This window comes from Dactylosporangium sp. NPDC051541 (assembly GCF_044454505.1).
Classification (GTDB): domain Bacteria; phylum Actinomycetota; class Actinomycetes; order Mycobacteriales; family Micromonosporaceae; genus Dactylosporangium.
Genome location: NZ_JBITDU010000004.1, coordinates 226120 through 283790, shown reverse-complemented (window position 1 = coordinate 283790; position 57671 = coordinate 226120). Strand labels below are relative to the sequence as shown.

Genomic DNA, 57671 nt, shown 5'->3' with positions numbered 1-57671 from the left:
GAACTCCGGCGGTTTCTCTCCCGCCGGCACGATCGCTTCGAGGGCCTTTGTGACAAGCGTTTCGGCGGTACCGCTCTCACCCGGCGCGAAATCCAGGAAGTCCATGAGGTAGGGCCCGGCCGCGCCGCCGCGGGCCCACCACCCGGCCCGGGCGAGAACCTCGTCCCCCCGGGTGGCGATCCAGAGCCAGGATTCCCGCCGCCGCCCGGTGGTCAGATCGTCGGCGACTTCGCCGTCGAGGTCGTAGGAAAATCGCAGGAAGAGTGGAAGCTCCTCAGGCCCGCCGATGGGCCGAAAGGTGACATGCATGTTGAGCCGCTCCAATGTGAGGTGCGCGAACTGCGAACATGGCAGATCCCTCCCTTCCAGCGATCCCTCGTCGCCGCCCGCATTCCTACCCTGCCCCCCACCCACCCGCAACGGATTAACCGAGCCCCGGCGGGCGAAACGGCTCAGCTGGTCTGGATGCGCACGACGACCTCGGCGTCGGTGACCTTCTGGACCGAGATGTCGAAGCCGTTGGCCTGGGTGCTGCCGTCGACGGGGACGCTGACGACGGTGCCGCCGACGTCGAGCTTCACCTGGCCGTTCTCGACGCCTTCGAGTTTGACGTCGACGCCGAGCACGGAGGACTCGGCGTCCACGCCGCGGTCGAACGTGACGGTGCAGGCGTTGGTGGTGCAGTCGACGTTGTCGGTGCTGCAGGCGGTCAGCCCGCCGAGTCCGAGCACCACGGCGGCGGTGACCGCGGCGAACCTACGGGTCAGAGTCGTCATGTGTGTCGAGTCTACCGACCGGGCGCAATCCGGCCGCCGTGCGCGGCCGCCGGCCGCGCGGGTCCGTCACGCCGGCGGGTCCTCGCCGACCAGGCCGTCGACGGCCTCGCGGAGGAGGTCGGCGTGCCCGACGTGGCGGGCGTACTCGTCGTGCAGGTCGATCAGGATGCGGCGCAGGTTCGGGGACTCGCCCGAGTCCCACCGCGTGTACTCGGCGGGGCGGTCCAGCGCGGCCTCGCCGTGCAGGACCTCGGCCATGGCGGCGCGGGAGCGGGTGACGGCCGCCTCCCACAGCGAGTACAACTGCCGCGGTTCGTCGTTGACCGCGCTCCGCCACACCCAGCCGGGGTCGGCGAGGGCCTCCGGGGCGTCGAGGGGCGGGCCGGGCGGGCGGCCGGTGAAGTCGATGGTGTAGCGCTCCTCGACCGCGGCCAGGTGTTTGAGCAGCCCGCCCAGGGTCATCGCGGACGGCGGGAGCTGGCGGGACAGGGCCGCCCGGTCGAGGCCGCCGGTCTTCCAGGCGAACTGGGCGCGGGATCGTTCGAGGGCGAACAGGAGGAGTTCGGTCTCGCCGGCGTCGGGCTTCGGTTCGTACATGCCTGGCACCCTAGGACCTATTCCGGACGGAACGCTTCCGGAATGATGAACCCCGTGGAATCCCCCGTCGCGCGAGCGCTCGTCACCCTCGAGCTGCTGCAGAGCACTCCGGGGATCACGGCCGAGCGGATCGGGGCCCGGCTCGGCGTGTCGGAGCGGGCGGCCCGCCGATACGTGGCGATCCTGCGCGAGGCCGGCATCCCCATCGAGTCGGTGCGGGGGCCCTATGGCGGGTACCACGTCGGGCGGGGTCAACGGCCGCCGCCCCTGCTGTTCACCGCGACCGAGGCGCTCGGCCTGGTCATGGCCGTCCTCGACAGCCGGCCCGACGCCACCATCGACAGCGCCCTGGGCAAGCTCATCCGGACCCTCCCGGAGCCGATCGGTACCCAGGCGGAGGCCGTCCGCCGCTCCGCCGCCGCCGGGCAGTCAGCTGGACATTCCCCCGCCCGGGCCGACCCGCAGACGACGGCGACCCTCGTCCAGGCGTGCACGGAGCGGCGCCGGGTCCGGCTGCGCTACCGGCCCGAGTCCGGTGCGGTGTTCACCACCGACGCCGACCCGTGGTCCGTCGTGGTCCGCTTCGGCCGCTGGTACCTCCTCTGCCGGTCCCACCGCGCCGGTGCCCGCCGCGCCTACCGGGTCGACCGCATCCGGTCCGTGGACGTCCTGCACACCACGTTCGAGCCCCCACCGCCCTTCGACCCCCTGGCCGCCCTGGAGGAGCAGCTCGCCACCGGCTGGGACTACGCGGTGAACGTCCTGGTCGAGGCCCCGTACGCCGCGGCCGCCGAACGGGTCCCGCGCTCCCTCGGCCGGCTGGAACCCGCGGGGACGTCACGATGCCGGCTGATCGCCACGACCGGCGACCCGAACTGGTACGCCCAGCAGCTGGCCGCGTTCCCCGTGCCGATCCACGTCGAGGGCGGCCCCGAGCTGCGCGCGGCCGTGGCGGCGATCGGCCGCCGGCTGTCCCAGGCCGCTATCGCAGCCGGCGGCGCTCCAGATACCACATGAGCAGCCCGGCCACCGCGATCCCCGTGGCCGCCAGATACAGGATGGTCAAGGGCCAGGCGTGCGGCCGGATCAGCAGCCCGGCCTCGAGCAGGAACAGCGCCCCGAACGTGGCCACCGACGACCGGCGCCAGGCCTCCCCGCTCTGCCGGGCCGGTCGCCAGGCCCGGCTGCGCACCCACAGGACCAGCGCCACCACGATGACCGCCAGCCCAGTCAGGCTCAGACCGATCCCGATCCAGTCACGCATGTGTATGTCTTACCGCATCGGCACCGATCCCGTCATGTTTGACATGCCGCCGATGTCAGGGCATGTACGGCGGTGCGACGCCCCAGCCCCACTTCGGCACCGGCGCCTCGGTGACGGGCCGCGCGTCCGGCTGGGAGTTGGCGACGGCCAGGCGGGTGCCCCACTCCAGGTAGCCGACGAACGCGGCCCGGAACTCGGGGTCGTCCGGCAGCCCGACCTCGTCGGCGGCGTCTACGATCAGGCTCAGCCAGCGCCGCCGCTGCGGCTCGGTGAGGGCGCGGCCGAGGTGTTTGCGCAGCATGTGCGGGTAGCCGCCGCGCTGCTCGGTGTAGGCCGCCGGCCCGCCGAACACCTCGCCCAGCCACATCGCCACGAACCGCGGGTGCTCGGCGTCCATGTGCGCGAACACCGGCGCGAGCACGTCATCGACGCGGACCTGGCGGTAGAACGCCTCGCACAGCCGCTCGAACGCCGCGCTGCCACCGGCCCACTCGTACAGGCTCGGAATACCGTTGTCGTCAGCCACGGTTCGAGCTGATCATGTAGCGGGTGGCTGCGACAAGTACGCACCTTTCGGTGCGTCGGGGGAGGTGTGCCGGTGAAGCGATACCACTGCCCGGTCGAACTGGCCGTCGACATCATCGGCGGCAAGTGGCGCCCGGTCGTCCTGGCCCATTTGAAGGAAGGCATCCATCGGTACGGTGAATTGCGCCGCCTGATGCCGGACGTCACCGAGAAGATGCTCACCCAGCGGCTGCGGGAGCTGGAGGCGGACGGCCTCATCTCCCGCCGCGACCTCGGCACGAACCCGCCGCACGTGGAGTACGCCCTGACCGACGAGGGCCGCTCCCTGGCCCCGGTCCTGCAGGCGCTCTACGACTGGGGCGCCGCCCGCGCCGAACGCACCGGCACGGCCATCCAGGCGCCCACAGCATGAGGTCCCTGCACCCGAGGGCCCTGCGAACCGGCGATCTCGTCGTCATCGCGGCGCTGTCCGGCCCGCTGCACGCGCAGTACGAGCCCGGCCTCGACCACGCCGTCACCGTCCTGCGGGACATGGGCTTCCGCGTCCGCCGCTCCCCGCTCCTCGAGGCCGGCCAGCACCATTGGTGGCTGGCGGCCCGGCCGGAGACGATCGCCGCCGAGCTCAACGGCCTGCTGCGCGACCCCGAGGTCCGCGCGATCATCGCGCACGACGGCGGCCAGGCGGTGCTCGGCTACCTCGACCTGATCGACTACGCCGCGATCACCGCCGACCCCAAGCCCATCCTCGGGTACAGCGACATCTCCCTGCTGCACCTGGCGCTGCACGCCCGCACCGGCCTCGTCGGCTTCCACGCGGACCTGGCCACTCCGGGCCTGGGCACGGCCTGGCCGGCCGCCACCGCCGAGCGCCGGACGGCACTCGAACGGCTCTACCGTACCCTGCTGACCGAGGAAAAACCGATCGGTTTCCTACCGTCGACCCCGACCTGGGAGTGCTGGCGCCCGGGCCGCGCCGAGGGCCGCCTCATCGGCGGCGTGATCAACCGCATCGCCCTGGTCCAGGCGACGCCCTACGCCCCACCGGCCGAGGCGTTCGACGGCGCCATCCTGTTCTGGGAGGAGCTCGGCGGCCAGGCCTCATACGTGTGGAGCTACCTGCACGTCCTGCGCCACGCCGGCATCCTCGACCGCATCGCCGGCATGGTCGTGGGCATCCCGGCCGCGATCGAAGGCCTGGGCACCCGGGCGACCGGACTCCCGGCCCTGTCCGACATCGTCCTCGACGCGCTCGGCGACCGGGACATCCCGGTGCTCGGCAACGTCGAGTTCGGCCACGCCGGCCCCAACCTCCCCATGCCGCTGGGCCTCCGCGCCGCCCTCGACGCCGAAGCCCGGACCCTGTCCCTCCTCGAACCCGCGGTCAGGGCCTAGCAATCCCTTCGCCCACGCCGGACTCGACGTGAAGGAGCCTCCTCGGTGGATGCCGCGAGTGGTCTCAGCGGCGGGGTCGTCGCGCTCACCCTCGGTGCCGCGGTGCTGCACGCGGCCTGGAACGCGGTCGCGCACGGGGTCCGGGATCGGCTGGTCGGGTTCGCGTTGATGGGCGTGGCCGACGTCGCCGCCGGTGGGGTGGCGGTGCTGGTGCTCGGGTGGCCGCCGGCCGGAGCCTGGCCCTACGTCATCGCCTCGGCCGGGCTGCACGTGGTCTACGTGCTGCTGTTGTGGGCCAGCTACGAGCTCGGGGACTTCAGCCAGGCGTATCCGCTGGCCCGCGGCAGCGCGCCGTGGCTGGTCGCGGTGATCGTGCTGGTGCTCGGGCACCGGATGCCGTGGGTGCAGGCGGCCGGGATCGTGGTGATCACCGCCGGGCTGCTCGGCCTGGCGTTCGTCGGTGGGGTGCGGCGCGGGCGGGCGGTGATCGGGGCGGCCCTCGCGACCGGGGTGGCGATCGCGGGGTACACGGTCGTCGACGCGGCCGCGGTCGCCGTCACGCCCGTGCCGGTGTACGCGGCGTGGCTGTTCCTGTTGCAGGGCCCCGTGCTGCCGGTGATCGCGCTCGTGCGGCGGAAGGGCAAGCTCGTCGAGCAGGCGCGGGGGCTCTGGGCGGCGGGGATCGGCGGCGGCCTGGTCTCCATCGCCGCCTACGGGCTCGTGCTCGTCGCGCAGACCAGCGGGGCCACGGCCGCGATCGCGGCGCTGCGCGAGTGCAGCATCGTGATCGGGGCGCTCATCGGGGCCGCGTTCCTCGGTGAGGACCTGGGGCGGCGGCGGGCGATCGCGGCGGCCGTCGTCGCGGCCGGCATCGTGCTGGTGAGTCTGTAGACGCTGAGCGGGGCCGGACGCGTCCGGCCCCGCTCAGCACGAGGACCTCAGGCGCGGGTCCACTTCTGGTTGGCGGCGCCGGTGCAGTCCCACAGTTGCAGCTGGGAGCCGTTGGCGGTGCCGTGGCCGGCCACGTCGACGCAGCGGTTCGCGGCGATGTTCACCAGGTCACCGGCGGCTGAGAGGGTGAACTTCTGCGCGTTCGTGCCATTGCAGGTGTACAGCTGGATCGCGGTGCCGTTCGCCGTCCCCGCGGCGGCGGCGTCCATGCACTTGCCGAGGGCCCGCACGGTGCCGTCCGAGCCGATCGTCCACTGCTGCGCGCCCGTGCCGTTGCAGTCGTAGACCTGCAGGCGGACACCGTCGGCGGGGTTGGCGCCGGGGATGTCGATGCAGCGGCCGCTCTCCGTCCCGCGCAGGGCGTTGCCGCCCGGCGGGGGAGTGGTGCTCGACGTGCTCACGTGGACGTAGTCGACGAGCATCCGGTTGACGGACGGGGTGCTGCCGTCGGGGCTGCCGGGGAACGGGCCGCCCACGGCCAGGTTGAGGATGATGAAGAACGGATGGTCGTAGACCCACGGGTTGCCGCGGGTGCTGGCCGGGGTGGCGCGGAAGTACTCCGAGCCGTCGATCGTCCAGATGATCAGGTTGGGCGACCAGTCGACAGCGAACGTATGGTAGGCGTTGCCGAGGGGCTGGCCGATGTTACGGGTGCCGCCGACCGCGTTGCCGCCGGAGTAGCCGGGGCCGTGGATGGTGCCGTAGACCGTGTTCGGGTCCCGGCCGACGTTCTCCATGATGTCGATCTCGCCGTCGTTCGGCCAGTTGCCGCCGCCCAGCATCCAGAACGCGGGCCACAGGCCGTTGCCCTTCGGGACCTGGATGCGGGCCTCGATGTGGCCGTACTGCTGGGTGAACTTCCCGGCCGTCTGGATGCGCCCGGAGGTCCACTGGCACGTGCCGTACCAGCAGGTGCGCCCGCCGCTCTCGCGCCGGGCCTCGATGACCAGGTGGCCCTGGCCGTCCTGGAACACGTTGCTGGTACCGCTGTTGTAGTACTCGAGCTCGGAGTTGCCGAAGCCGCCGCCCCCGGTGTCGAAGTTCCACTTCGAGGCGTCGACGCCCTGACCGCTGGCGCCGCTGAAGTCCTCGTTCCACACGACGGCGGCCTGCGCGGCGGTGGGTGCCGCCGCGACGATCAGGCCGGTCGCGGCGATCGTCGCCATCAGCGCGGCGGACGCCAGTGACCTGAGTCTGCGCATCTGCTTACCTCCCCAGGCGGATTTGTGAGGTTACTTAACAGATCCATCGGAGGCTATGGCTTGTCCGGCCGTGCGTCAATATATGACTTGAACTAAGACACGCATTGACAACTAATAGTTAACTTTCCTATCGTCGGCGGCACCTTTACCCGAGGAGCCCCTATGCGACGATCCGCCCTCGCCGCCGCGGCGATCGCGGCGGTCACGGCCGCCGCCGGCCTGGCCGTTGTCCTGGCCGCCCAGCCCGCCGCCAACGCCGCCACCCTGCCCAACGGCTTCCGCAGCATCGGCTACATGCCGTCGTGGGCCGGCAGCGCCACCGCCATCCAGTACAACAAGCTGACCCACGTCAACTACGCGTTCGTGCTGCCCAACAGCAACGGCAGCCTCGGCGGGCTGGACAACCCGTCGAAGCTGCAGCAGATCGTGTCCCTCGGCCACGCCGCCGGCACCAAGGTCTCGATCTCGATCGGCGGCTGGAACGACGGCAACGACTCCGCGTTCGAGGCCCTGGCCGGCAACGCGACCGCCCGCACGGCGTTCGTCAACAACGTCGTCAACCTGATCAACCAGTACAACCTCGACGGTGTCGACATCGACTGGGAGTACCCCGACCCCGGCACCTCCGGCAACAACTACACCGCGCTCATGTCGCAGCTGAGCACCGCGATGCACAGCCGCGGCAAGCTGCTCACCGCGGCCGTCGTCTCCGAGGGCGGCACCGCCAGCGGCGTCCAGCCGGCCGTCTTCGGCTACGTCGACTGGCTCAACATCATGACCTACGACGGCGGCAGCCCGCACGCGAACTACGACTGGTCCGTCGCCGCCGTCAACTTCTGGAAGGGCCGTGGCCTGCCGGCGAACAAGGCCGTCATCGGCGTGCCGGTGTACTCCCGCCCCAGCTACGTCACCTACGCCGACCTCGTGGCCCGCGACCCGGCCAACGCCAACCGCGACTGCGTCACCGTCAACGGCGTGAACGAGTGCTACAACGGCCTGGGCACGGTCCGGCGCAAGACGAGCTGGGCCATGGCCAACGGCGGCGGCATCATGTTCTGGGAGCTGTCCCAGGACGCGACGGGCGCCAACTCGCTCATCAACGCGGCCTACGAGACCGCGACCGGCGGCGTCGGCCCGACCACCCCGCCGCCGACCGGCCGCACGGGCCGCATCACGGGCCTGGCGTCGAAGTGCATCGACGTGGCCGCCGCGTCGTCGGCGAACGGTGCCGCGATTCAGCTGTACACCTGCAACGGCACGAACGCGCAGACCTGGACGGTCGCCACGGACGGCACCCTGCGCGCCCTCGGCAAGTGCCTGGACATCACCGCGGCCGGCACCGCCAACGGCACCAAGATCCAGCTCTACGACTGCAACGGCACCGGCGCCCAGAAATGGACGTACAACACCGCCGACAGCACCCTGCGCAACCCCACCTCGGGCCGCTGCCTGGACGTGAGCGACAACAGCTCCGCCGACGGCGCGCGCCTGCAGATCTGGGACTGCTTCGCCGGCGCCAACCAGCGCTGGGTCCTCCCGTAGCCCACCGCGGCCGCCGTGCGTCCCGGCTGACGAGCTCCACCGCAGCCACACCCACGGCGGCCGCGCCCCGCCGCCCGACCAGCCATGCGCGCAATCCTGCAAATACCCCGTCAGGCGAAAATCCGAAGCAGGTCGCCGCGCAGTTGGCGAAGGCGGAGGGCGTTGCGGCACCCCGGCTGGAGGGGCACCGCGATGTGCGCTCGGCCGATGGGAACTACCGGAGTAGCTTTGGCTGCGACCGTTCTTTGGTTGCCCGATCGGTGGCTGGGGTTCGTAGTTCGCCGGCGGGTCCGTCGTGGTCACTATTCGGTGGTAACGGCGCGGGGGCGCCTGCGGCGACAAGGGCGGATCTGGTTCGTTGGTGGCTGGTTTTTGGGCGCCTTTGGCGGCTTTCGGCCAGAAATCACGCATCTATCACCGACGAATCGCAATGCTTTTTCGCCGTAGGCGCCGCGAATCGTTACCACCGAATGGTGACCACGGCGGGCCGCGCAGCGACAGGCGGACCGCCACCAGACAAACCGCGACCAGACCATGGTCGTAACCAAAGCTGTTCCGGTAGTGACCATCGGCCGAGCGCACATCGCGGTGCCCCTCCGAGCGGGGTGCAACAGCGAGCGCGGTGCGGCCGGTTACAGCGTCAAGCGTCCTGCCCGACCAGGGTGCGGACGCGGGCGGCGCCCAGGGACAGGAGCAGGGTGGGCAGGCGGGGGCCGGACTCGCGGCCGACCAGGAGGCGGTAGAGCAGCGAGAAGAACTCGCGCTGGGCGACCTTCAGCTCCGGGGTCGGCTTGGTGTCCATGGGCAGGCCCAGGCGGATCTTCGGGACGCCGTAGACCAGGCTGGTGAGGCCTTCGAGGGACCACTGGTCGTCGAGGCGCTGCGCGAGCAGTACCAATGCTGCCTTCTGCTCTTCGTCCAGGGAGGCGAGCAGATCCTTGTCCGGCTCGGTGCGCACGTGGGTGCGCGACTCGTCGGGGACGTAGGTGGTGACCCAGCGTACCGCGCAGTCGAGGCGGGGGCGGACGTCGTCGAGGGTGACGACCGGGTTGGCGGGGTCGATGTCGCTGAGGATGCGCAGCATCTGGTCCGGGTCGCCGACGGTGATGTCGGCGACCGAGGCGAGCATCCGGTATGGCAGCGGGCGCGGGGTCACCGGGAGCGGGCCGGCGGCGGTGCCGACCGCGCGGTGGTAGGCGGCGGCGTCGGCGGGTGCGGCGGTGCCCTCGCCGACCTTGCGGCCGAGGGTGTCCCACTCGTCGTACATGCGCTGGATCTCGTCGTCGAACGCGATCTTGAACGCCTGGTTGGGGCGGCGGCGGCTGTAGAGCCAGCGCAGCAGCGGCGCCTCCATGACGGTGAGCGCGTCGCCGGGGACCGGGACGCCGCCGCGGGAGCTGCTCATCTTGGCCTGGCCGGCGATGGCGACGAACGCGTACATGGGGCCGATCGGGGCCTTGGCGCCGAAGACCTCGGCGACGAGCTGGGTGCCGACGACGAACGACGAGCCGGGGGAGGTGTGGTCGACGCCGGACGGCTCGAAGTGGACGCCCTCGTAGGACCAGCGCATCGGCCAGTCGACCTTCCACACCAGCTTGCCGTGGCGGTGCTCGCGCAGCAGCACGGTCGCGCCGTGGCCGTAGGAGCACGTGTAGGTCAGCTCGGTGGTGTCGTCGTCGTAGGCGGTGACGGTCGTCGTGTCGCGGTTGCAGACGGCGCAGTAGGGCCGGTAGGGGTAGTAGCCGGTGGCGCCCTCGCCGTCCTCGTCGTTCTCCTCCGGGGCGATCTTCGTGCGGTACTTCCCGAGCACGGCGTCGATGTGGTTGCGCTCGCGCATGGCCAGGAGGATCTGCTCGACATAGGCGCCGGAGGCGTACATCTCGGTCTGGCTGATCCCGCGGTAGCGCACGCCGAGCTCCTCGAGGGAGGCCGCCATGGCCGCCTTGAAGTGCTCGCCCCAGCTGCCGTAGGGGCTGCCGGGCGGCGGCGGGACGCTGGTCAGCGGGCGGCCGATGTGCTCGGCCCAGGACTCGTCGACGCCCTCGATGCCGGCCGGGACCTTGCGGAACCGGTCGAAGTCGTCCCACGACAGGATGTGCACGACGTCGTGGCCGCGGCGGCGGATCTCGTCGGCGACCAGGTGCGGGGTCATGACCTCGCGGAGGTTGCCGAGGTGGATGGGGCCGGAGGGGCTCAGGCCGGACGCGCAGACGATGGGCTTGCCCTCTTCGCGGTCCTTCGCGGCCTCGATGACCTCGTCGGCGAAGCGGGCTACCCAGTCGTCAGCGATACTGTGCGTCACCCGTTTATTCTGGCCGACCCGCTCCAGCCATTTTTATTCGGCCCCCGACTCCCGCAGCAATGTCGAGATGCGGGACATGAGCTCGCTCGGCTCGAACGGCTTCACCAGGTAGTCGTCGGCGCCCGCGGCGAAGCCGGTGCTCACGTCCAGCCACTGGCCGTGCGAGGTGAGCATCAGCACCGGCATCTGCTCGGTGTCGGCGGTCTCGCGCAGGGCCCGGCAGACCTCGAGGCCGTTGATGCCGGGCATGCTGACGTCGAGGATGGCCAGGTCCGGGTGTTCGCGGCGGGCCGTGTCGAGGGCGCTGCCGCCGTCCGCGCAGGCGAGGACCTGGTGGCCGGACGTGTCGAGCAGGAACGTCAGCAGGTCGCGGATGGCCAGGTCGTCCTCGGCCACCAGAACGGTCGACATCCGCATCCTCCCCGTACCGATCTCCGTCAACCCACTATATGAACAAATCCGGTCAAATACCGTTGAGCCGTGCATTCGGGGCGGTGGTACGTGCCGATCGCGCTGGCCGCGGTCGTGCTCCTGCTCGGGCTGCTCGCGACCGCCGGCGTGAGCGCGGTACTGATCCAGAAGGAGCGGCGCTCGGCCGCCCAGGCGATGGACCGGCAGGTCGACCTGGCCCAGGCCGCGGTGGGCGGGGAGGTCCAGCGGTACCTCGACACGATCGACAACCTGGCCGCCGCCCTCGGCTCCCACGACCTGATCACGCAGGCGGCGTTCGACCGGGCCACCGCCCGCGTGCCGGGCGAGAACCTGGCCGGCTCCACCGCGGTGGTCTACGTGGTGCCCCAGGAAACCCACTATCTCGCCGTCTACGGCCGGCAATTGGACGGACGGGAGCCGGCCGCCACAACCATGGATTTCGCGGGGGTACCGGAGATCGCCGACGTGCTCAGCGAGTCCCGGAGCCTGGGCGGCGCCGCGGTGTCGACGGCCGCCGTCGACGCGCAGGGCCGCCGCACCCTCAACCTGGCCACGCCGGTGCTCGCCCCGGACGGGACGCTGCGCGGGTTTGTGCTGCTGGGGCTGCGGGGGCCGGAGTTCTTCGGCGGTGCCATCGGCACGGTCGTGCACCCGCGGGTCACGGCGACACTCTCGGCGGCCCAGGAGGGCGGGGGGTTGCTGCCGCTCGCGACAGTACACCCGACGGCTCCTGGAACGGACGCGCTCGTGCGCACCGCCGATGTCAGCATCGCGCAGCGGCAGTGGCGGCTGAAACTGGCGGCCGACCCCCGGGAACTGCCCGGCGCGTACACCGACCGCCCGCTCGTCGCCGCGGCCGCCGGGGTCCTGCTGAGCGTGCTGGTCGCGGTCCTCGTCCACGTCCTGGGCTCCCGCCGGGCCAAGGCCCTGGACCTGGTGGGGGAGGCGACCCGGGACCTGCGCGCGGCCGGCGCCGAGGTCCGCGACCAGGCCGCTCTGCAGCAGGCGATCCTGCAGAGCGTCAGCGAGGGCGTCACCGTCGTCGGCGAGGACGGCCGCATCCTGCTGCAGAACCCGGCCGCCCGGCAGCTGCTCGGTGCCGCCGGCGACGCGGTCGCCCTGGCCGAGTGGCCCGCGCACTACGGCGTCTACCGGCCCGACCGGGTGACCCCGTTCCCGGCCGCCGACCTGCCGCTGGTGCGGGCCCTGGCCGGCGAGCCGGTGGACCGGGCCGAGATGGTGATCCGCAACCCGACCCACCCCGACGGCATCGTGGTCAGCGTCAGCGCCCGCCCCCTGGACCGGACCCGCGGCGGTCCCCGCGGCGCCGTCGCCGTCCTGCACGACGTCACCGCGCTGCGCCGCTACGAGACCGAGCTGGCGCAGTTCGCGGCGGTGGTGGCGCACGACCTGAAGAGCCCGCTGACCGCCGTGCACGGATTCGCGGCGGTGGCGGCCGACGCGGTGTCCTCCACGCCGCCCCGCGCCGAGACCGCCACGGCCGCGCTGCAGCGGGTCCGGCAGGGCGCGACCCGGATGCGGGAGATCATCGACGACCTCCTCGCGTACACCACCGCCCGGGACGCACCGCTGGACGTGGCCGACGTCGACCTGGTCGCACTGGTCGAGTCCGTGGTGGCCGAGCGCACCGCGCCCCGCCCGGTCGCGTTCCTGTCCCCCGCGGTCCTGGACGTGACCCCGCCGGCGCCGTCGGTGCGGATCGGCCCGCTGCCGCCCGTCCGCGCCGACCCCGGCCTGCTCCGCCTGGTCGTGGACAACCTGGTCGGCAACGCCGTCAAGTACACCCCGGCCGGCATGGCACCCCAGGTGGAGATCTCGGCCGCGGCCGTCCCCGGCGGCGTACGCCTCGTCGTCGCCGACCGTGGCATCGGCATCCCGGACGACGAGAAGGGCCGGGTGTTCGAGTCGTTCCACCGGGCCCGCCCCCTCGACTACGGCGGCACCGGCCTGGGCCTGGCGATCTGCCGGCGGATCGTGGAGCGCCACGGCGGCTCGATCACGGTCGAGGACAACCCCGGCGGGGGTACTCGGTTCAGCGTCCTGCTCCCCGGCGTCGCCGACGACCGGCACCGGCAGCAGCGCCCCTCGCCCGCCGCGCCCGCGCCCGCCGCGCCCGCGCCCGCCGCGCCCGCGCCAGCCGCGCCCGCGCCCGCGGTGCCGGGGTCCGGGTCCGCGCCGGCGGTGCGGGAGGCCGAGCCTGCGACGGCAGTGCGGGAGGCTGCGTCCGCGCGTGACGGTGTCGTGGTTGCGGCCAACCATAAAGTGAAATGAACTCTTATTTAAGACGATTGACATCGAGGGCGTCCGATCGAAGGATCTGGCAGGCAAGTTGCCTGTTAGATCTTGTCTGGAGGCCCTTCGTGAACCACCCCCTCAGGCTGGCCGGGCTGGGCGCCGCGGCCCTGCTGACCGTCGGCACCGTGACCACGGTCCTGGTCATGCAGGGCGCCGACGCGGCCACCGAGACCCTGTTGTCGCAGGGCAAGCCGGCCTCCTCGTCGTCGGTGGAGCTGGCGTCGCTCGGGCCCGGCCTGGCGTTCGACGGCAACACCGGCACGCGGTGGGCCAGCCTGGAAGGCTCCGATCCGCAGTGGATCAGCGTCGACCTGGGCGCCTCGCGGACCATCACGCACGTGAACCTCAACTGGGAGGCGGCCTACGGCAAGGCGTATCGCCTCGAGACCTCGGCGGACGGGTCCACGTGGTCGACCATCTACAGCACCACCAAGGGCGACGGCGGCACGGACGACCTCACCGGGCTGAGCGGCACCGGGCGGTATGTGCGGCTGTTCGGCACGGCCCGGGGCACGCAGTACGGCTACTCGCTGTATGAGTTCAAGGTGTACGGCAACGGCAGCACCGAGGGGACGCCGACGGGTTCCGTGTCGGCCTCACGCAGTACCACCGCCGGGCCTTCCGCTTCTGCTTCCGCAACGGCGTCGCCGTCCCGCAGCGCGTCCGCGAGTGCCTCGCCGACGAAAAGCCCGACCGGCACGCCGGGCAAGGATCTGAACGACCCGCGCAAGAAGGACATCGCGATGCAGCTGGTGTCCTCGGCCGAGAATTCGTCGCTGGACTGGAAGGCGCAGTACAAGTACATCGAAGATATCGGCGACGGCCGCGGCTACACGGCCGGCATCATCGGCTTCTGCTCCGGCACCGGCGACATGCTGGAATTGGTACAGCTCTATACGCAGCGGGTCCCCGGCAACGTCCTGGCGAAATACCTGCCGGCTCTGCGCAGTGTCGACGGCTCCGACTCGCACACCGGCCTGGACCCCAACTTCACGAAAGACTGGAAGACGGCGGCCAACGACCCCGCATTCCAGCAGGCGCAGAACGACGAACGCGACCGGGTGTACTTCAACCCGTCCGTCAACCAGGCGAAGTCCGACGGCCTGAGGGCTCTGGGCCAGTTCATCTACTACGACGCGATCGTCATGCACGGCCCGGGCAACAGCGCCGTGAGCTTCGGCGGCATCCGCAAGGCCGCCATGGCCAAGGCGAAGACTCCGGCCCAGGGCGGCGACGAGGCAACGTACCTCAACGCATTCCTGGACGCCCGCGTGGCCGCCATGAAGACCGAGGAAGCCCACAGCGACACCAGCCGCGTGGACACGGCCCAGCGGGTCTTCCTGAACAACCGCAACTTCGACCTCGACCCGCCGCTGTCCTGGAAGGTCTACGGCGACCCCTTCTCTATTGCCAATTAGGCAGGGGAAGCTTCGCCTCCACCCGCGCCCCCGCACGATCCACGCCACCGCGTGCGGTCGTGCGGGGCCGGAGTTACGACTTCGACGGCTGATCCGGCGCGCCTTGCGAAACGGCGCCGGGTCAGCCGTCTTCGGCTACTACGACCGACGAGTTGTGGCGGGCCCAGACCGCGGCCCGCTCCTCGTCAGTCGTGGCGCCGTGCAGCGCGGCGACGAGCGCATCCACCTCTGGCGTCATGACCGCGACGACGTCGGCACCGCCATCGTCGACCGTGGCGAAGGTGTGCGTCGTGCCGGCCGGAATGTCACGTGGTCGCCGAACCACGAAGTCACTCACGCCGCCGAACCTATCCCACGCATCGACGGCGGTACGAGCTGTCGCCCATTCGGCCGAGGTGATCGGGCGGCGGGGCGTGGGTGGTGGGTCAGGTGTCGATGAAGGTGACTGTTTCGGGCATGGTGGCCCGAGTGGTGCGCAGCGGGGGGACGGTTGGGTCCGCGTGGCCTACCGAGACGCCGCAGAGCAGGATCAGGTTGGCGGGGGCGCCTACGGTCTCGCTCACCGTTGTGCGGTATTGCGTCCACATCACCTGCGGGCACGTGTGCAGGCCCTCGGCGCGCAGGAGGAGCATGACGGTCTGCAGGTACATGCCGGCGTCGGTCCACTGGCCCGGGCCCATTGTCTGGTCCAGGTAGCAGAACAGGACGGCCGGGGCGCCGAAGGCGGCCGAGTTGAGGGCGGCGATCTTCGACGGGCGGGCCGGGTCGTCGCGGTCGATGCCCAAAGCCGCATACCGCTGGACGGCCGCGGCGGTGAAGCGGTCCGAGTATGGGGGGTGCAGGGCGGGCGGGTACATCGGGTACTCGCGCTCGTCGCCCGGGTCACCGGCGAGCGCCCTGGCCGTCGCGCGGCGTTTCAGGTCGGCCAGCGGGGCGCCGGTCACGACGTAGACGTGCCAGGGCTGCAGGTTGCCGCTGGATGGGGCCCGGGTGGCGGCGGTCAGGACGCGTCGCAGGACCGCGCGGGGGACCGGCTCGTCGGTGAACGCCCGCACCGCGCGGCGGGTGTCCACGGCCTCGTATACGTCGATCGATCCAGTATGACAAGCTCAGCGGGCGGAGTCGGAGCTGCTGGTCTCGGGGACCTTGGCGTCGCCGAGGATCGAGGCGATCGCGTCGGCGGCGCCGGGGCGGGCGAACAGGTAGCCCTGGCCGAACTCGCAGCCGAGGTCCTGCAGCGTCGACCACTGCTCCGCCGTCTCGATGCCCTCGGCGACCGTCTGCAGCTGCAGGGCCCGGCCCAGCTGGACGACGGCCTCGGCCAGGGTGGCGTCGCCGTGTTCGGTGGTGATGCCGTCGACGAACGAACGGTCGATCTTGAGGATGTCGACGGGGAAGCGCTTCAGGTACGACAGCGACGAGTAGCCGGTGCCGAAGTCGTCGATGGCCAGGCGGACGCCCAGCGCCTTGAGGCGGCCCAGCGTCTCGATCGTGGAGTCGGTGTCCTGCATGAGCAGCGACTCGGTGATCTCCAGGACGATCTGGTGCGGGTCGACGCCGGTCTCGGCCAGGATGCCGGCGACCTCCTCGACCAGGCCCTCGTGCTGGAACTGGCGGGCCGACAGGTTGACGTTGACCCGGATCGCGGCCGCGGCCGGGAACTCCACCCGCCACTGGGCCAGCTGCTCGCAGGCCTGGCGCAGGACCCAGCGGCCCAGGGGAACGATGAGGCCGGTCGACTCGGCCAGGGGGATGAACGCGTTCGGGCCGATCATGCCGCGGGCCGGGTGCTCCCAGCGGACCAGGGCCTCGACCCCGATCAGGCGGCTGGTCGGCAGGTCGACGATCGGCTGGTAGTGCACGACGAACTCGTCCCGGGCCAGGGCCCGCTCGAGCTCGGCCCGGTCCTCGGCCTCGCGCATGATGCCGGCGTACATGGCCGGGTCGAACAGGGCGTAGCGGTCGCGGCCGTCGCCCTTCGCCGCGTACATCGCCAGGTCGGCGTTGCGCAGCAGCTCACCCGGGTCGGGGCCGTCGTCGCCGTCGCCGGCCTTCGCGGTCGCCACGCCGATCGAGGCCGACGAGACGACGTCGCGGTTGCCGAGGCGCAGCGGGCGGCGGATCGCCGCGAGGAGCCGCTCGGCCAGGTCCATCGCCTCGATCTCGGTGATGTCCTCGACCAGGATCGCGAACTCGTCGCCGCCGAGGCGGGCCAGGGTGTCGGCGGCCCGCAGCTGCTGGTGCAGGCGCAACGCGGTGGTGGCGATGAGCTGGTCGCCGGCGTTGTGCCCGAGACTGTCGTTGACCAGCTTGAAATCGTCGAGGTCGACCAGCAGCAGGGTGATGCGGCCGCCGCCGCGGCGGTTGCGGGCGATGGCGTGCTCGAGGCGGTCGCGGAACAGGGCCCGGTTGGGCATGCCGGTCAGCGAGTCGGCGAACGCCTGCCGGGTCAGCTCCTCCTCCAGCTCCTTGCGGCCGGTGATGTCGCGGATGCTGATGACGGCGGCGTAGAGCGGGGCCTCGGTGGTGCGGTTGGTGCCGATGACCTCGGCCCAGATCCAGGTGCCGTCGGCCCGACGGACCCGGGACTCGGCGCGGCCGGTGTAGCCGGGGCCGCCGGTGATGACACCGCGCCACCACTCCTGCGAGATGGGCAGGAAGTCGGGGTGGGTGATCTCGGACAGCATGGCGCTGGTGACGAACCGCGGGTCGTAGCCCAGGACCGTCTTCACCGACGGGCTGGCGTAGGTGACGCCGCCGCCGTCGGCCCGGATGGCCAGGACCGCGTCGGTTGACGCCTCCAGCAGCGCCTCGACCTTGCGCTCGGCGGCGCCGCGGGCCCGGTCCATGCGGCGGCGGTTGCTGGCGGTCTGCGCGCAGAACCAGGCGACCCCGGCCATGAGCGCGACGGTCAGCGCGGCCAGGGTGCCGCCGACGGGCCGGTCGCGGGTGAGGAACAGCCCGAGGTAGCCCAGGACGCTGAGCGCGCCGATCGCGATCACCGAGCCCTTGTCGGCCATGGCGGCCGCCGAGGCCAGGACCAGCATCACGCCGGCCGGGTAGATGGCCAGGGCGGCGGTGTCGTACGCCGTGTAGGCGAGCAGCAGCGCGAGGTTGGCCAGCCACCAGGCGGCGAGCGCGCGGGGCAGCCAGGAGGCCTCGACGTACCGCTCCCACGGCAGCAGCCCCAGCCCGGCCTGCGCGACCGCGCCCAGGGCGATGGCGCTGACCACCCACGGTCCGCTGCCCCAGTCCAGGTGCGCGCGCACGGCGCCGATGAGGACGACCCCAACGGCGACCCAGGTTCCAAGCCTGATCTGACGGGCCCGGTACTCGATCTCGTGCTGCTCGAGCGCACTTTCCGGCATGCCCGCTTCTTCGGTGCGCCGCGGCCGGAGCTGAGTGCGGTTCTGGTGCAGTCTCGTGATTGTGACCCGTCAGCGGGTACCACTGCCGCCTTATAGTCTTTGGACCATGGTAGTCGGACGACTTGTCGCGGCCGTGATGGCCGTGTCGCTGGTCGGGCCGGTGCTGGAGCCTTCGCCCGCACCGGCCGACACGACGACCGTCGTGCCGTGCCCATACGCGTCCATCGCCACCATCCCGCCCACGCCGGCTTCCCCGGAGCGGGACCCGGCCGCGCCCGTCGTCGGCGGGCCGCGGCTGGGCACCACCGGCCTGGCCGTCCCCGCCGGCGCCGCCGCCCCGCCGACCACCTCGGCGATGGCCTGGATGGTCGCCGACCTCGACACCGGCGAGGTCCTCGGCGCCTGCAACCCGCACCTGCGCCGCCGCCCGGCCAGCGTCCAGAAGCTGCTGCTGGCCGCGGCCGCACTGCCGAAGCTCGACCCGAACCTGGTCGTCGAGGCGACCGAGAGCGACGTGAACGTCCCCGCGGACAGCTCACTGGTCGGGCTGATCGCCGGCGGGAAGTACCCGGTGTCGGCCCTGTGGATCGGGCTGCTGCTCGAGTCCGGCAACGACGCCGCGGCCGCCCTGGCCCGGGTCGCGGGCGGGGACGGCGGGGAGGCGGCCACGGTCGCGGCGATGAACGCCGAGGCGCACCGGCTCGGCGCGGACGACACCCACGCCGTCACGCCGTCCGGCTACGACGCCCCGGACCAGTTCACCAGCGCCTACGACCTGGCCCTGATCGCCCGCGAGAACTTCGACCGCCCGGCTTTCGTGCAGTACGACAGCATGCTGAGCTACCAGTGGCCGGCGGCGCCGCCGAAGGACCCCAAGGGCTTCCAGATCCAGAACGAGAACAAGCTGCTGACCGAGTATCCGGGCGGGATCGGCGGGAAGACCGGCTTCACCGACGAGGCCCGGCACACGTACGTCGGCGTGGCCAAGCGCGGCGACCGCCGGCTCGTCGTCACCATCATGGGCGCCGAGATCGTCCCGGCCCGGGCCTGGAAGCAGGGCACGACGCTGCTCGACTGGGGGTTCGCGCAGCCGGCCGGCGCGTCCGTCGGGCACCTCGTCACCGTGGAGGAGGCGGCGAAGCTGCACACCCCGCCGCCGTCGCCCACCCCGAGCACACCGCCGGCGGCCGCGGCCGGGGGCACGGCGGGCGCCCAGCCGTCCGTGCCCGGCCGCACGCTGTCGTTCAGCGTGGTGGCCCTGGCCCTGCTCGTCGCGCTCTTCACGGCCGGCACCGTGGTGATGATCCGCCGCGCCCGCCGGGTCCGGGTCTAGCACCGGGCCGGCCCGTGCTCCGGGCGGCCGCCGGCGCGCTGCGCGGGCCGGCGGCCCGAGCCGGTCCCGGCGGTGTAACTTTCGATCATGACGACTCTGCCCAGCGCCCGGACCGCCGACCCCGCGGACGCCCCGCCGATCCGATGGGGCATCATCGCGCCCGGCTGGATCGCCGGTCAGTTCGCCGACGCCGTGCACAAGTACTCGAAGTCCACCGTCGCCGCCGTCGGCTCCCGGTCGCAGCCGCGGGCCGAGGAGTTCGCGGCCCGCTACGGCGCCCGCGCGTACGGCTCCTACGAGGCCCTCGTCGCCGACGACGGCATCGACGCCGTCTATGTCGCGTCCCCGCACAGCCACCACGCCGAGCAGGCCCGCCTCGCATTGCGGGCGGGCAAGCCGGTGCTGATCGAGAAGGCGTTCACGCAGAACGCGGCCCAGGCGGCGGAGCTCGTCGACCTCGCCGGCGCCTCCGGTCTGCTGCTTATGGAGGCGATGTGGAGCCGCTTCCTGCCGCACTACGACGTTGTGCGGCAGCTGCTCGCCGACGGTGCCCTCGGCGAGGTCCAGACGACCGCCGGCGACCACGGCCAGTACTTCGACATCGCCCCCGCGCACCGCCTGCTCAACCCCGACCTGGCCGGCGGGGCCCTGCTCGACCTCGGCATCTACCCGGTCTCGTTCACCTCGTTCGTCCTCGGCGCCCCCGACGAGATCCAGGCCACCGGCACCATGACCGCGACCGGCGTCGACGCGCAGGTCACGGCGGTGCTGCGGACCGGGGCCGCGCACGGCATCGTCTCCACCACCCAGACCGCGAAGACGCCGACGACGGCGAGCGTCTCCGGCACCGCCGCCCGGATCGAGATCGCCGGTGACTTCTACGTGCCGCAGGCCGTGCGCCTCACCACCCGCACCGGCGAGACCCAGGAGTCCGCCGCCCCCGCCATCGCCGGCCACGAGGGCCTCGTCTACCAGGCCGCGCACTTCGCCGAGCTGCTCCGCGCCGGTTCGACCGAGTCGCCGCTGCTGCCGCTGGCCGAGACGCTGACGATCATGCGGACCCTGGACGAGATCCGCCGCCAGATCGGCCTCGTCTACCCCAACGAGCGGGCCGCCTAACGGCTGCTGAGCACCCGGGCCAGCTGCCGCCGGGACGTGATCCCCAGTTTTCTGAAGATCTTCATGAGGTGGTACTCCACTGTCGACGCGGTCACAAAGAGTCGGGTGGCGATCTCGGCATTGGTCGCGCCCTCCGCGGCCAGTGCGGCGACCCGGGCCTCCTGCGGCGTGAGATCGAGGTCCGGCACCGCCGTGCGGGCCCGCGCCTTGCGCCCGGTCGCCTGCAGCTCGATGCGGGCCCGCTCGGCGAACGCGGCCGCGCCCATCTCCGCGAAACTGTCGTAGGCGATCTGCAGCTGGGCCCGGGCCTCGGCCCGCCGCTTCTGCCGCCGCAGCCACTCGCCGTGCAGGAGGTAGGTGCGGACCAGCTCGGTGACGATCGTCGTGCCGGTGAGATGCTCGGCGGCCTCGCGGTAGAGCGCCTCGGCGTCCTCGGCCCCGGCCAGCAGCGCCTTCGACCGGGCCAGCAGGCCCAGCGCCCACGGGGTGCCACTGGCGGTCGCCCGCTCCCGGAGCCGCTCCAGCGCGGCCGCGGCGAGCTCCCGGTCCCCGGCCCGCACGGCCGCCTCGACGAGGTTGGGCACGGCCCGGTTCCCGTGGGCGATGACATCCTCGTGGAATCCGGGCGCGAGGAGTTCCACGGCCTCGGCGTAGCGCCCCCGCCCGAGCTCGAGCACCGCGAGGGAGTGCCGGGCGTGGTCGCCGAGGATCGCGTACCCGAGCTGCCCCTCCCACACGGTCACCGCGGTCTCGGCGGCGGCCCGGGCCTCGGCCTCCCGACCCCGCCACGCGAGCAGCTCGACCTGGCGGGACGTGTCCCCGGCCGGCACCCCGATCGCCGGCCCGAGGTCGTCGGCCTCGGCGAAGCAGGCCGCGGCCCGCTCGAACTCCCCGGACCAGACGGCCGCCGTGCCCCGCCCGGCCAGCTGTGCGTAGAGGGCGTGGAGGGCCCCTTGCCGCCGGGCGAGGGTGTCGGCGTGCTCGAGGATGGCGTGGAACCCTTCGTCGTCCCACAGGTCGTCGGCCACCCACTGCCCGGTCATGACGAACGGCACGGTCCCGTGCGCCACCTCCCGCTCGTCCCGCAGCGCCGCCACCGCCGCACGCAACAACGGCGCCGCGGCCCCGTACCCGACCGCGATCCGCGTGGCGAACGCGTCGACGAGCACCCGCACCGTGCTCCCCGCCCTGCGCTCACCCGGCCCGGTGAGCGCGGCTCGGCCCAGGTCGGCGAGGGTGGTGCCGGTCGTGTGGCGGCCGGCCAGGACGGCGGCGGCGATGGCTTCGAAGAGCAGGCCGTCGCGCAGGTCGGCCGGGAGTTCGGCGTCGGCGGCCACCGCGAGCATCGCCGCCGAGGTCACCGTGGCGATGCCGCCGCCGAACCAGGACAGGGCGGCTTTCAGGCGGTGGGCGGTGGCCAGCTCGACCGGGGTGCGCAGTTCGGGGAGGGCCAGGGCGTGGCAGCGTTCGGCCGCGGCCGGGTCACCGGCGACCAGGTGGGCCTCGGCCGCGACCAGGAGGCGGCGGGCGCGGTCCTGGGGGTCGGGGCTGAGCTCGGCCGCGCGGGCCAGGAACAGGGCCAGGGTCGCGTTGCCGCCGCGGGCGCCGGCCAGGGCCGAGGCGCGCTCGAGCTCGGCGGCCACGTCCTCGTCGAGGCCGGCGGTCGCCTCGGCGCGGTGCCAGGCCCTCCGGTCCGGGTCGGCCTGGGCGTCGATGGCGGTGGCCAGGGCGGCGTGGATGCGGCGGCGGGCGGCGGCCTCGGCGCCCGAGTACACCGCCGAGCGGATCAGCGGGTGGCGGAAGGCCAGGGCGGGGGCGGCGGTCAGGACGCCGGCGGCCACGGCCGGGTCGGCGGCGCCCGGTGGCAGGTGCAGCTCGGCGGCGGCCCGCCAGAGCAGGGCGGCGTCGTCGGGTGGGGCGGCGGCGGCCAGGAGGAGCAGGGACTGGGTGGGCGCGGGCAGGAGGCGCACCTGGCGCAGGAAGTGCTCCTCCAGGCGGCGGCCGAGGGGGAGGCGGTCGGGGAGGGGAGCGGCGCCGGACAGCTGGTCGGTCGTCAGCTCGGCGGTCAGCTCGATCAGGGCCAGGGGGTTACCGCGGGTGTCGGCGATGATGCGTTCGGCCACGGCCGGGGTGACGCCGCCCGGTGCGGAGCGCTCCAGCAGGTCGTGGGCGGCGGTGCCGGGCAGGCCGGTCAGGGCCAGGGTCGGCAGGCCGGCCAGCGCGGGCGCGGCTCCCGGCTCGTCGTCGCGCACGGCGATGAGCAGGCCAAGGCGGTCGGCGTGCAGGCGGCGGGCCACGAACGCCAGGACGGCCAGGGACTCCCGGTCCAGCCAGTGGGCGTCGTCGACCAGGCACACCAGGGGGCGGTCCTCGGCCACGCCGGCCAGCAGGGTCAGGGTGGCCAGGCCGATCAGGAACAGGTCGGCGGCCGCGCCCGTGGTCAGGCCGAACGCCATGGACAGGGCCGTGCGCTGCGGGTCCGGCAAATCGCCGACCCGGGCCAGGAACGGCCGCAGCAGCCGGTGCAGGGCCGCGAACGCCAGGCCGCGCTCCGGCTCGACCCCGGCCACCCGGGCCACCCGCAGGCCGTCGGCGGCCGCGGCGGCGTGGTCGAGCAGCCGGGTCTTGCCGATGCCGGGCTCCCCGGCCAGGACCAGGGCGGCGCTGAGGCCGGAGCGTACGGTCTCGGTGAACTCGTCGACGGCCAGGCACTCGCCGGACCGGCCGGGTAACGGCTCGGAGATCACGAACGCGAGCGTACCGGGGTCCGGTGCGCGCGTTCCATATGACAAGCGACGCAGGGCCGGACTGATGCGCGGGCGGGCGGGTAGGGACCGGCGCTGTGACGGATACATTGGTGCCGCAGACGCAGGACCCGCCGTTCCACGCGCTGCCGGCCGAGGAGGTCCTGGCCGCCGAGCGGGTCGACGCGCGGGCCGGGCTGAGCGCCGACGAGGCCGCGCGGCGGCGGGCCGAGCACGGGCCGAACCGGTTCACCGCGGCCCGGCCGGAGCGGCGGTGGCGGGCGTTCGTGCGGCAGTACGCCGACCCGATGCAGATCGTGCTGCTGGTGGCCGGGCTGGGCAGCGTCTACCCGCTGCGCCAGCTCGGCACCGGGCTGCTGCTGATCGCCCTCACCCTGCTCAACGCCGTCCTCGGGCTGCGGCAGGAGGGCTGTCAGGCGACACAGGCCTCGTCGGTCGAGGCGCAGTCGGCCGGCGGCGGGTCGCGGCCGCGGCCGCCGTGTCCGCGCTGCAGGAGGCGATGATCACCCGGGCCCGGGTGCGGCGGGGCGGGCGGACCGAATCCGTGCCGGCCGAGGACCTGGTGCCGGGGGACGTGGTCCTCGTCGAGGCCGGTGATCGGGTGCCGGCCGACGGTCGCCTCGTCCGGTCGGTGCGGCTCGAAGTCGACGAGTCGGCGCTGACCGGGGAGAGCGTGCCGGTCGGCAAGGACGCCGGGGTCGTCGCCGCGGCCGCCGCGGCGCTCGGGGACCGGGCCGACATGGTGTACATGCACACGAACGTCACCCGCGGCACCGGCGAACTGGTCGTCACCGCCACCGGCATGGACACCGAGGTGGGCCGGATCTCCGGGCTGCTGCAGACCGGCCAGGAGCCGCCGACGCCGCTGACCCGGCAGCTGAGCCGGCTGACCAACCAGATCCTGGTCGTGGCCGGGGCCGCGCTGCTGCTGTCGGTGCTGCTGAGCCTGGCCCGGGGCAACCCGTTCGACGTCGTCGTCACCGCGGCGATCGCGTTCGCGATCTCGGCCATCCCGACCGGGCTGCCGGCCGTCGTGACGACCATCCTGTCCCTCGGCACGCAGCTGCTGGCCCGCTCCGGCGCGATCGTGAAACGGCTGCGCTCCACCGAGACCCTCGGGTCCACGTCCGCGATCAACTCCGACAAGACGGGGACGCTGACGCTCAACCAGATGACGGTGGCCGAGGTGGCCGTCCCCGGCCGGCGCTACACGGTGACCGGCACGGGCTACACCGCCGACGGGGACATCCGGCGAATCGCGGGCGATCCGGCAGTACACCCGGAGCAATTGCTGTTGCCCTTCGCTCTGTGCGGTGATGCCGTCGTCTCCGGCGGGCGGCTGGTCGGCGACCCGACCGAGGGGGCGCTCGTCGTCCTCGCCGAGAAGGGCGGCCTCGACGTGGCGGCGACCCGGGAGCGGTATCCGCGGATCGCCGAGATCCCGTTCGACGCGGCGTACAAGCTGATGGCGACCTACCACCGGATGACCGACGAGGCCGGCCGCGACGTCGTGCGCTGCTTCGTCAAGGGCGCCCCCGACCAGCTCCTGGCCCGGACCGGGCTCGGCGACGAGGAGCGCGGGCGGTACCTGGCCGAGAACGAGCGGATGGCCGGGCAGGGGCTGCGCGTCCTCGCGACGGCCCGCCGCGACTACGACCCGGCCGGCTTCGACCCCGCCGGCGACCTGCTCGGCCGCCTCGACGGGCTCACCCCGCTCGCCCTGGCCGGCATCGTCGACCCGCCGCGGCCCCAGGCGAAGGAGGCGATCGCGGCCGCGCGGGCCGTCGGCATCGCCGTCCGCATGATCACCGGCGACCACGCGGTCACCGCCGGGGCCATCGCCGGGCAGCTCGGCATCCCCGGCCGGGCCATCACCGGCGCCGAGTTCGCGGCCATGGACGACGAGACCGCGACCCGCGAGCTCGGCGGCATCGGCGTCATCGCCCGGGTCACGCCCGAGCACAAGGTCCGCCTCGTCGAGCTCCTGCGGCGCCAGGGCCACATCGTCGCCATGACCGGCGACGGGGTCAACGACGCGCCCGCGCTGAAACGGGCCGACATCGGCATCGCGATGGGGATCACCGGCTCCGACGTGTCGAAGGAGGCCGCCGCGATGATCCTCACCGACGACGACTTCGCCACGATCGTCAAGGCCGTCGCCATCGGGCGGGCGCTGTACGACAACCTGAAGCGGTACGTCTACTTCCAGATGGGCGCCCTGATCGGCTTCATCGCCACGTTCCTCGGCGCCGGGGTCCTCGGCATTGCCGCCGGGGTGCCGTTCCTGCCGCTGCAGACGCTCTGGGTCAACTTCACCACCCAGGTCTTCCAGGCCGTCGGGCTCGGCTACGGCCGCCCCGAGCCGGACATCATGCACCGTCCGCCCCGCGGCGGCGACGAGCCGCTGCTGCCCGGGCGCACCCTCGGCCGGCTGACCGTCATCGGAGCCGTCCTCGGCGCGACCACCCTGGCCGTCATCGCCGCCGCCGACGCCGTCTCCGGCCCGGCCGTCGCGCGGACCATGGGCCTGACCACGTTCTCGCTGCTCAACCTGTTCCTGGCGGTGACCGTGCGCAGCGAGACCCGCTCGGTGTTCAGCCTCGACACGTTCGACGACCACCGGTTCCTGCTCACCAGCGGCCTGTCGCTGCTCGCGATCGTCCTCGCGACCGAGCTGGGCCCGCTGCAGCGGCTGCTGGACACGGTGCACCTCGGCGTCGGGCAGTGGCTCGCCTGCCTGGCCGCGTCGCTGACCGTGGTCGTGCTGTCGGAGGTGCGCAAGGCGGTCCGGCGGTGAACGACACGCTGCGCCGCCTCGGGCGGATCGGATGGTCGGTGGTCGGCGTGGTCGGCGGGGCCGGGCTCGCCGCGGCCGCGGCCGGGGTCCTGGTGCCGCTGCTGATGCCGCTGCTGCTGATGGTCGTCATCGCGGTGACCGTGCACCCGCTCGTCGAACGGCTGCGCCGGGTCGGGCTGGGGCGGGGCCCGGCGGCGCTGCTGGCCGCGCTCGTCCTGCCGCTCGGGCTGCTGCTCGTCGGCGGGCTGCTCGTCTGGGTGCTCCTGGCACAGGCCGGGGACTGGGTGCCGGTACTGGCCGAGGCCAAGCGGCAGCTGCCGGTCCCGGACCCGGCGGCCCGGCGGGCGGCGCTGCTCGGCGTCGGCTCCGCGGTCCTCGACGGCGCCGTCGTCGCCGGGCAGGTCGCGGTCGGGTTCCTCGTCGGCACCTACCTGCTGTACTACCTGCTGCGCGACGGTCCCCGGCTGACCCGGGGAAAGGTGCCGGCGGGGGCGACAACCCAGCTGCGGCGGTACATCGTCGGCACCGCGATCATCGCGGCCATGGACGCCGCCGTCATCACCCTCGGCGCGGCCGTCCTGCGCGTGCCGTTCCTGCTGACCATCGCCGTCGTGACGTTCGTCGCGGCGTTCGTGCCGTACCTCGGCGCCTGGGTCTCCGCCGTCTTCGCGGTCCTGCTGGCGCTCGGCGCGGGCGGGGTCACCACGGCCGTGTGGATGGCCGTCATCGTCCTCATCACGCAGAACGTCCTCGAGGGCATCCTGCGCCCGTACGTCTTCGGCAAGGCCCTCAACCTGCACCCGGTCGTCGTGCTCGCCGTGACGGTGCTCGGCGCGGCCCTCGGCGGCCTGTGCGGAGTGTTCCTGGCCCCGCCCCTGGCCGCGATCGCCCGGTCGTGGTGGACGGCGCGGCACACCGCCCACCACGACGCCGACGGCTAGACGGAGGTCAGGTGGGCGGCCTCGATGGCGTCGCGCAGCTGCTGCTCCGCGGTCGTGCTCAGGGAGCTGCGCAGCAGCCGCCCGCCGAAGTTGTACGGCGCCATCTCGGCGATGACCTTGTCCACGGTGACCTGGTCGACGAGCAGGAACAGCGCCGCCGAGCCGGGCTGCAGCGCCGCGCCCACGTCCTTCATGAAGCGGTCGTCGACGCCGGTGTCGACGGCCTTGCCGGCCAGGGCCCCGGCGCCCGCGCCCACGGCCATGCCGAGGAACGGGGCCAGGAAGAGCAGGCCGATGAGGCCGCCCCAGAGGGCCCCGCCGGCCGCGCCCGCGCCGACCGCGGACGCCGACTGGTGCAGCTTGACCTTGCCGCCGGGCTCCGACTCGGCGACGGCCGCGTCACGGACCTTGATCAGGCCCTGCCGCTGCAGGTCGATGATCTTCTCTCGGGCGGCGTTCGCGGTCGCGACGTCGCGGTATCCGATCGCAATGAGATCGCTCATGGGCTCCAGATTCCGGCCACCGCGGGTGATGCCGCCCCACCCGCGCGGATGGTGACCTCGGCGCATGAGCGGTACGGAGCGGAGCGGAGTGGCCGCGATGGGGCCAGCACAGATTTGGCTCAGGCCGGCGCCGGAGCTTGCGGAGGTGTCGGCATGAGCAATCCGGAGCGGGACAGGGTGGCGGCGTTCGGGCGGCCGGAGGACGGGGTCCTCGGCGCCAGCCCGTGGTACCGGTGGGGGCCGTACCTCAGCGAACGCGCCTGGGGCACCGTGCGTGAGGACTACAGCGAAGGCGGGACGGCGTGGGAGGCGTTCCCGCACGAGCACGCCCGCTCCCGCGCGTACCGGTGGAGCGAGGACGGGCTCGGCGGGATCTGCGACGCCGAGCAGCGGGTCTGTTTCGCGCTCGCGCTGTGGAACGGCGAGGACCCGATCCTCAAGGAGCGGATCTTCGGGCTCACCGGCAACGAGGGCAACCACGGCGAGGACGCCAAGGAGTACTGGTGGTACGCCGACGCCGTGCCCAGCCACGCCTGGCTGCGGTGGCGCTACCACTACCCGCAGCGCGCCTTCCCGTATGCCGACCTCGTCGCGGAGAACGGGCGGCGCTCGCGGCAGGAGCCGGAGTACGAGCTGCTCGACACCGGCGTGTTCGACGACGACCGGTACTGGATCGTCGAGACCGACTACGCCAAGGCCGACCCCGACGACATGCGGATCCGGGTCCGGGTCACCAACGCCGGGCCCGAGACGAAGACGCTGCACGTGCTGCCGACGGTGTGGTTTCGCAACACGTGGTCGTGGGAGCCGGGCGCGCCGCGGCCCCGGCTGGCCGCGCTGGACGGCACCGCGATCGGGATCGGGTCCGGAAGCCCGCTGGTCCTGCAGGCCGCCCCGGGGCCGGACGGCTCGATGCCGCTGCAGGTGTACTGCGACAACGAGACCAACACCCAGCGGCTCTTCGGCAGTCCCGGGTCGGCGCAGTACCCCAAGGACGGCATCAATGACCATGTCGTGGACGGCGCCGCGACCGTCAACCCGCAGCGGGAGGGCACGAAGGCCGCGTTCTGGTATCAGGTGACGGTCCCGCCGGGCGAGACCGCGCACCTGTCGCTGCGGCTGGCCCCGCAGGCCGACCCGGACGCGTTCGGGCCGTCGTTCGACCGGGTCCTGGCGCGGCGCCAGGGGGAGGCGGACGCGTTCTACGCCGGGCTGACCCCGGCCGGCACCGGCGCCGAGGACGCCATGATCATGCGGCAGGCGTTCGCCGGCATGATCTGGGGCAAGCAGTTCTACCACTACGACGTCGCCAAGTGGCTGCGCGGCGACCCGGCCCAGCCGGTGCCACCGCCGGGGCGGCAGCAGGGCCGCAACGCCGGGTGGCGGCACCTGGACGCGTTCGACATCATGTCGATGCCGGACCCGTGGGAGTACCCGTGGTTCGCCGCCTGGGACTCGGCCTTCCACGCCGTCGCGCTCGCGCACCTCGACCCGGCGTTCGCGAAGTACCAGCTGCTGCTGCTCTGCCGTGAATGGTTCCAGCACCCCAACGGGGCGATCCCGGCCTACGAGTGGGCGTTCGACGACCTCAACCCGCCGGTCCAGGCGTGGGCGGCGCTGCAGGTCTACGACATCGACGGCCGCCGCGACAAGCACTTCCTCGGCCGGATCTTCGCGAAGCTGATGCTCAACTTCACGTGGTGGGTCAACCGCGAGGACCGGGAGGGCAACAACCTCTTCGAGGGCGGCTTCCTGGGCCTGGACAACATCGGCCCGATCGACCGCTCGCACCTGCCCGAAGGCCACGTTCTGGAGCAGTCCGACGCGACCGCGTGGATGGCGTTCTACTGCCTCAACCTCCTCGAGATGGCCCGCGAGCTCGAGCTCGACGACCTCGCCGTCAAGTTCCTGGAGCACTTCGCGCTCATCTCCGAGGCGATGCGCGGCCGCGACCTGTGGGACGAGCAGGACGGCTTCTACTACGACCGGCTGCGCCGCCCCGACGGGAGCAGCACCCCGCTGAAGGTCCGCTCGATGGTCGGCGTCATCCCGCTGTTCGCGACGAAGGCCCTGCGGGAGGACGACTTCCACCGGATCCGGCGGCACTGTCGCGCCTTCGGTGACGTGTCCGAGGAGCACGTCATCCACACCGGCGACGGCGAGCGGGTCGTCGCCGTCGGCGTCGCCGCGCACGGCCGGGTCCGGCGCATCCTGCCGCACCTGTTCGACGAGGCGAGCTTCCTGTCCCCGCACGGCCTGCGCGCCCTGTCCCGCTGGCACGCCGAGCACCCGTTCAGCATCGACCTGCCCGGCGGGACCGCGACCGTCGGCTATGAGCCGGCCGAGTCCAGCAGCGGCATGTTCGGCGGCAACTCCAACTGGCGCGGTCCGCTGTGGATGCCGCTGAACTACCTGGTCATGCGGACCCTCGAGGACTACGACGCCAACCTCGGCGGCGGCGTGAAGATCGAGTATCCGACCGGCTCCGGCCAGCAGCGCACCGCCGGTGAGATCGCCGAGGATCTGCGGCAGCGGATGCTCGCCCTGTATCGCCGCGGCCCCGACGGCCGCCGCCCCGCCCACGGCTGGGTCGAACGCCTCCAGCACGACCCGAACTGGCGCGACCACCTGCTGTTCTATGAGTACTTCCACGGCGACAACGGCGCCGGCCTGGGCGCCATGCACCAGACCGGCTGGACCGGCCTCCTCGCCGACCTGGTGGCGCGCCCGGTGGTGCGCGCATGATCACTTTCGGCCGCCAGGTGTGCGGCGACCTCGACGCGTCGGCCTCGCGCGAGTGGCTGGTCACCGACGGTCTGGGCGGCTACGCGATGGGCACCGTCGCGGGGCTGCGCACCCGGCGCTACCACGGCCTGCTCGTGACCGATCGGCACCTCGCCCTGGCCGCCGTCGACCCCGTCGTGCGCATCGGCGACCGCGTCGTGCGCCTCGGCACCGACGAGTGGTCCGGCGGCGTCGTCGACCCGGCCGGGCACGTCCACCTCGCGCAGTTCACCCTGGCCGACGGGGTGCCGTGCTGGCGCTGGGACCTCGGCGACTGGGTCCTGCAGTCCGAGATCGCCATGGCGCACGGCCGCCCGGCCGTCGGCGTCCTGTTCACCCTGCTCCGCGCGGCCGCCCCGGTGACCCTCGAACTGACGCCGCTGTGCACCTGGCGGGACGCGCACGGCGAACGCCTCGCCGGCGGCGCGCCCGCGGTCACCCCGGTCGCCGACGGGTTCGTGTTCGAGGACGCCTACCGCGTGACCGGCCCGGGCTGGGTGCCCGGCGGCGACTGGTACCGCGGCGTCCACGCCCGCGAGGAGGCGGCCCGCGGCCTCAACCCGGTCGAGGACCTGTGGGCGGCCGGGCACTTCACGACCGAGCTGGCACCGGGGGAGACGACCGGGGTCACCGCCGCCGGGGTCCCGTTCGACGGCGTCCTGCCCAAGGCCCACCGCCTCGTCGCCGACGCCCGCCGCCGGGCCCGCAGACTCGTCAAGCAGGGCGGGGCGCTCGCGGTCGCCGCCGACCAGTGCATCGTGGAAACTCCCACCGGCCCGTCGGCCGTGGCCGGGTACCCGTGGTTCGGGGAGTGGTCCCGCGACCTGATGACGTCGTACGAGGGCCTGTTCCTCACCACCGGCCGCCACGCCGAGGCCCGCGCGGTGCTGCTGCGGGCCGGGGCGACGGTGTCGGAGGGGATGCTGGCCAACACCGCGGACACCGGGACCCTCGAGTACAACACCGCCGACGCCGCACTGTGGTTCCTGCACGCCATCGGCCGGTACGTGGCCGTCACCGGGGACCTCGACGTCGCGGCCGAGCTCGCCGGGCGCATCGACGAGGTGCTCGATCGCCACCGGCGCGGCACCCGCTACGGCATCGCCGCCGACCCCGCCGACGGGCTGCTCACCCAGGGCAAGCCCGGGTTCGCGCTGACGTGGATGGACGCCCGGATCGGCGGCCAGCCCGTCACCGAACGGCAGGGCAAGGCGGTCGAGATCAACGCGCTGTGGATCTCCGGGCTCGCCACCACCGCCGAGCTCTTCGACCGGATCGGCCGCCGCCACGACTGGACCGCCGCCGCCGACCGGGCCGCGGACTCGTTCCGGCGGCGCTTCCCCCGGCCCGACGGCCAGGGGCTCTACGACGTCGTGGACGGCCCCGGCGGGGACGACGCCGCCGTCCGGCCCAATCAGCTCCTGGCCGTGGGGCTGCCGCACGCGCCGATCAGCGACCCGCGGGTGGTCGAGGTGTGCCGCCGTGCGCTGCTCACGTCGATCGGGCTGCGGTCCCTCGCCCCGGGCTCCGCCGGGTATCGGGGGCGGCACGCCGGGGGGCCGGCCGAGCGGGACCGGGCCTACCACCAGGGGACCGTGTGGCCGTGGCTGATCGGGCCGTTCGTGGACGCCTCGCTGCGCGTCGGAGCCGACACCGAGGGGGTACTGGACGGGCTCGAGCCGCACCTCGCGGAGTGGGGCCTGGGCTCGGTGTCGGAGACCGCCGACGGCGACGCACCGCACGCGGCCACCGGCTGCCCGTTCCAGGCCTGGTCGGTCGCGGAGCTCATCCGCGCCCGGGCCCGGCTCGCGGCCGAGCGGCCCGCCTGACGACGGCCTTGGCGTCGCCTACGTCGGTGCGGTCGCACACCACCGCGCAGCGGTACGGCTCGGGCCGGGCCATCGCGCTCAGGACGGCTGGTCGTGGGTGGTCAGGTGGTGGCGGAGGATGGTCACGAACTGGCGGAACGTGCGGTTCATGTCGAGCTCCCGGTGCAGCAGCCACTGGATCTGCAGGCCGTCCATCATCGCGATCACCAGCGTGGCCACCGTCTCCGGGTCGGTGTCGGTGCGGAAGGTGCCGGTCTCCTGGCCGTGGCGGATCGCGGCGGTGATGCGGTCGCGGATGTGGTCGTAGCGGTCGACGAAGAACGCGTGGGCCGGGTGGTCGGCGGCGACCGCCTCGCCGACCAGGACCGTGAACAGCTGGACCAGCTCCGGGGTGCCGGCGTTGCGCTCGACCAGGTCCTCCAGGGCGTGCAGGGCCGCGTCGCCGCCCTCCTGCAGCGCCTCCCGCATCGCCGCCCGGGACTCGCTGTCGCGCTCCTCCAGCACGGCCATGAGCAGGTGTTCCTTGGACGGGAAGTGGTGCAGCAGGCCGGGCTGGGTCAGCTGGGCGGCGTCGGCGTCGGCGACGGCGGCGAGCGGGGCGCCGCGGTAGCCGTTCTGGACGAACAGCGGCACCGCGGCGCGCAGGATCTCGGCGCGGGTGCGCGCACCCCGATGGGTTCCGGCCGCCTCCGAAAGCCCGCAACCGCCGCCGCCGTCGTCCTGCTCGTCGCGTCCCCGGCCGCCCCCGCCCGGGCCGCCACCACCGACCCCGACCCGAGCCGCCTCGAGCTCGCCAACGCCGCCCTCTCGCGCCAGGCCGCCACCGAGGGCATGGTGCTGCTGGACAACCAGAGCCGCGCCCTGCCCATGGCCCGCTCCGGCAACGTCGCGCTGTTCGGCGTCGGCGCGTACAAGACCGTCAAGGGCGGTACCGGCTCCGGTGACGTCAACAACCGCTACACCGTCACCGCCCGCCAGGGCCTCGAGAACGCCGGCTACCACGTCACCACCAGCGACGCCTACTGGTCGGCGATGACCGCCGCCTACGACGCGAAATATCCGCCGCCGCCCCCCGGCACCATCTTCGGCCCGGCCGTCGACTACGCCTCCGTCGAGCAGGTCCTGACGAATGCCACCGTGCAGCCGAAGGCGCCGACGGACACGGCCCTGTTCGTCGTGGCCCGCAACTCCGGCGAGGGCAGCGACCGCTCCTCCGGGCCCGGCGACTACCAGCTCACCGACACCGAGAAGGCCGACCTCACCCTCATCGGCAAAACCTTCAAAAATGTCGCGGTGGTACTGAACGTCGGCGGCGTGGTCGACACGAGTTTCTACCCGGCCGTCAATGCCGCGGCGCGGGACCCGCGCGGCGGCCCGGCGCTGGACGCGCTGCTGCTCATGAGCCAGGCCGGGCAGGAGTCCGGCAACGCGCTCGTCGACGTGCTCAACGGCACCGTCGACCCGTCCGGAAAGCTCACCGACACCTGGGCGTCGAAGTACTCCTACTATCCCGCCGCGGCCACGTTCGCCGGCAACAACGGCGACGCCGCCACCGAGGAGTACTCGGAGGGCATCTACGTCGGGTACCGCTACTTCGACTCGTTCTACAGGACGCTGAACCCGGCCGACCCGGCGAGCGTCGTCAACTACCCGTTCGGCTTCGGCCTGTCCTACACGACGTTCCGCATCGAGCCGCGCCGGGTCGAGGCGAACGCGGAGACGACCACGGTCAAGGTGACGGTGACCAACACCGGTAGCCGCAGCGGCCGCCAGGTCGTGCAGGTGTACTTCAGCGCGCCGCCGACCGGGCTGGACAAGCCGTACCAGGAGCTGGCCGGCTACGCGAAGACCGACGAGCTGCCGCCGGGCGCGTCGCAGGACCTGACCATCGCCTACGACACCACGCAGATGTCCTCCTACGACGAGACCCGCGCCGCCTACGTCATGGACGCCGGCGACTACGTCGTGCGGGTCGGCGCCTCCTCGCGGGACACGCACGTCGCGGCGAAGCTCAGCCTGAACACGACGGTCGTGACCGAGCGGGTCAACCACGAGGCGACCGACCAGAAGCCGGCGACCGAGCTCACCAGCGCGCCGGCGAACTTCTACGGATACCAGAGCGAACGCAACGAACTGGCGCGGGCGCAACGGATCGCGCTGCGGGCGTCGTCGTTGCGGACCCGGGACAGCCGCTCACCGTACGAGCAGTCGGTGCCGGTGCCGACCGACTCGCCGTACTACGCGATCGACGGCAGCCCGATCGGCGCGACCACCGCCTATCTCGACCCGAGGCAGAGCAACTGGGAGGGCACGGGCGCGCCCTACACGCCGAAGGCCGGCGAGCGGGTCAGGCCGGTACACCCCGCGGCCGGCGCCACCCTCTACGACGTCGCCCGGGGCCGGGTGGGCTTGGAGCAGTTCGTCGCCGGCCTCGACCTCACGCAGCTGGCGAACATCGTCGAGGGCGCGTCCGCGGCCGGCTCCACCCCGACGGCCGTCGGCGCCGCCGGCTACACGACGGCCAAGTACGAGAACCTCGGCATCCCGGGCATGACCGCGTCCGACGGGCCGGCCGGGCTGCGCATCACCCAGCAGATCACGACGACCACGCCGACGACCTACCAGTGGGCGACCGCCTGGCCGATCGGCACGATGCTGGCCCAGACCTGGGACCGGGACCTGGTGCAGCGGGTCGCCACCGCCGTCGGCGCGGAGATGGTGACCTACGGCGCGACGCTGTGGCTGGCGCCCGGCATGAACATCCACCGCGACCCGCTCAACGGCCGCAACTTCGAGTACTACTCCGAGGACCCGCTCATCGCCGGGCTCACCGCGGCCGCGACGACGAAGGGTGTGCAGAGCCACCCGGGGGTCGGGGTGACGCTCAAGCACTACGCCGAGAACAGCCAGGAGACCCAGCGCAACTCGTCGAACTCGGTCGTCGGCGAGCGGGCCCTGCGCGAGATCGAGCTCAAGGGCTTCGAATACGCGGTGCGCTCCGCGCAGCCGATGGCGGTCATGACGTCCTACAACAAGATCAACGGTACCTGGGCGTCCCGGAACTACGACCTCGTCACCGACATCCTGCACGGCGAGTGGGACTTCCAGGGCCTGGTCATGACCGACTGGGGCGGCAACCACGGCGCCACCGGCACGATGTACGCCGGCAACGACCTCATCATGCCCGGCAACAACCCGAACGAGGTCGTCAACGCGGCCAAGAAGGTCGCCCCGACGATCGACGCCGGCGGGCTGCCGGTCTACAACAAGACGATCCGGGTCCGCAACGGCACGACGACCACGACCTACGCGTGGTCGCTGGGCAACCTGACCCTGACCGCGGCCGGGAGCCAGACCGTCAGCACCACCGTCGACCAGCACAGTGACCTCAGCAAGCCGCTGTCCGGGACCACGACCACGGTCTTCACCCCGAATGCGCCATTTGCCTCCGTCCAGGACGCCTACGCAGCGGTACAGGCCCTGCTCGCTCCGGACAGCACCGCGCTCACCGCCGATCAGAAAGCCGCGATCCAGGTGACCGGCGTCGTGCACGACGGCACCGGTGCCGTCACGGAGTACTCGGTCGTGCTCAAGGGCAACTACCCGGCGAGCTACGACCTGCGCCTCGGCGACCTGCAGCGCAGCGCGATGCGGATCCTGCACCTCGCGATGCAGAGCCTGCCGTTCCAGCAGCTGGCCGCGCTGCAGCACGTCCGCGGGATCGCCGTGGGCCCGTACACCGGCCAGTTCCACCACCTCCCGGCCTTCGTCACGGTGGGGAGGGACCGCGTGCAGCGACACGGCTGACGCCTGTTGGCAGCGCGCCAAGAGGCGTAGAGTGCGGCGCCATGGGGTACCCGCCGGAGCCCTGGTCGTTGCGCGGCCGCATGTACGTCTCGGTATGGGCGCTGCCCGTCGCCGCCCTCCCGCCGATCCCGCCCGAGCTCGCGAGCACCGTGCGAGTGGCCCGGATCGGCGGGCGGGCGCTCGTCGGCGCCGCCTGGGTGGACTACCGCCCGGGCGGCGACCTGAGCTACCGCGAGCTCCTCGCGGCCGTGCTGATGCGGCAGGGCTGGCGTTCGCGGGTGACGATCACGCACATCTGGGTCGACAGCCCGGCGTCCCGTGACGGCGGCCGGGCGCTGTGGGGCATCCCGAAGGACCTGGCCGAGATCGAGCTGACCGACACCCGCGCCGCCGCATCGGTCGGCGCCGAGGCCACGATCCGCGGCGCGCGTCCGTGGCTGCGGCTGCCGATCGGGTTCACGTGCACGCAGGAGCTCGGCGGCCGGGCGAAGACGACGCCGGTGCGCGCGACCGCCCGGTGCGGCCCGGCCCGGCTCCGCTGGCACCTGGAGCCGGACGGGCCCCTCGGCTTTCTGCACGGCCGCAAGCCGCTGCTGACGCTCGTCGCCGACGACTTCCGCATGCGCTTCGGCGCCGCCCCGCCGTCACCTTAGGCCGACTGCCAGGTCACCGCGTAAGTGGCGCCGTCGGGGCGGTGCTCGACGACGAGTTGGCCGGACCACGGGGGGTGCGGCCCGACGCGGACGTCGACGCCGCCGGTGTAGCCCTTGACCACCTTTTCGCCGGGGCCGTCGGAGACGCGGAGCTGCGTCGTCGCGGTACCGTGGGTCGCCCAGTCGACCCTGGCCTTGGAGCCCGGGCCGGCGAAGCCCGCGGCCGCGGCGAGGTCGAGCAACCCGAGGCGCCAGCCGTTGTTCTGCTCGACGTCGACCAGACGCATGATCGTGCTCCGGGCGCCGCTTTCCACCCGGATGAAGGTGGATTTGGGTTCGAGGGTGATCCAGGTGTCGCCTCCGTCCGCCACGTCCACCATCCGCGGCTGATCCGTAGGGCCTGTGCCCAGCCGGACCGGGCCGACCCGCGCCTGCCAGTGCAGCCCCAGCCGGCCGGGCCGGGCCGGATCGGTGGTCAGCGTCAGCCGGGTGATCGCCGGGCCGACGGTGACCATGGTGTCGTCCGTGCGCTCGTCGCGGCCGCGGGCGGTCAGGGTGTAGGCGGTGGTCGCGGCCGGGCGGACGGGATACTCGGTCGCGCCGCGGGGCAGGTCGACGGCGCCGCCGAGCCACGCCAGCCGGTAACCGGTCGCCCAGGCCGCGTCCCAGCGCAGGGTGGACTCCTCGCCGGCCCGCACGACCGCCGGCTCGGCGGCCAGCCTGCGCAGCTCCACCGGCATGACCGTGACCGAGGTGGACGCGACGGCCGGCGCGTGCCGGCCCCGGCGGGCGGTGAGCTGGAAGGTGGTGTCGGCGTCGACCCGCGGCACGAGCAGCGTGCCGGACTTCTCGTCGACGGGGATGCGGCCCGGGTCGATGGTCGCCGAAGCCGCGTTGTGGATGCGCCAGGACAGCGTGACCGGGTCGCCCCCGGCCACCCGGCGGGGCGTGGCAGTGAATTCGGCGATGGCGATGTCGGCCACCGTCACCGTGAACTGGCGCGTCGCCGGCCGCCCGTCGCCCTCCGCAACGAGCGTGTAGGTGTAGGTGTCGGCCGGGCTCACCGGCAGCGTGCCGTCCAGCCCCACGCGCTCGGTGCCGTCCGGCGTGGTGAGCGTGCAGGCGCCGGCGTTCACGGTCTCCCATTCGAGCACGCTCTCCTGGCCCACCTCGATCTCGGCCGGCACTCCGGTGAACTCCACGATCCGCGGCGGCGCCGCGACCTTGCGGATGGCCAGCGCTGTGCCGTCGCCCAGGTTCAGGTGGGCGGTGCCGGGCTCGGTGTTGACGGCGACGCCAGCCAGGTCGAACGTGATGGACCCGCCGGGTTCGAGCCGGAAGTCGCGGCGCCACGGCACGGCGCTGAAGGTTCCGGCGCCGTCGGCGCGCGCGTACCACTGGGTGGTGCCGGCCGCGGCGGCGACGATGCCGCCGACCTCCTGCTCGCTGGTGAGCCGGTCGCCGCCGTCGCCGGGGTCGAGCGCGAACTCCAGGTGGTCCAGCGCCACGGCGTCGGCGCCGGTGTTCGTGATCCGCAGCCGCAGCGCGACGACGGTCGGGTTCGTTCCGGGCCGGCTGTATGGCACCTCGTCCGGCTCGACGGTGTATCGCAACATCGCTGCTGTCCCTCCAGTCAGGTCGTCTGCCAGTCCACGGCCGCGTAGGCGCCGCCGCGGTGCTCGACCGTGAGGTCGCCGGTCCACAGTGGACGGAATGCCGCGCGCGGGCCGACGTGGACCGGCACTCGTCCGGCGGCGCCCCTGATCGGCCTGGTCGAGGAGTGGTCGGCGACGTCGCCGTAGGTGGTGCCGCCGTGCGTCACCCACTCGACCGCGGCCTTGGCGCCCGGGCTGGTGAAGCCCGCGGCCGCGGTCAGGTCGAGCCGCTCGACGCGCACGCCGTTGTCCTGCCCGAAGCCGCTCAGGGCCAGGACCGCGGACCGCTCGCCGCTCGCCACCCGGATGTGGGTGACCCGCGGCAGGCGCGTGATCCAGCGGTCGTCCTCGTCTGCCACCGGCTCCATCGGCGGGGCGGAGGTGCCGCCCACGCCCAGTTCGGCCCGGCCGCCTTGCACCTTCCAGCGCAGCCGCACCCGGCCGGGCCGGTCCGGCTCGGTGACCAGGGTCAGCCGGGTGATGGCCGGGCCGGCGGTGACCGTCACGTCGTCCGTGCGCTCGTCGCGCCCGCGCGCGGTCAGCGTGTAGGTCGTGGTGGCGGCCGGGTGGACGGCGTGGGCGGTCGCGCCGCGGGGCAGCTCGACGCTGCCGCCGGGCCACGCCAGCCGGAAGCCGCTGGTCCAGTCGGCCTCCCAGTGCAGGGTGGAGGACTCCCCGGGCCGCACGACCGGCGGCGTGGCGGCCAGGCCGTCCAGCTCCACCGGCATGACCTCGACCGAGTCGTACGCGACGACCGGCGTCTGGCTGCCCCGGCCGGCGGTGAGCCTGAAGCGGGTGTCGGCCTCGACCCGCACGGGCCGTGCGCCGGACCTGGGGTCGACCTCGAGGCGGCCAGGGTCGATGGTCACCGACGCCGCGTTGTGGACGTCCCAGCGCAGCATGACCTCGTCGCCCTTGGCCACCCGGCGGGGCGTGGCGCTGAATCCGGCGATGGCGATGCCGGCCACCGTCACGGTGCACCGCTGCTTCGCCGCCGGCCCGTCGCCCTCGGCCACGAGCGTGTAGGCGTAGGTGTCGGCCGGCCACACCTCCGCGAAGCCGTCGAGCCCGACGTCCTCGGTGCCGTCCGGGGTGGTGAGCGTGCAGGCGCCGGCCCCCGTGGTCGCCCACTCGAGCATGCTCGGCCGGCCCAGCTCGACCTCGGCCGGGACGCTCTCGAACTTCACGATCCGGGGCGGCGCCGGGATCTTGCGGATAGCGAGGGCCGTGCCGTCGCCCAGGACCAGGTGCGCGGTGCCGGGCTCCCGGTTGACCACGATGTCGGCGAGGTCGAACGCGATGGACCCGCCGGGCTCGAGCCGGAAGCCGCGGCGCCACGGCACGGCGCTGAACGTCCCGGCGCCGTCGCCGCGGGCATACCATTCGGTCCCGCCGGTCGCGGCGGCGACGATGCCGCCGACCTCCTGCTCGCCGGTGAGCCGGTCGCCGCTGTCGCCCGGGTCGAGCGCGAACTCGAGCCGGTCCAGCGCCACGGCGTGGCCGCCGGTGTTCGTGACGCGCAACTGCAGCGCGACGGCGCGCGGGGCCGGTCCGGGCCCGCTGACGGGCACCTCGTCCGGCACGACGGTGTATCGCAGCATCGCGGTCATCCCTCCGGTGCTTCCATGGTGTCCAGTGTGGACACGACACAGGTCGTGCTGCGGGGCCGGTCGGTGTGCTCGTCGATCCGGACGGCGCACATCGCGGGCCACGGGTTGACCCGGATCGCCCGCACGGTCAGGGTGGTGCTCTGCCCGGCCGCGATCGGCTCGGGGGTGCGCGGCCGGCACCGGTAGACCCCGGCCGCGAGCTCGTCGACGTGCCAGTCCGGCGCGTCGACGACCAGGTCGTCCGGGTCGCCGGTGAGGTCGTCCGGGCCGGTGCCGACGGGCAGCGTCAGGACCAGGCCGAGCCCGGTGACGTCCGCGCCGCTGCCGTTGTAGGCCGTGAGGCGGACGGTCGCGTAGCTCGGGTGCCGCGGATCGGCCGTGCAGGCGACCGCGCGCGGGGTCACCGTGTAGGTGAGCCGGGTCCGCCGGTCGGCGGGGACGAGCCGCAGCCAGCCCTCCCGGGCCGTCACCGGCGCGCCGGGCAGCCGGGCCGTGTCGTCGGCCGCGGCGATCGGCTGCTCGAGGAGCCGGCCGGGCCGGGCGAGCTGCAGCCACGACCACTCGCCGCTGGTGGCGGCCAGGGGGAAGGCCGGACCGCCGCCGTCGTCGAGGACCGGGCCGGTCCGCACGGTCACCGCCATCCGGCGCAGCGCGGGGGTGACCCGCGCGCCGGGCAGCGCGACCGCCACCGGCGGCAGCAGGCCGCTGATCGCGTGGACGGCGGCGTGCGGCGCGACGAGCGCGGTGACCGCCGCCCCGGCCGGCTCGTCCAGGGCCGCGCGGACCGGGCGGCGGGCAACGTAGCCGCCCGGGTCCGGCCGGGCGGGCGCGAAGGGCGAGTCGACGTGCCTGTAGTCGTCGCCGGTGTACCAGCCGACGACGCCGTCCGCCGGCAGCTCGGTGCTGCCCAGCCGGACCGGCGGGCGGAGGCGCTCGAAGCCGCCGGTGTCGGCGCGGCCGGTGCCGGCCCAGCGCTGGGCGGTCGCCGGGCCGCCGGGCAGCCGCCAGCGCACCGCCAGCCGGGCCACCGCGACCGGCTGGCCGACCGGAATCGGCAGCTCGGCGTCGCTCCACGCCGGGTCGCCCCGGTCGTCGGCCCACGCCGCGTCGGCCATCAGCCGGAGCAGGTCGCGGACCGCCGCGGCCGGGTCGGGCCGGCCCAGGATGCCCGCGACGAGGCCGCGCAGGTGGGCGTTGCCGATCCGGTCGGCCGGGACGCCGTCCTGCGGGGCGGGCCACCACCAGGCCCCCTGCAGGGACAGCATGAGCTGGCCGAGCATGGTCCCGGCGGCGTCGTAGACGGCGACCGCCCGGTCGAGGGGCTGGCCGAGCAGGAACCCGCACAGCGGGTCGGCGCCGGTGTCGACGCCGACCTCGCACCGGTCGTCGGCGGCGTCGAGCAGGGCCAGCTCCAGCCGGGCCGGCTGGGTGATCCGTGGCCGCAGCACGGCCAGTCCGGGGACGTCGCCGGTGAGGTCCGGGTCGCACACCAGCGGCGCCGGTGCGGCGTCCATGACCCGGAACACCTGGCCGAAGTCGTCGACCACGCGCAGGTCGACGATCTGCAGGTGCCCGGCCCGCAGCGGCTGGAACTGCCGGGCCAGCGCGCCGGCGAGCGGCCGCCATTGCGGCGCCCAGCGGCCCGGCGCGGCCGGTCCGCGCACGGTGTCGGTGCCGCGCTGCAGCAGCAGCGGTCCGAGCCCGCTCAGCGACTGGCTGAGCAGGTCGGCCCGGCGCAGGTCGGCGGCGAGCGCGCGGGCGCCGGGCGCGAACCCGGTGAGCCGCTCGACGGCCCCGGCGAGCACCTCGCCGGCCTGGGGCGTGAGGAGGGTGCGGCCGGTGAACACCAGGCCCGGCCGGCGTTCGTCGCGGCCCCGCCACGCATACCGCCAGTCGTCCGGGCCGGTCTCGTCGTCGCCCGCCGGCGGCGCCCAGTCGCGCAGCTCGTCGCCGTCGCGGTCGGCCGCGGGGTGGAAGCGCACCTTCCAGTCCAGGTACAGCGGCGACCACGGCGACTCCCACAGCCGGAACGACACCACCGACGGCAGCGCGCCCAGCCCGTACAGCGTGCGCAGGCGGGTCGCCGCCGCGGCCGCGGCCGGGCCGACGGCCGGGTGGAGGGCGGCGTTCCAGATCACGGTCTGGGCGTGCCGGATGCCGGGCAGCAGCGGCCACGGGTCGCCGGGGTCGGCGAGCGCGGCGATGGCGGGCGCGCAGCCGGAGTCCAGCAGGTCGGTCTCCGTCGCCAGGTCCTGGGCCTCGGCCGGGACCCCGGCCACGTCCAGCCGCGGCCGCGGCAGGCGATGGCCGGGCACGTGCACCTCGCCGTGCGCGGTGGCCACGTCGATGCCGGCGAACGTCTGCCCGGAGAAGCGGCAGAGCAGCGTGGCGTCGTCGGTGTGCAGGCCGTCGGCGCCGTGCCGGAACGAGCGGCGGGCCCCGGCGATGACCACCACCGGGTCGTTCGGGTGTAGCGCGGGAGCGCCGTCGACCTCCGTGAGCAGCAGGTGGCCGAGCCGGGCGCGCAGGCCGGCCCGGGCCCGGTCGCGGCGCTCGGCCCACCAGGCGGCCTCGGCGCCCGCTTCGGTGAGCAGCGCGTCGGTGTGCCGGGCCGCGGCGGCCACCGCCGCGGCCCAGCGCTCCCGCAGCGCCGGATGGTGGGCGAGGTAGTCGTGCTTCCAGCGCAGGGCCTCGCGGTCGGCGCGCAGCGCGTCGAGCCGCGCGGTGACCCGGTCGAGCTCGCGCTGGGCGGTGTTGAGCGCGGTGAGGGCGGCGGCCTGGTCCGGGTCGAGGGGCACCGGCCCGGGGCCGCCGTCGGGCCGGTCGGGCTCCGGCGGCGCGACGACCTCCCAGCGGGTGCCGCCGGGCGTGGCGCCGAACCACGTGCCCTGCTCCTCCGGGCCGGGCTCGGCGGTGATCCCGCGCAGGGCGTCCGGCCCGAGCAGAGCGGCGGTGGCGGAGATGACGGTGTTGCCGAGGGCGATGCGCGGGCGCCGGTAGGTGGAGCGCTGCGGGTTGCTCGTCGGGACGCCGGTGAACCGCGGCCCGTCCACGCCCAGCCAGGCGACGTCAGCGAGGGTGCCGTGGCAGATCGTGCGGGCCGGGTAGAGCGTCCGCGGGTCGTGCGGGTCGGTGGTCCGCCCGTGGTCGGCGGCCCAGCGCCGGCCGGCCGCGACGGCGTGGTCGAGGTCGTCGACGGCCCAGCCGAGCCGGGCCAGGGAAGCGTGCCAGTCGGCCACCGTGCGCCAGCCGTCCAGGGGGTCCTGGCCCGGGTCGGCGTACCAGCCGTAGACGCCGTAGGTGACCGGTCCGGCGTCGACGCCGGTGAGCGGGTCGGCGAAGGACAGCACGAGGGGCACGTTCGGCGTGAACGCGGCGAACGTGGCGTCGCCCGGGCCGACCGCGGTCAGCGGGCCGGGCAGCGGGCTCGGCCCGAGCGCGGCCTCCCCCGGGAACTCGGCCAGAGGCCACCACCGGCCGACGTGGAGCTGACCGTCGCCGTGCGGGCCGGGGAACGGCGCGCCGGTGGCGTCCCCGCGCTGGTCGCTCGCGACCAGGGCGCAGAAGTAGGCCCACCGGTCCGGGTGGGCCGGGTCGCGGTGGCGCCGCACGACGAGCCACCGGTTCGGGACGGCCGGGTAGGTGACGACGCCGTCGTCGTCGGCCGCGCCGCCCTGGGTCAGCCCGTCCGGCAGCGACCAGTGCAGGACCGCGCCGGTGAAGCCGGGCGCGCCGGGCAGCGGCGGCTGCGGCGTGAACGGCGCCGGGTCGGTCGACTCGAACCAGGGCAGGAAGCCGTACCGCGGCGGCGTCCACGACCAGCTGCCGGACCGGGCGGCGGCGCTGACGACGAGGCCCTCGACGGCCATCGGCACCAGCAGCGCGGGCGTGTATGTGCTCATCGGTTCGGCTCCTCGCCGTGGAAGGCGCGCCGCTGCGGCGGCGCGACCAGTTGCAGCCCGAGCCCGGCCGGGGTGAGGGGCGGTGCCGGGGCCGGCGCGTACGCCGCGGCCAGGGCCTCCGCCAGCCGCCCGGCGAGGGCGCCGACGTCCACGACGCCGCGGGCCTCGTCGCGCAGCGGCACCGGGACCCGGTGCGCCGGCCGCATCGGCCGGCCGGTGGGGTGGCCGGGCCCGCCGAGGGAGCGCGGCGCCACCTGCGGCGGCCGGGCGCCGGTGCCGAACGCGAGCCCCGCGGCCGGCTGCGCGATCTCGACCCGGCGCACCAGCCGCGGGAACAGCACCAGCAGGACGCTCGGCCCGGGCCGGTCGGTGCGCAGCGGCGTCATCGGCGGCTCCTTCCCGTGCGGATCGGCCCACCCGGTCACGGTCAGCTCGGGGAACCCGGCGACCAGCGCCGAGCGCAGCAGCACGCCGCTGGGGCCGTCCGCGGTGGGCGGGGGTTCGGGACCGAGGGCCGCGGCCACGTACGCGTCCGCCTCGGTGCCGGCCACGGCCGACAGCGCGCCCGCGGTCAGAGCGGCCCGCCAGTTGTGGTCGAGATGGAAGAAGCGCAGCGACTCGACGGGCAGCAGCCGGGCGTCGGCCACCAGGTGCTCGAACGGCACGCCTTGCAGGTCCCGGAGCCGGTCCAGCCACGCCGTCACGTCGGGCGGCGGGGGCGGCACCGCATCGAGCCGCCGGGCCCGCACGTGCCGCCGATTCATCGCCGCCGCCCGTGGTCGTCGGGGCCGGGGCCGTACCGCATCGCGTCCAGCGGGTCCGCGCCCGCGGCTGACAGCGCGGCGACGGCGTCGTCGGCGAGCAGGCCGGGCAGCCGGTGCCGGCGGCGGCGCAGGCCGGTCGGGTCCTCCGTGGCGCCGACGGCGGCTCGCAGCGGTGTCAGGTCGGGCACCTCAGGCCGGTGCCGCGTCCGGCGGGCCTCGCGGACCCAGGCCAGCAGCGCGGTCGTGAACGCCCGGTCGGCCAGGGCGAGGAGGCGCCCGAGTTGCCAGGCCACGGCGAACGAGACGTCGAACAGGCCGAACCGGTCGTCGTAGACGAGGGCGGCCTCGGCCGCCGGGTAGGCCCGCGGCGGCGCCGGGCGCATCGGGACGGGCAGCAGCGGCCCCCGGTACCAGGCGACGGTCCGCTCGCCGAGCCGGGTGCGGTAGTCGACCGGCACGTAGCCGCCCGTGACGGGGTCGTCGGCGCCGTCCGCACCGGGCAGCCGCAGCACCCCCACGTCGAGGCCCTCGACCAGCTCAGTGAAGTACGCCCCGCCCGGGGCGACCGTAAACGACCAGCGCGCCAGCGACAGCAGCCGCACGGCCCGGGTGCCGGCCGGGAGCCCGCCGCGGTCGGCCAGCCGGTCGGTGAACCCCTCCAGGGAGACCAGGTGGGCGAGGTAGCGGCCGCCGGGCGCGCCGGTGGGGAAGCGGCCGGCGAGGACGACCGCCTGGCCGTCGCGGGTGTGCACCAGCCACGGCAGCTCGGCCGCGCTCGGCGCGACGGTGGTGAAGGCTGCGGCCGGCACGTCCACCACGACGCACTCGCGGTCGCCGTACAGGTCCCGCCACCGCCGCTCGGTGTCGGCCGGCAGCCGCGGGCCGATGACGCCGTCCGGCGGGTGCAGGTATGCGTCGAGGGTGACGTTGCCGGCGCCGGTGAGGTCGTCGCCGGTCTCGGCCCCGTCCAGGTCGGCCGCGTCGAGCAGCAGCAGCGCGAGCCACGGCCGCCCGGTGCCGGGCGGCTCGGGGTCGATCTCCCACGGCAGGCTGGCCCGGCCCAGCAGCACGTGCGGCAGGGTCGCGGCGAAGTCACCGGCGGCGTGCGCGGGCGGGTAGACCCCGGCGACGTCGCCGGGCGCGAGGCCGAGGTGCGGCCCGTCGACCGTGATTCGCCGCTCCGCCGCGAACGCCGGCGGCGAGACGAACGGCGCGGGCAGCGTCACCCGCTGCTCGGCGATGAGGCGGTAGTCCCCGGCGGGCAGCGCCGGCCGGGCGGCGTCGGTGAGCCGGACGTCGTCGGTCATGACAGGGATACCTCCGCGGTGAGTCCGGTGGCCGGGGCGGGCGCCGGCGGGCGGTGCGGGTCCAGGCCGGTCATGGTGCCGCCGCGCGGGACGAGCTGCACGACCGTCGCGCCGTCCAGCTCGACGGAGCCGTGGTGCACCGGCAGCGGCCGGCGCCGGCCGAGGGCGTAGGCGTCGACGGGCCCGCCGTCGGTATGGACGGTGAGCGTGTCCGCCCGGTCGAGCAGCGTGACCGTGAGCCAGCCCGGCTCGACGCCCTGCGCGGACTCGACCAGGTTCGCCTCGGCCAGGCGGCGCAGCGTGAGCCTGGTCCGCAGCTGCGGGACGGGTGCCTGCGGCCGGATCAGCATCCCGGCGGTGAGGAACGCCTGCGGGGCCAGCGGGACGAGGGCGGCCGGGCCGTCCGGGGCGTACACGGCGAGCAGCACCGTGCCGGGCGGGACCGGGCCACCGTCGCCGACCGGCAGCGGCCGGCCCTGCGCGTCGAGGGCGACGGTCCGCAGCGGGAGCCGCCCGCGCACCCGGAGCCGGGGTGCGGTGCCGTCGGCGATCCGCCAGGCCGCGCAGCCGCCGGGGCCGAGGACGACCGCGGCGCCGATGCCGTCGAGGGCGGCCCGGCCGCGCAGGGTGCCACGGTGATGGGTGACGGCGCCGGTGGGGTAGACGCGGGACAGCACGACGAGCGCGGGCGGCGGCGCGGGCACCGGCGGCCGTGGCACCGGCTGCGGCCCCGCGACGGCGGCCGGGAGCAGCCGCGGCCGCGTGCGGATAGCGGCGCGCGGGCCGGTGGTGCCGGGCGGGCCGAGCATCGGCGGCACCGGGAACTCCCGGCGCACGTCGCGGGCCAGCCGGGTCAGGTCGTCGGAGCGCAGGCCGCGGGCGATGCCCCGGTCCCGCAGCGCGGCGATCAGGCGGTCCCGGACGGCGGCAACCGCGGCGACCGTCCCGGCCACGACATCGCGTCCGTCCACTGTGGGCGCCGGGGTGCCGCCGTCGATCGGCGGGCGGGGCGGCAGCGGCAGCGGGCCGGGCGGCAGGGCGGCCGTGAGGAGCTCGGCCCAGGCGACGTCGAGCCGGCCCGGCGTGCCCGGCGGCGGGGGCGATCCGGCCGCGCCGATCAGGCCCGGCACCTCGGGCAGCCGCTGCTGGGGGTGGCCGCTGTTCTCGGTCGCCCACAGTGCGCCCGGCATCAGCTGCTCCCGCCCGGTCCAGGCCCAGCCGCGCAGGTCGGCGTCGGTGCCGTCGGCGCGGCGCAGGGTGACGGTGAGCGGGGCGGCGACGCGCAGCGAGCCGAGCGGGTAGACGCCGGCCGGGTGGCCGGGCAGGATCCGCAGCGGTCCGTCCGAGCCGCCCGGCCCGGTCAGCGCGATCTCGGTGGCCGGGATCGCGGTCTCGACGCTCAGGACGGCGGCGGCCGCGGTCACCAGCAGCACCTCGGCGGTCCCGTCGGCGACGGTGCCGAGCAGGCCGGCGTCGATCTGTGGGCGGCAGACGTCGGCGGCCGCGGGCAGGAACGCGGCCGCGAACTCGGCCCACGTCGCGAGGACGCGGGCCTGGCCGCCCGGCCGCACGCCGCCGTTGATCGGGATGGTGAACGAGATGATCCACCAGTTGACCCGGGCGACGCCGCCGAGCGGCGGCCCCCACAGCTCGACCGACGCGGACAGCTCGGTGGTGAACGTGCGCCGGATCGCGCCGATGGCCAGGGTGTAGGAGACGCCGATGCTCAGCGCGATCGACACGTCGAACCAGAACGGCCGCCAGCACATCAGGAAGTCGGCCGAGGCGCGCAGCCAGGCGCCGAGCGCGCCGGCGCGGAAGGTCAGGTCGAGCTCGCCGCCGGCCATGACGCTCGACGGGGTGAGCGCGAAGTAGGCGCTGCCGGCCAGCCGCAGTGTGTCGGACATCGCCCAGGCCACGCTCAGCCGCGGCACCTGTGGATAGTGCTCCGGCCGGTGGTAGCGCGGGTGGTAGCCGCCGGCGGTGAGGACGAAGTCGCCGGTGTGCCGCTCGCCGAGCCACAGCCGGAACGCGAAGCCGCCGCCGAGCCGGCACTGCGGGTCGATGACGAACGAGTTCGGGGTGAGCGTCGCGGTCACCGCCACGGTGCCCTCGGCCGGGCGGATCACCGCGTCCACGACCAGCTCCAGGTACGCGTACGGCTTCCCGGCCCCGGCCTTCGGCAGCTGCAGGGCGCCGACGCCGAGCAGGGCGATCTCCAGCTCGGTTCCGAACCGGACGATGAGCAGCAGGAAGGTCTCGAGCAGCTGGAACGAGGTGGCGCGGACGCCGGCGGCGAGCCAGTACGCGCCCGCCTCTGGTGGCACCCAGCCGCCGGCGCTGAGCAGGCCGAGGGCCGCGACCGGGTCGCCGTCGGGCACATACCGGTCGCCGAGGCGGGCCGCCTGGATGAGCGGGAACTCCTGCGCCTGCCCGGGCGGCGGCAGCCGCAGCCCGCGCTGGTAGCCGAACCCGGCCGCCACCGCGGTGACGAAGAACGCGGGTGGCCCGCCGAACGCGCCGGTGGCGAGGGCGAACACGAACAGCGAGGCGCGGCCCTCGATGCTGGTGTACGAACCGGCCGCGGCGACGCCGAACCGGCCGAGCCGCATGAGCAGCGAGCCGTCGTAGGCGTCGCCGGTGCGCACCAGGCTGCCGCCGAGCTTGACGGCCTTGGTGTCGAGGGCGACGCCGAGGCCGTCCAGGTCGAGGCGGATGCCGGCCGGGCTGATGTCGGCCTGGTCGAAGGAGACGGTGAAGCCCTGCAGGTCGAGGTACAGCGCGGTGGTGCGCACGGTGGCGTCCAGGAGCACGGCGAGGCGGCCGCCGGCGGTCCGCACCCCGATCCGGCCGAGGGTGAGCGGGCCGATGCTCTTCTGCACCGGGAACCACTGCACCGCGTCCGGGCCGGCGACCGTGTCTGTGGCAGTGTCCGAGCCCGGGGCGACGACGACGCGCTCGGCGGCGTCGCCGGACAGCAGCGTGAAGGCGAGCTGGAACCCGGCCCGGTAGGCGGGCGACGGCTCGTCCGCCGGCAGCGGCAGGTGCACCGTGCCGGCCGGGATGTCGGCCGACGCGTACACCACCCGCAGGTCCTGGATCCCCAGCCCGGCCAGCATCCCGCCGACGACGGGCACGCCGCTGAGGTCCACGGTGGAGCTGATCTGGACGCCGGCCAGCACGACGTTGCCGGGCAGCACCGCGAGCAGGACGTCGGCCGAGCCGGTGTCGTCGCCGGGCCGCCCGGCCACGGCGTAGCCGGTCACGGCGCCGCCGCCGGCGGTCACGCCGACGGTGTCGAGCACGACGTCCGGGATCCAGCTCAGGACGGGTGCGGCGGCCGGCGGCAGGCTGTCCACGAGGTCGCGCAGACTGATCGGGGCGGTGGCCCGCAGCTCGAGGTGCGGGTCGTCCAGGTTGATGAGCACGCGCACCTGGACCGGCCCGCGTGGCCGCCCCGGGGGAAGGGCGGCCACCGCAGGGACACCGGCCCGGTCAGGACCGGCGGCCATCCCCGCCGACCGTGATGTTCGCCGTGGACATCTGCCGCGGCGTGGGCGCCGCCGCGACGATCGGCGGATCGTCGTCGGGGTTCGGCCGGCGCTCGATGCTCAGCGCCAGCTTGCGGATGGTCACCGTGCCGAACGTCATCGTCGGCAGGCTCAGCTCGGCGGCCCAGCGCTCGGTGTCGGTGTACTCGACGCCGAGCAGGGTCTCCGGCTCGCCGCCGTCGACGCTGCGGCGCAGCCGGATCTCGTAGGGGTCGCCGTCCTCCTCGGGCCAGCGCACGGTCATCGAGTACCGCACGTCGCTGTACGTGAACTCGAGCACGTACGGCTCGCCGGGCTGGCGGGGCGAGTGCACGGTGACGATGTAGGTCTTGCCGCCGACTTCGATCTCGAGATCGAACGCGCCGGAGATCGAGGCGGCCACGGCCGCGTCGTCGCCGGCATCGCGGCCGCCGTGGCCGCCGTGGCCGTTCGGGCCGCGCCGGGCGAGCTCCGCGCCGACCTCGTCGGTGATGGTGCCGGTCAGTTCGGCGAGCTCGTCGCGCTCGCCGAACCGGCGGATCGTCGGGCTATGCATCTGCGGGTTCTCCTTCTGCTGGTGGCCGTGCTTCCTTGTGGACGGTGAGCGTGTGCGCGGTGCCGTCGGGCCCGCGCACGACGATCTGGGCCGGCCCCGGCAACGGGCCGACGACGAGGTCGCCGAGGTGGACCTCGACGTGCCCGCCGGGCGGCACCCCGGTGGCCGGCGGCAGCGGCAGGGCGAAGAGCAGGCCCTCGCCGTCCGTGCCGACGGCCCACGGGGTCCGCGCGCCGGGTGTCACGGTGATGGTGCTGGGATCGGTGGTGAGGGCGGCCGGCTTGGGGACCTGGTCGTTCGACACCAGCAGCCGCAGCTGCGGGCACGCGACCGGGCCGTCACCGAGATTGGTGACGATGACGGTCAGCGCCACCACGCTCGGCCGGCCGGGCGCCGAGCAGGCCACCCGGTCCGGCTCGACCCGGTAGCGGAGCATCGCGGGTCAGCGCACCCCGGCCAGATCGGCGTCCTCGTCGGCCCCGAGCACCGACAGCGGGCCCAGGTTCAGCTCCACCGACAGGTCGCTGAGGATGTAGTAGAACCAGCCCAGGTCCGGGTCGCCGCGCCAGCTCGCGAGCTCGGCCCGGACGTTGCGGTTGTGCAGGTTCCACAGGCCGCAGACGTCGAGCTCGTTGTCGGCCGGGGCGTGCGGGTAGTACTGGTGGATGTCGTCGTACTCCGTGATCTCGTCGATCCGGATCTCGTCCGCGGCGGCGTCGCCTTCGATGAGATTGATGTTGGTCCGCCGCGCGGTCGCGTCCAGCACCTGGGAGCTGACCCGGAACAGTCCGCCGGCGAACCGCATGTCGTGGTCGTGCTGGTCGTGCCGCCACGGCGTCGCCCGCGCGATCGCGCGGTCGTCGACCTCGACGCCGGTCTCCTCGTGGAACTCGCGGGCCGCACCGAACAGGATCGACTCGTCGTCCCGCTTCTTGCCGCCGGGCAGGGAGGACCGGCCGGCGCCGTGCAGCACCTGCCCGGCCTGCACGATCCGGCCCCCCTGGCCGGGCTCCGGGCCGAAGTAGTAGCCGGCCTGGCGCTTCCGGGCGATCAGCACCAGGCCGCGCTCGTCGTACAGGGCCGCGTACACGTAGTCCGTCACTTCGATGGCCTCCTTGATGAGGTGGGTGTCGCTTGCGGCCATCGAGACGGGGGTCCGGCAACGGTGATACGGGGCAGTCAGCTAGGCGACACTCGGCCCGGTGGGAAAGGCGGCCAGGCACGCGTCCGGGTCGTCGGCGAACGGCAGGTGCCCGCAGCCGGCGAGCCGGATGTGCCGGGCCGCGGGCAGCAGCCGCGCGGCCCGCCGGGCCTGGAACGCGGGCAGGATCAGGTCCCGGGCGCCCCACACGACGGTGACCGGGACGTCGGTGAGCCCGCCGGGGTCGGTGAACCGGTGGTGGGCGAAGGCGTCCCGGGCCGTGCGAAACCCGGGCCACGCCGCGAGCGCCCGGGCATCGGCGACCCCGGCGACCGGATCGACCCGGGTGGGGTGCCCGAAGAACAGCCCGAACAACGCGACCCGCCCCGCCGCTGTGGCCGCCACCCGGGGCAGCGCCGGCGAGCAGCTCCGCGCACAGACCCGGGCCGCGGTCACGGAGACCTGGCACCACCGCCGGGAGACGGTCCCCCAGAAGCCGATCGGCGCGAACGCCGTCACCGACAGGGCCTGGCCCCGGCGACCGAGCTCGAGCGCCACGCCCCCGCCCATGGAGCTCCCCGCGACGTGGAACGGCGGCGGCACCAGGGCCAGAACCCGGTCGGCCAGCGCGGGCACGGACGCGCCCGGCAGGTCGAGCGCGGTCACGGCGAACCGCTCGGCCAGCGCCGGCACGATCGGGTCCCAGACCTGGCGGCGGCTTCCGATGCCGTGCAGCAGGACGAGCGGCGGCAGCGCCATACCTGAGCATCGTACTTGTTGACAGCGCGACAACAAGGGGGCATGGTTCCGCGCATGGAGTACGACGTCATCGTCGTCGGGTCCGGGTTCGGCGGGAGCGTCAGCGCGCTGCGGCTGACCGAGAAGGGCTACCGGGTCGGGGTGCTCGAGGCCGGGCGACGCTTCGCGGACCAGGACTTCGCCAAGACGAGCTGGCGGCTGCGGGACTATCTGTTCGCGCCGGCGCTCGGGTGTTACGGGATCCTGCGGATGACGCTGCTGCCGGACGTGCTCGTGCTGTCCGGGGCCGGGGTCGGCGGCGGGTCGCTGGGGTACGCCAACACGCTGTACCGGCCGCCGGACGTCTTCTTCGCCGACCCGCAGTGGGCCGCGATCACGGACTGGAAGGCCGAGCTCGACCCGTGCTACGACACGGCGTCGCGGATGCTCGGGGTGGCCGAGAACCCGCGCACCACCGCCGCCGACGAGGTGCTCAAGAGCGTCGCGGAGGACCTGGGCGTCGGCCACACCTACCGGCGGACCCCGGTGGGCGTGCTGTTCGGGGAGCGGCCGGGCGAGACGGTCCCGGACCCGTACTTCGGCGGCCGGGGGCCGGAGCGGACCACGTGCACGTTCTGCGGGTCGTGCATGACGGGCTGCCGGGTCGGCGCGAAGAACACGACGGTGAAGAACTATCTCTACCTCGCCGAGCGGGCCGGCGCCGAAGTGCACGAACGTACGACGGTCACCAGGATCACGCCGCAGGCCCAGGGCGGCTACCTCATCGAGACCGTGCGCACCGGAAGCCGGAAGAGGACCCGGTTCACCGCCCGGGATGTCGTCCTGGCGGCGGGCGCGGTCGGCACGCAGCGGCTCCTGCACCACCTCAAACGCTCCGGCGACCTGCCGCACCTGTCACCGCGGCTGGGCGAGCTGAGCCGGACCAACTCCGAGTCGATCCTGGGCCCGCGGTCGCGCCGCCGCGACGCCGACTTCACCGGCGGGGTGGCGATCACGTCGTCGATCCACCCGGACGCGGACACGCACATCGAGCCGGTGCGCTACGGGCCGGGCAGCAACCTGCTCGGCCTCATGGGCGCGGTCCTGGTCGGCGACACCGGCCGGACCCCGCGCTGGCTGGCCGGCCTGGGCAAGACCCTGGCGAGCTGGCGGGACTGGCCGCGGCTGTTCTGGGTGCGCCGCTGGTCGCAGCAGACGATCGTGCTCCTGGCGATGCAGCCGAAGGACAACTCGATCACCGTCGGCCCGCGCCGCGGCCCGTTCGGCGGGCGAAGGCTGACGAGCCGGCGCGGGGTCGGGGAGCCGAATCCGGTGTACCTCCCGGTCGCCCACGACGTCGCCCGCCGGGTGGCCGCCAAGATCGACGGCGTACCTCTCGGCTCGGTGACGGAGCTGGCGGGCCGCCCGGTCACCGGCCACTTCATCGGCGGCGCGGCCATCGGCGCCGACGCCGAGCACGGCGTCATCGACCCCTACCACCGCGTCTTCGGCCACCCCGGCCTGCACGTCATCGACGGCGCCGCGGTCACCGCCAACCTGGGCGTCAACCCGTCCCTGACCATCACCGCCATGGCCGAGCGCGCCTGCGCGATGTGGCCGCGCCGCGGCGAGCCGGACCCGCGCCCGCCGCTGGGCCGCCCATACCAGCGGATCGCGCCGTGAAGACGATCACGAGGCTCGGCCCCGACCAGCGCCGCGCCCAGTTGCTGTCGTGCGCGGTCCGGCTGTTCGGGGAGCGCCCCTACGCCGATGTGTCCACAAGCGACATCGCCGCGGCGGCCGGCGTGGCCCGCGGGCTCATCAACCACTACTTCGGCACCAAACGGGACCTGTACATCGAGGCCGTTCGCGTCCTGGTGACGATCCCGGCGGTCGCCGTCGAGCAGCTCCCCGCGGGCGGCCTGGCGACGAGGGTCGACGCGAGCGTCACCTGGTTCCTCGACGTCGTGTCCCGGCACGCGCGGTCGTGGCTGGCCGCGGTCGACGCCGGCGACCCCGACGTGCGCCAGGTCCTGGCCGCGGCCGACGAGGTGGCCGCGGAGAGCATCCTGACCGCCGTCGGCCTCGCCGACACGGCCGAGCACCGGGCCATCATGCGCGCCTACTGCGGCCTGGCGAAGGCCACCGCCCGCGAGTGGCTCGAGCGCGGGGCCATCGACCGCACCCAGGCCCACGCCGTCCTCGCCACCACGCTCACAGCGCTGGTGCGGGAAGTCTTCCGATGACCCGGATCGCCGTCATCGGCGCGGGGTTCGGCGGCATCGCCGTCGCGCATCTGCTGCGGGCGGCCGGGTTCACGGACCTGACGATCTACGAACGCGGCGACGACGTCGGCGGCGTGTGGCGCGCCAACACCTATCCCGGCTGCGCCTGCGACATCCCGGCCCCGCTGTACTCGTACTCCTTCGCCCTCAACCCGGACTGGTCGCAGCGCTTCCCACCCCAAGCCGAGATTCTGCGGTACCTCCAGCGGTGCACGGACACGTTCGGTCTGCGCCCCCATCTCCGCCTGGGCACGGCCGTGGACGACGCGACATGGACGGGCACGGCCTGGCAACTCACGTTGTCCGATGGCACCTCAGTGCAGTACGACATCATCATCCCGGCCACCGGCCAGCTCTCCCGCCCGATCACGCCGCTCCTGCGGGGCGCCGAAGACTTCGCCGGCACCGTCACCCACACCGCGCAGTGGCCCTCCGATCTCGACGTCAACGGCAAAAGCATCGGCGTCATCGGTACTGGTGCCAGCGCGATCCAGCTGGTGCCGGCCTTGGCCAACGAGGCGGCCCGGATCACCGTCTTCCAGCGTTCGGCCCCGTGGACACTCCCGAAGCCCAACCGCCGGTACGGCCGCATCCGCAGAGCCCTCAACCGCCGCTTCCCCCCACTCATGCGCGCGTCACGAGCCGGCACCTGGTTCCTGACCTGGGTCACGGGCCGGGCGATGACCGGCCGCCCGGTCGCCCGCCGCTTCGTCCGGGCCGTCTCGACCGCCCAGCGTCATGTCCAGGCCAGGTCTCTGGGCCGGCCGGTGACCCCGGACTACGCGATGGGCTGCAAACGCGTCCTGTTCACCGCCGACTGGTACCGCGCCCTGCGCCGCGACAACGTCACCCTGACCACAGTGGACATCGAGCACCTGACCGCGACGGCGGTCCGGACCGCCGACGGCACCGAGCACGCCTGCGACATCCTGGTCCACGCCACCGGCTTCGCCGCCACCGACTTCCTGGTCCCGATGACGGTGACCGGCCGCGACGGCCGCCGCCTGGAGGTCGAGTGGAAGGACGGCGCCTACGCCCACCTGGGCCTGACCGTCCCCGGCTTCCCCAACCTGTTCCTCATGTACGGCCCGAACACCAACACCGGCAACACCTCGGTGGTCTACTTCCTGGAAGCCCAGGCCCGATACATCGTCCAAGCCGCACAGGCGATAGCCGCCACGGGCCCGTTGGAGATCCGCGAGGACAGGGCCGCCGAGTTCGACCACGAGATCCAGCACCGCCTGGCCACCAGCGTCTGGACCGCCTGCCACAACTGGTACCGCACCGACTCCGGCCGCGTGGTGACCAACTGGCCCGGCATGGCCTCGGAGTACCGCGCCCGCACCGCCCGCCTGACCCGGTCCGACTACCTGACCTAGCCGGCGCCGAGGCAGACGAAGCCGCCGCGGGGCTGGGCCTCGGCGAGGGCGTCGGCGGGGCGGCGCCCGGCGGCCCGGCGGCGATACAGGGCCGTCATCAGTCGCAGCGTGTCGGCGTCGCCGACCGGGCCGGGGCTGGCCACGACCGTGCGGGTGCCCAGGCCGAGCAGGGCGGCCGCGATGCCCTGCAGCTCGTCGCCCGGGTGCACGGCGGACAGTCCGGCGTCGCAGGAGGACAGCACCAGCACGGCCGGCGGGCGGCGCAGCGCCGACAGGTCGCAGACGGTCAGCGGCCCGTCGGCCAGGAGCAGGTGCGAGAACATCGGATTGTCGGCCCGGAACACGCCGTGGCAGGCCACGTGCCCGAGCGCGGCGCCGTCGAGCGCGGCCAGGGTGGCCGCGGCCGTGGCCGCGGCGCCGGTCAGGACCCTGGCTGCGGGCAGCTCGGCGGCGAGGGCCTCGACCTCGGCCCGCGCGTACAGCGGGGCCGGGCCGGCCACCAGCACCGGCGGGCCGCCCCCACCGGCCGCGGGCTCGGACTCGGCCCGCCACCACTGCCACGACGACGGGTTCACCGCGACCGGGCGGCCGTGGCAGCCGGGCAGCATCGACCACGGCAGGGCGTGCAGGTGGCCCGTCGGCACCAGCACGAGCGGCCGGTCCCCGATCAGGTCGGCCACGGGCCGCAACAGGAGCCGGTCGAGCTCGCCGGCCGCATGCGAGATCGCGGCCTCGGCCTGGGCGGCGACCCGCGTGCCCGGGTACACCACCTGCCGGCGCACGGCGAAGCGCAGCGCGGCCAGCTCCTCCTCGGCCGCCGCGGCCGCGCCGAGCGGCCGGTGCCGGACCCGGCCGGCCGCCACGACGAGCGCGTGCAGCCGCCCGTCGACCACCGTGTATTCGACCAGGGCCCGGTCGCCGAGGGCGGCCGCGAGCTCGGCGACCGACGGTGGGCGGCGGGCGGTCGCCGGCTCACCCGGGCGATGCCAGGACCGCTGCCGGATCTCGGCCTCGACCGCCCGCTGGCGGCGCAGCAGGCGCTGGGTGCGCGGCGAGTCGATGGCGGTGGTGGCGCTCTCCCGGCTGAGCGTGCGCAGCTCGGCCAGCAGCGCCTCGACGACCGGGTCGTCCGGCGGGCGGGCCGGCGGCAGCCGCAGGGCGACGCTGCGGACCCGCTGCAGCCAGGTCAGCGCGGCCCGGGCGTCGCCCTCGGCCAGGCACAGCCGCAGCCGGGCCTCGGCGATGCCGACCCCGGCGGCGCCGCCGCGCACGCCCAGCTCGGTCGCGCCGAGGCTGGCCCGGTGCTGCTCGATCTCCCGGTAGGCGGCGGCCAGGCGCCGTTTGGCCAGCGGCACCTCCCCGGCGGCCAGCGCCAGTCGGGCGGTGGCGTGCCAGGCGCGGGCGCGCAGCTCAGCCGGGCCCCGGCGGCGCCCGTCGGCGGCCTTGGTAAGACAGCGGCCGGCCGTGGCCGGGTCACCGAGATCCAGCGCCAGGTGAGCGGTGTCGATCCAGGCGTCCCAGGCGGCCGGCAACCAGTTCGCGGCGCCGAGCCGGTCGCCGGTGGACTCCAGGTCGCGCAGCGCCCGCCGATCGCCGGCGCCGGCCGCGACCCGGGCCGACAGCTCGATCCGGCGGGCGACGGCGGCCCAGGTCGGCCGGGACTGCCGGCGGAACCCGGCCCGGGCCCGCCGGGCCAGCTCGCCGGCGGCCGCGGGGTCGCCGCCGTCCAGCTCGACCCGGGCCGAGAGCAGCCGGGCCTGACCCAGCAGCGACGACATCGATCCGGTCTGCGCGGCCTCGATCGCCTCCCGGACGGCCGTGCGCGCCTCCGGCCGCAGCCGCGCGGCCAGCAGCAGCTCGGCCCGGTCGAGCTGGGTCACGGCGGCCGCGCCGACGTACGCGAGGCGGTCCCGGGCCCGGTCGTACCAGGCGAGCGCGCCCGGCACGTCACCGGCCTGCGCGGCCAGGAAGCCCAGGTTGTGCTGGACCCGCGCGACCGCGTCGGGCAGCGCCAGCTCCTCGAAGATGCGCCCGGCCCGGGTCAGGTCGTCGCGGGCCGCGGCCAGCTCGCCGTGGTAGCCGCGCAGCACGCCCCGGTTGACCAGCGCGCGGCCCTCCCACAGCGCGTCGCCGTGCTGCCGGAACGCGGCCAGGGCCCGCTGGTAGCCGGTGAGCGCGTCGCGGTCGC

General features: G+C 74.1%; 44 protein-coding genes (2 of these 44 only partly in view). 19 read left to right on the top strand and 25 right to left on the bottom strand.

Annotation, left to right across the window (positions count from 1 at the left end):
- From ACIA8L_RS20860 to ACIA8L_RS20850, 3 genes are all read right to left on the bottom strand, one after another.
- Positions 1 to 309, bottom strand: the beginning of a protein-coding gene (locus ACIA8L_RS20860; RefSeq protein ID WP_395906832.1) for a GNAT family N-acetyltransferase. Its footprint begins 597 nt before the window's first position; the window shows 309 of its 906 coding nt (coding positions 1-309); the start codon lies at positions 307 to 309; the stop codon falls past the left edge of the window.
- Positions 310 to 452: 143 nt separating this feature from the next.
- Positions 453 to 776, bottom strand: coding sequence for a hypothetical protein (locus tag ACIA8L_RS20855; RefSeq protein WP_395906831.1), 324 nt, complete (start codon positions 774 to 776; stop codon positions 453 to 455).
- A gap of 66 nt (positions 777 to 842) precedes the next feature.
- On the bottom strand, positions 843 to 1373 hold the full coding sequence (locus ACIA8L_RS20850; RefSeq protein ID WP_395906829.1) for a DUF664 domain-containing protein: 531 nt from the start codon (positions 1371 to 1373) through the stop codon (positions 843 to 845).
- Positions 1374 to 1418: 45 nt separating this feature from the next.
- Here ACIA8L_RS20850 and ACIA8L_RS20845 point away from each other — a divergent pair, with 45 nt between their 5' ends.
- On the top strand, positions 1419 to 2390 hold the full coding sequence (locus ACIA8L_RS20845) for a helix-turn-helix transcriptional regulator (RefSeq protein ID WP_395908046.1): 972 nt from the start codon (positions 1419 to 1421) through the stop codon (positions 2388 to 2390).
- Here the strand turns inward: ACIA8L_RS20845 and ACIA8L_RS20840 are convergent.
- A complete protein-coding gene (locus ACIA8L_RS20840; protein ID WP_395906827.1) occupies positions 2356 to 2637 on the bottom strand; it encodes a hypothetical protein in 282 nt (93 codons plus the stop codon). The two genes, ACIA8L_RS20845 and ACIA8L_RS20840, sit on opposite strands and share 35 nt — an antisense overlap.
- Before the next feature lie 55 nt (positions 2638 to 2692).
- Positions 2693 to 3163 carry a group II truncated hemoglobin gene (locus tag ACIA8L_RS20835; RefSeq protein ID WP_395906825.1) on the bottom strand — a complete coding sequence of 157 codons (471 nt, stop codon included), beginning with the start codon at positions 3161 to 3163 and terminating at the stop codon, positions 2693 to 2695.
- Positions 3164 to 3235: 72 nt separating this feature from the next.
- Here ACIA8L_RS20835 and ACIA8L_RS20830 point away from each other — a divergent pair, with 72 nt between their 5' ends.
- From ACIA8L_RS20830 to ACIA8L_RS20820, 3 genes are read left to right on the top strand one after another with little or no spacing between them, the layout of a single operon-like run.
- Positions 3236 to 3574, top strand: coding sequence for a winged helix-turn-helix transcriptional regulator (locus ACIA8L_RS20830; RefSeq protein ID WP_395906823.1), 339 nt, complete (start codon positions 3236 to 3238; stop codon positions 3572 to 3574).
- On the top strand, positions 3571 to 4554 hold the full coding sequence (locus ACIA8L_RS20825) for an LD-carboxypeptidase (protein WP_395906821.1): 984 nt from the start codon (positions 3571 to 3573) through the stop codon (positions 4552 to 4554). The genes ACIA8L_RS20830 and ACIA8L_RS20825 overlap by 4 nt, the downstream gene beginning before the upstream one ends.
- A gap of 45 nt (positions 4555 to 4599) precedes the next feature.
- Positions 4600 to 5445, top strand: a complete 846-nt coding sequence (locus ACIA8L_RS20820; protein ID WP_395906819.1) for an EamA family transporter — start codon at positions 4600 to 4602, stop codon at positions 5443 to 5445.
- Between the two features lie 47 nt (positions 5446 to 5492).
- Here the strand turns inward: ACIA8L_RS20820 and ACIA8L_RS20815 are convergent, their stop codons facing one another.
- Positions 5493 to 6707, bottom strand: a complete 1215-nt coding sequence (locus tag ACIA8L_RS20815; RefSeq protein WP_395906817.1) for a ricin-type beta-trefoil lectin domain protein — start codon at positions 6705 to 6707, stop codon at positions 5493 to 5495.
- 162 nt (positions 6708 to 6869) lie between these two features.
- Between ACIA8L_RS20815 and ACIA8L_RS20810 the strand changes: the two genes are divergently transcribed.
- The gene (locus tag ACIA8L_RS20810) at positions 6870 to 8249 is read left to right on the top strand and encodes a glycosyl hydrolase family 18 protein (RefSeq protein ID WP_395906815.1); all 1380 of its coding nucleotides are present in this window, start codon (positions 6870 to 6872) and stop codon (positions 8247 to 8249) included.
- 640 nt (positions 8250 to 8889) lie between these two features.
- Here the strand turns inward: ACIA8L_RS20810 and lysS are convergent.
- Together lysS and ACIA8L_RS20800 are read right to left on the bottom strand one after the other, a co-directional pair.
- Entirely contained in the window at positions 8890 to 10551 is a 1662-nt protein-coding gene (gene lysS, locus ACIA8L_RS20805; protein WP_395906813.1) for a lysine--tRNA ligase, read from the bottom strand.
- 33 nt (positions 10552 to 10584) lie between these two features.
- Positions 10585 to 10962: a response regulator transcription factor gene (locus ACIA8L_RS20800; RefSeq protein ID WP_395906811.1), complete on the bottom strand. Its 378-nt coding sequence runs from the start codon at positions 10960 to 10962 to the stop codon at positions 10585 to 10587.
- Between the two features lie 69 nt (positions 10963 to 11031).
- On the opposite strand from ACIA8L_RS20800, the gene ACIA8L_RS20795 reads away from it, so the two are divergent.
- Together ACIA8L_RS20795 and ACIA8L_RS20790 are read left to right on the top strand one after the other, a co-directional pair.
- Complete coding sequence (locus ACIA8L_RS20795) at positions 11032 to 13275, top strand: ATP-binding protein (RefSeq protein WP_395906809.1); 2244 nt, start codon at positions 11032 to 11034, stop codon at positions 13273 to 13275.
- Positions 13276 to 13364: 89 nt separating this feature from the next.
- Positions 13365 to 14717 carry a chitosanase gene (locus ACIA8L_RS20790; protein WP_395906807.1) on the top strand — a complete coding sequence of 451 codons (1353 nt, stop codon included), beginning with the start codon at positions 13365 to 13367 and terminating at the stop codon, positions 14715 to 14717.
- A gap of 121 nt (positions 14718 to 14838) precedes the next feature.
- Here the strand turns inward: ACIA8L_RS20790 and ACIA8L_RS20785 are convergent, their stop codons facing one another.
- The 3 genes from ACIA8L_RS20785 to ACIA8L_RS20775 all read right to left on the bottom strand — a co-directional run bounded on the left by ACIA8L_RS20785 (position 14839) and on the right by ACIA8L_RS20775 (position 18085).
- Positions 14839 to 15054 carry a hypothetical protein gene (locus ACIA8L_RS20785; RefSeq protein ID WP_395906805.1) on the bottom strand — a complete coding sequence of 72 codons (216 nt, stop codon included), beginning with the start codon at positions 15052 to 15054 and terminating at the stop codon, positions 14839 to 14841.
- A gap of 88 nt (positions 15055 to 15142) precedes the next feature.
- Complete coding sequence (locus ACIA8L_RS20780; RefSeq protein WP_395906803.1) at positions 15143 to 15790, bottom strand: nitroreductase; 648 nt, start codon at positions 15788 to 15790, stop codon at positions 15143 to 15145.
- Positions 15791 to 15826: 36 nt separating this feature from the next.
- Complete coding sequence (locus ACIA8L_RS20775; protein ID WP_395906801.1) at positions 15827 to 18085, bottom strand: putative bifunctional diguanylate cyclase/phosphodiesterase; 2259 nt, start codon at positions 18083 to 18085, stop codon at positions 15827 to 15829.
- 106 nt (positions 18086 to 18191) lie between these two features.
- On the opposite strand from ACIA8L_RS20775, the gene ACIA8L_RS20770 reads away from it, so the two are divergent.
- Together ACIA8L_RS20770 and ACIA8L_RS20765 are read left to right on the top strand one after the other, a co-directional pair.
- Positions 18192 to 19418: a D-alanyl-D-alanine carboxypeptidase family protein gene (locus ACIA8L_RS20770; protein WP_395906799.1), complete on the top strand. Its 1227-nt coding sequence runs from the start codon at positions 18192 to 18194 to the stop codon at positions 19416 to 19418.
- A gap of 87 nt (positions 19419 to 19505) precedes the next feature.
- Positions 19506 to 20537, top strand: coding sequence for a Gfo/Idh/MocA family protein (locus ACIA8L_RS20765; RefSeq protein WP_395906797.1), 1032 nt, complete (start codon positions 19506 to 19508; stop codon positions 20535 to 20537).
- On the opposite strand, the gene ACIA8L_RS20760 is transcribed toward ACIA8L_RS20765, so the two are convergent.
- Complete coding sequence (locus tag ACIA8L_RS20760) at positions 20534 to 23284, bottom strand: ATP-binding protein (protein ID WP_395906795.1); 2751 nt, start codon at positions 23282 to 23284, stop codon at positions 20534 to 20536. The two genes, ACIA8L_RS20765 and ACIA8L_RS20760, sit on opposite strands and share 4 nt — an antisense overlap.
- A 95-nt stretch (positions 23285 to 23379) precedes the next feature.
- Between ACIA8L_RS20760 and ACIA8L_RS20755 the strand changes: the two genes are divergently transcribed.
- Genes ACIA8L_RS20755 through ACIA8L_RS20745 form a run of 3 tightly spaced genes read left to right on the top strand, consistent with a single transcriptional unit; the run spans position 23380 to position 27040 of the window.
- Positions 23380 to 23805 (top strand): cation-transporting P-type ATPase, encoded by a 426-nt coding sequence (locus tag ACIA8L_RS20755; protein WP_395906793.1) that lies wholly within the window; start codon positions 23380 to 23382, stop codon positions 23803 to 23805.
- On the top strand, positions 23781 to 26099 hold the full coding sequence (locus ACIA8L_RS20750) for a cation-translocating P-type ATPase (RefSeq protein ID WP_395906791.1): 2319 nt from the start codon (positions 23781 to 23783) through the stop codon (positions 26097 to 26099). The genes ACIA8L_RS20755 and ACIA8L_RS20750 overlap by 25 nt, the downstream gene beginning before the upstream one ends.
- Positions 26096 to 27040, top strand: coding sequence for an AI-2E family transporter (locus tag ACIA8L_RS20745; protein ID WP_395906789.1), 945 nt, complete (start codon positions 26096 to 26098; stop codon positions 27038 to 27040). Before ACIA8L_RS20750 ends, ACIA8L_RS20745 begins: the two co-directional genes overlap by 4 nt.
- On the opposite strand, the gene ACIA8L_RS20740 is transcribed toward ACIA8L_RS20745, so the two are convergent.
- On the bottom strand, positions 27037 to 27543 hold the full coding sequence (locus ACIA8L_RS20740) for a DUF1269 domain-containing protein (RefSeq protein WP_395906787.1): 507 nt from the start codon (positions 27541 to 27543) through the stop codon (positions 27037 to 27039). The two genes, ACIA8L_RS20745 and ACIA8L_RS20740, sit on opposite strands and share 4 nt — an antisense overlap.
- A gap of 153 nt (positions 27544 to 27696) precedes the next feature.
- On the opposite strand from ACIA8L_RS20740, the gene ACIA8L_RS20735 reads away from it, so the two are divergent.
- Together ACIA8L_RS20735 and ACIA8L_RS20730 are read left to right on the top strand one after the other, a co-directional pair.
- Complete coding sequence (locus ACIA8L_RS20735) at positions 27697 to 30288, top strand: MGH1-like glycoside hydrolase domain-containing protein (protein WP_395906785.1); 2592 nt, start codon at positions 27697 to 27699, stop codon at positions 30286 to 30288.
- Positions 30285 to 32156: an amylo-alpha-1,6-glucosidase gene (locus ACIA8L_RS20730; protein ID WP_395906783.1), complete on the top strand. Its 1872-nt coding sequence runs from the start codon at positions 30285 to 30287 to the stop codon at positions 32154 to 32156. Before ACIA8L_RS20735 ends, ACIA8L_RS20730 begins: the two co-directional genes overlap by 4 nt.
- Positions 32157 to 32234: 78 nt before the next feature.
- Here ACIA8L_RS20730 and ACIA8L_RS20725 read toward each other — a convergent pair whose 3' ends face one another.
- Positions 32235 to 32801 carry a TetR/AcrR family transcriptional regulator gene (locus ACIA8L_RS20725; RefSeq protein WP_395908043.1) on the bottom strand — a complete coding sequence of 189 codons (567 nt, stop codon included), beginning with the start codon at positions 32799 to 32801 and terminating at the stop codon, positions 32235 to 32237.
- Between the two features lie 27 nt (positions 32802 to 32828).
- On the opposite strand from ACIA8L_RS20725, the gene ACIA8L_RS20720 reads away from it, so the two are divergent.
- Together ACIA8L_RS20720 and ACIA8L_RS20715 are read left to right on the top strand one after the other, a co-directional pair.
- Positions 32829 to 35963 (top strand): glycoside hydrolase family 3 protein, encoded by a 3135-nt coding sequence (locus ACIA8L_RS20720; protein WP_395906781.1) that lies wholly within the window; start codon positions 32829 to 32831, stop codon positions 35961 to 35963.
- Positions 35964 to 36004: 41 nt separating this feature from the next.
- Positions 36005 to 36616 (top strand): acetoacetate decarboxylase family protein, encoded by a 612-nt coding sequence (locus tag ACIA8L_RS20715; RefSeq protein WP_395906779.1) that lies wholly within the window; start codon positions 36005 to 36007, stop codon positions 36614 to 36616.
- Here the strand turns inward: ACIA8L_RS20715 and ACIA8L_RS20710 are convergent.
- The 10 genes from ACIA8L_RS20710 to ACIA8L_RS20665 are packed head-to-tail and all read right to left on the bottom strand — an operon-like array spanning position 36613 to position 51840.
- Positions 36613 to 38232: a hypothetical protein gene (locus tag ACIA8L_RS20710; RefSeq protein ID WP_395906777.1), complete on the bottom strand. Its 1620-nt coding sequence runs from the start codon at positions 38230 to 38232 to the stop codon at positions 36613 to 36615. The genes ACIA8L_RS20715 and ACIA8L_RS20710 overlap by 4 nt on opposite strands.
- A 17-nt stretch (positions 38233 to 38249) precedes the next feature.
- Complete coding sequence (locus ACIA8L_RS20705) at positions 38250 to 39881, bottom strand: hypothetical protein (protein WP_395906775.1); 1632 nt, start codon at positions 39879 to 39881, stop codon at positions 38250 to 38252.
- Positions 39878 to 43783: a hypothetical protein gene (locus tag ACIA8L_RS20700; RefSeq protein WP_395906773.1), complete on the bottom strand. Its 3906-nt coding sequence runs from the start codon at positions 43781 to 43783 to the stop codon at positions 39878 to 39880. Before ACIA8L_RS20700 ends, ACIA8L_RS20705 begins: the two co-directional genes overlap by 4 nt.
- Entirely contained in the window at positions 43780 to 44547 is a 768-nt protein-coding gene (locus ACIA8L_RS20695; RefSeq protein WP_395906771.1) for a hypothetical protein, read from the bottom strand. Before ACIA8L_RS20695 ends, ACIA8L_RS20700 begins: the two co-directional genes overlap by 4 nt.
- Complete coding sequence (locus tag ACIA8L_RS20690) at positions 44544 to 45854, bottom strand: hypothetical protein (protein ID WP_395906769.1); 1311 nt, start codon at positions 45852 to 45854, stop codon at positions 44544 to 44546. The genes ACIA8L_RS20695 and ACIA8L_RS20690 overlap by 4 nt, the downstream gene beginning before the upstream one ends.
- Complete coding sequence (locus ACIA8L_RS20685) at positions 45851 to 49366, bottom strand: DUF6603 domain-containing protein (protein ID WP_395906767.1); 3516 nt, start codon at positions 49364 to 49366, stop codon at positions 45851 to 45853. Before ACIA8L_RS20685 ends, ACIA8L_RS20690 begins: the two co-directional genes overlap by 4 nt.
- The gene (locus tag ACIA8L_RS20680; RefSeq protein ID WP_395906765.1) at positions 49350 to 49940 is read right to left on the bottom strand and encodes a hypothetical protein; all 591 of its coding nucleotides are present in this window, start codon (positions 49938 to 49940) and stop codon (positions 49350 to 49352) included. The genes ACIA8L_RS20685 and ACIA8L_RS20680 overlap by 17 nt, the downstream gene beginning before the upstream one ends.
- Complete coding sequence (locus ACIA8L_RS20675; protein ID WP_395906763.1) at positions 49933 to 50376, bottom strand: hypothetical protein; 444 nt, start codon at positions 50374 to 50376, stop codon at positions 49933 to 49935. Before ACIA8L_RS20675 ends, ACIA8L_RS20680 begins: the two co-directional genes overlap by 8 nt.
- A gap of 6 nt (positions 50377 to 50382) precedes the next feature.
- Entirely contained in the window at positions 50383 to 51084 is a 702-nt protein-coding gene (locus ACIA8L_RS20670) for an NUDIX hydrolase (RefSeq protein ID WP_395906762.1), read from the bottom strand.
- 39 nt (positions 51085 to 51123) lie between these two features.
- Complete coding sequence (locus ACIA8L_RS20665; protein WP_395906760.1) at positions 51124 to 51840, bottom strand: alpha/beta fold hydrolase; 717 nt, start codon at positions 51838 to 51840, stop codon at positions 51124 to 51126.
- A 54-nt stretch (positions 51841 to 51894) separates the two neighbouring features.
- Here ACIA8L_RS20665 and ACIA8L_RS20660 point away from each other — a divergent pair, with 54 nt between their 5' ends.
- Genes ACIA8L_RS20660 through ACIA8L_RS20650 form a run of 3 tightly spaced genes read left to right on the top strand, consistent with a single transcriptional unit; the run spans position 51895 to position 55483 of the window.
- Positions 51895 to 53502: an FAD-dependent oxidoreductase gene (locus tag ACIA8L_RS20660; RefSeq protein WP_395906758.1), complete on the top strand. Its 1608-nt coding sequence runs from the start codon at positions 51895 to 51897 to the stop codon at positions 53500 to 53502.
- Positions 53499 to 54065, top strand: coding sequence for a TetR/AcrR family transcriptional regulator (locus ACIA8L_RS20655; protein WP_395906756.1), 567 nt, complete (start codon positions 53499 to 53501; stop codon positions 54063 to 54065). Before ACIA8L_RS20660 ends, ACIA8L_RS20655 begins: the two co-directional genes overlap by 4 nt.
- Positions 54062 to 55483, top strand: coding sequence for a flavin-containing monooxygenase (locus ACIA8L_RS20650; RefSeq protein ID WP_395906754.1), 1422 nt, complete (start codon positions 54062 to 54064; stop codon positions 55481 to 55483). Before ACIA8L_RS20655 ends, ACIA8L_RS20650 begins: the two co-directional genes overlap by 4 nt.
- Here ACIA8L_RS20650 and ACIA8L_RS20645 read toward each other — a convergent pair.
- Positions 55480 to 57671: the 3' portion of a CHAT domain-containing protein gene (locus ACIA8L_RS20645; protein WP_395906752.1), read on the bottom strand. Its footprint extends 394 nt past the window's final position; 2192 of the gene's 2586 nt are visible here — the last part of the coding sequence; its start codon lies beyond the right edge, outside the window; it ends in the stop codon at positions 55480 to 55482. The genes ACIA8L_RS20650 and ACIA8L_RS20645 overlap by 4 nt on opposite strands.

What these genes read in the sequence shown, in the direction of transcription:
- ACIA8L_RS20825 (WP_395906821.1), top strand. Translation starts at nt 3,571, where the DNA reads ATGAGGTCCCTGCACCCGAGGGCCCTGCGAACCGGCGATCTCGTCGTC.
- ACIA8L_RS20850 (WP_395906829.1), bottom strand. Translation starts at nt 1,373, where the DNA reads ATGTACGAACCGAAGCCCGACGCCGGCGAGACCGAACTCCTCCTGTTC.
- ACIA8L_RS20670 (WP_395906762.1), bottom strand. Translation starts at nt 51,084, where the DNA reads ATGGCCGCAAGCGACACCCACCTCATCAAGGAGGCCATCGAAGTGACG.
- ACIA8L_RS20715 (WP_395906779.1), top strand. Translation starts at nt 36,005, where the DNA reads ATGGGGTACCCGCCGGAGCCCTGGTCGTTGCGCGGCCGCATGTACGTC.
- ACIA8L_RS20770 (WP_395906799.1), top strand. Translation starts at nt 18,192, where the DNA reads ATGGTAGTCGGACGACTTGTCGCGGCCGTGATGGCCGTGTCGCTGGTC.
- ACIA8L_RS20675 (WP_395906763.1), bottom strand. Translation starts at nt 50,376, where the DNA reads ATGCTCCGCTACCGGGTCGAGCCGGACCGGGTGGCCTGCTCGGCGCCC.
- ACIA8L_RS20680 (WP_395906765.1), bottom strand. Translation starts at nt 49,940, where the DNA reads ATGCATAGCCCGACGATCCGCCGGTTCGGCGAGCGCGACGAGCTCGCC.
- ACIA8L_RS20810 (WP_395906815.1), top strand. Translation starts at nt 6,870, where the DNA reads ATGCGACGATCCGCCCTCGCCGCCGCGGCGATCGCGGCGGTCACGGCC.
- ACIA8L_RS20710 (WP_395906777.1), bottom strand. Translation starts at nt 38,232, where the DNA reads ATGTTGCGATACACCGTCGAGCCGGACGAGGTGCCATACAGCCGGCCC.
- ACIA8L_RS20665 (WP_395906760.1), bottom strand. Translation starts at nt 51,840, where the DNA reads ATGGCGCTGCCGCCGCTCGTCCTGCTGCACGGCATCGGAAGCCGCCGC.
- ACIA8L_RS20730 (WP_395906783.1), top strand. Translation starts at nt 30,285, where the DNA reads ATGATCACTTTCGGCCGCCAGGTGTGCGGCGACCTCGACGCGTCGGCC.
- ACIA8L_RS20775 (WP_395906801.1), bottom strand. Translation starts at nt 18,085, where the DNA reads ATGCCGGAAAGTGCGCTCGAGCAGCACGAGATCGAGTACCGGGCCCGT.
- ACIA8L_RS20690 (WP_395906769.1), bottom strand. Translation starts at nt 45,854, where the DNA reads ATGACCGACGACGTCCGGCTCACCGACGCCGCCCGGCCGGCGCTGCCC.
- ACIA8L_RS20705 (WP_395906775.1), bottom strand. Translation starts at nt 39,881, where the DNA reads ATGACCGCGATGCTGCGATACACCGTCGTGCCGGACGAGGTGCCCGTC.
- ACIA8L_RS20855 (WP_395906831.1), bottom strand. Translation starts at nt 776, where the DNA reads ATGACGACTCTGACCCGTAGGTTCGCCGCGGTCACCGCCGCCGTGGTG.
- ACIA8L_RS20660 (WP_395906758.1), top strand. Translation starts at nt 51,895, where the DNA reads ATGGAGTACGACGTCATCGTCGTCGGGTCCGGGTTCGGCGGGAGCGTC.
- ACIA8L_RS20695 (WP_395906771.1), bottom strand. Translation starts at nt 44,547, where the DNA reads ATGAATCGGCGGCACGTGCGGGCCCGGCGGCTCGATGCGGTGCCGCCC.
- ACIA8L_RS20845 (WP_395908046.1), top strand. Translation starts at nt 1,419, where the DNA reads ATGAACCCCGTGGAATCCCCCGTCGCGCGAGCGCTCGTCACCCTCGAG.
- ACIA8L_RS20740 (WP_395906787.1), bottom strand. Translation starts at nt 27,543, where the DNA reads ATGAGCGATCTCATTGCGATCGGATACCGCGACGTCGCGACCGCGAAC.
- ACIA8L_RS20650 (WP_395906754.1), top strand. Translation starts at nt 54,062, where the DNA reads ATGACCCGGATCGCCGTCATCGGCGCGGGGTTCGGCGGCATCGCCGTC.
- ACIA8L_RS20765 (WP_395906797.1), top strand. Translation starts at nt 19,506, where the DNA reads ATGACGACTCTGCCCAGCGCCCGGACCGCCGACCCCGCGGACGCCCCG.
- ACIA8L_RS20800 (WP_395906811.1), bottom strand. Translation starts at nt 10,962, where the DNA reads ATGTCGACCGTTCTGGTGGCCGAGGACGACCTGGCCATCCGCGACCTG.
- ACIA8L_RS20685 (WP_395906767.1), bottom strand. Translation starts at nt 49,366, where the DNA reads ATGGCCGCCGGTCCTGACCGGGCCGGTGTCCCTGCGGTGGCCGCCCTT.
- ACIA8L_RS20700 (WP_395906773.1), bottom strand. Translation starts at nt 43,783, where the DNA reads ATGAGCACATACACGCCCGCGCTGCTGGTGCCGATGGCCGTCGAGGGC.
- ACIA8L_RS20840 (WP_395906827.1), bottom strand. Translation starts at nt 2,637, where the DNA reads ATGCGTGACTGGATCGGGATCGGTCTGAGCCTGACTGGGCTGGCGGTC.
- ACIA8L_RS20720 (WP_395906781.1), top strand. Translation starts at nt 32,829, where the DNA reads ATGGGTTCCGGCCGCCTCCGAAAGCCCGCAACCGCCGCCGCCGTCGTC.
- ACIA8L_RS20815 (WP_395906817.1), bottom strand. Translation starts at nt 6,707, where the DNA reads ATGCGCAGACTCAGGTCACTGGCGTCCGCCGCGCTGATGGCGACGATC.
- ACIA8L_RS20735 (WP_395906785.1), top strand. Translation starts at nt 27,697, where the DNA reads ATGAGCAATCCGGAGCGGGACAGGGTGGCGGCGTTCGGGCGGCCGGAG.